Annotated in this window: 54 protein-coding genes, 1 tRNA gene and 1 riboswitch (2 of these 56 cut by a window edge); of the genes, 20 read left to right on the forward strand and 35 right to left on the reverse strand. The window is 63.7% G+C overall.

Annotated features, from left to right (window positions below; genetic code table 11):
- The 4 genes in view from FJV80_RS05140 to FJV80_RS05155 are tightly spaced (each overlapping or abutting the next) and all read left to right on the forward strand, a layout consistent with a single transcriptional unit that may run on beyond the window.
- Positions 1–2317 carry the 3' portion of an FAD-dependent oxidoreductase gene (locus tag FJV80_RS05140; protein ID WP_142875725.1) on the forward strand. 137 nt of this gene lie to the left of the window's left edge, so the window shows 2317 of its 2454 coding nt (coding positions 138–2454); its start codon lies off the left edge, out of view; the stop codon is at positions 2315–2317.
- Positions 2314–3213 carry a homocysteine S-methyltransferase family protein gene (locus FJV80_RS05145; RefSeq protein ID WP_142875726.1) on the forward strand — a complete coding sequence of 300 codons (900 nt, stop codon included), beginning with the start codon at positions 2314–2316 and terminating at the stop codon, positions 3211–3213. Before FJV80_RS05140 ends, FJV80_RS05145 begins: the two co-directional genes overlap by 4 nt.
- Positions 3213–4394, forward strand: a complete 1182-nt coding sequence (locus tag FJV80_RS05150) for a pyridoxal phosphate-dependent aminotransferase (protein WP_095772979.1) — start codon at positions 3213–3215, stop codon at positions 4392–4394. The genes FJV80_RS05145 and FJV80_RS05150 overlap by 1 nt, the downstream gene beginning before the upstream one ends.
- Positions 4391–6838 carry an FAD-dependent oxidoreductase gene (locus tag FJV80_RS05155; RefSeq protein WP_142875727.1) on the forward strand — a complete coding sequence of 816 codons (2448 nt, stop codon included), beginning with the start codon at positions 4391–4393 and terminating at the stop codon, positions 6836–6838. Before FJV80_RS05150 ends, FJV80_RS05155 begins: the two co-directional genes overlap by 4 nt.
- Positions 6839–7051: 213 nt before the next feature.
- Here FJV80_RS05155 and FJV80_RS05160 read toward each other — a convergent pair whose 3' ends face one another.
- From FJV80_RS05160 to FJV80_RS05190, 7 genes are read right to left on the reverse strand one after another with little or no spacing between them, the layout of a single operon-like run.
- On the reverse strand, positions 7052–7639 hold the full coding sequence (locus FJV80_RS05160) for an NAD(P)H-dependent oxidoreductase (protein WP_095787411.1): 588 nt from the start codon (positions 7637–7639) through the stop codon (positions 7052–7054).
- Positions 7639–8220 carry an NAD(P)H-dependent oxidoreductase gene (locus tag FJV80_RS05165; protein WP_095790903.1) on the reverse strand — a complete coding sequence of 194 codons (582 nt, stop codon included), beginning with the start codon at positions 8218–8220 and terminating at the stop codon, positions 7639–7641. The genes FJV80_RS05160 and FJV80_RS05165 overlap by 1 nt, the downstream gene beginning before the upstream one ends.
- A gap of 48 nt (positions 8221–8268) precedes the next feature.
- Positions 8269–9672 (reverse strand): FAD-binding oxidoreductase, encoded by a 1404-nt coding sequence (locus tag FJV80_RS05170; protein WP_142875918.1) that lies wholly within the window; start codon positions 9670–9672, stop codon positions 8269–8271.
- Complete coding sequence (locus FJV80_RS05175; RefSeq protein WP_142875728.1) at positions 9672–10973, reverse strand: cytosine deaminase; 1302 nt, start codon at positions 10971–10973, stop codon at positions 9672–9674. Before FJV80_RS05175 ends, FJV80_RS05170 begins: the two co-directional genes overlap by 1 nt.
- Before the next feature lie 4 nt (positions 10974–10977).
- Positions 10978–11826: an ABC transporter permease gene (locus FJV80_RS05180; RefSeq protein WP_142875729.1), complete on the reverse strand. Its 849-nt coding sequence runs from the start codon at positions 11824–11826 to the stop codon at positions 10978–10980.
- Entirely contained in the window at positions 11813–12637 is an 825-nt protein-coding gene (locus FJV80_RS05185; protein WP_095772986.1) for an ABC transporter ATP-binding protein, read from the reverse strand. The genes FJV80_RS05180 and FJV80_RS05185 overlap by 14 nt, the downstream gene beginning before the upstream one ends.
- Positions 12638–12649: 12 nt before the next feature.
- Positions 12650–13654: an ABC transporter substrate-binding protein gene (locus FJV80_RS05190; protein WP_095773117.1), complete on the reverse strand. Its 1005-nt coding sequence runs from the start codon at positions 13652–13654 to the stop codon at positions 12650–12652.
- A 265-nt stretch (positions 13655–13919) separates the two neighbouring features.
- On the opposite strand from FJV80_RS05190, the gene FJV80_RS05195 reads away from it, so the two are divergent.
- Both FJV80_RS05195 and FJV80_RS05200 read left to right on the forward strand, forming a co-directional pair.
- On the forward strand, positions 13920–14303 hold the full coding sequence (locus tag FJV80_RS05195; RefSeq protein ID WP_142875730.1) for a RidA family protein: 384 nt from the start codon (positions 13920–13922) through the stop codon (positions 14301–14303).
- Between the two features lie 54 nt (positions 14304–14357).
- Positions 14358–15161 (forward strand): creatininase family protein, encoded by an 804-nt coding sequence (locus FJV80_RS05200; protein WP_142875731.1) that lies wholly within the window; start codon positions 14358–14360, stop codon positions 15159–15161.
- A 6-nt stretch (positions 15162–15167) separates the two neighbouring features.
- Here FJV80_RS05200 and FJV80_RS05205 read toward each other — a convergent pair whose 3' ends face one another.
- Positions 15168–15677, reverse strand: coding sequence for a tyrosine phosphatase family protein (locus tag FJV80_RS05205; protein ID WP_142875732.1), 510 nt, complete (start codon positions 15675–15677; stop codon positions 15168–15170).
- Positions 15674–16720, reverse strand: coding sequence for a threonine-phosphate decarboxylase CobD (gene cobD / locus FJV80_RS05210; protein ID WP_142875733.1), 1047 nt, complete (start codon positions 16718–16720; stop codon positions 15674–15676). Before cobD ends, FJV80_RS05205 begins: the two co-directional genes overlap by 4 nt.
- Here cobD and cbiB point away from each other — a divergent pair.
- Positions 16719–17690, forward strand: coding sequence for an adenosylcobinamide-phosphate synthase CbiB (cbiB, locus tag FJV80_RS05215; protein WP_142875734.1), 972 nt, complete (start codon positions 16719–16721; stop codon positions 17688–17690). The genes cobD and cbiB overlap by 2 nt on opposite strands.
- A 17-nt stretch (positions 17691–17707) precedes the next feature.
- Here the strand turns inward: cbiB and FJV80_RS05220 are convergent, their stop codons facing one another.
- Genes FJV80_RS05220 through FJV80_RS05240 form a run of 5 tightly spaced genes read right to left on the reverse strand, consistent with a single transcriptional unit; the run spans position 17708 to position 20163 of the window.
- The gene (locus tag FJV80_RS05220) at positions 17708–18022 is read right to left on the reverse strand and encodes a hypothetical protein (RefSeq protein ID WP_095787402.1); all 315 of its coding nucleotides are present in this window, start codon (positions 18020–18022) and stop codon (positions 17708–17710) included.
- Between the two features lie 24 nt (positions 18023–18046).
- The gene (gene cobO, locus FJV80_RS05225) at positions 18047–18661 is read right to left on the reverse strand and encodes a cob(I)yrinic acid a,c-diamide adenosyltransferase (RefSeq protein ID WP_142875735.1); all 615 of its coding nucleotides are present in this window, start codon (positions 18659–18661) and stop codon (positions 18047–18049) included.
- 1 nt (position 18662) lies between these two features.
- Positions 18663–19178: a bifunctional adenosylcobinamide kinase/adenosylcobinamide-phosphate guanylyltransferase gene (cobU, locus tag FJV80_RS05230; protein WP_142875736.1), complete on the reverse strand. Its 516-nt coding sequence runs from the start codon at positions 19176–19178 to the stop codon at positions 18663–18665.
- The gene (locus FJV80_RS05235; protein WP_095772994.1) at positions 19171–19968 is read right to left on the reverse strand and encodes a CbtA family protein; all 798 of its coding nucleotides are present in this window, start codon (positions 19966–19968) and stop codon (positions 19171–19173) included. Before FJV80_RS05235 ends, cobU begins: the two co-directional genes overlap by 8 nt.
- Before the next feature lie 15 nt (positions 19969–19983).
- Positions 19984–20163 carry a CbtB domain-containing protein gene (locus FJV80_RS05240; RefSeq protein WP_095772995.1) on the reverse strand — a complete coding sequence of 60 codons (180 nt, stop codon included), beginning with the start codon at positions 20161–20163 and terminating at the stop codon, positions 19984–19986.
- Between the two features lie 32 nt (positions 20164–20195).
- A riboswitch (cobalamin riboswitch) is annotated at positions 20196–20394 on the reverse strand.
- A gap of 131 nt (positions 20395–20525) precedes the next feature.
- On the opposite strand from FJV80_RS05240, the gene FJV80_RS05245 reads away from it, so the two are divergent.
- The gene (locus FJV80_RS05245; RefSeq protein ID WP_142875737.1) at positions 20526–21701 is read left to right on the forward strand and encodes an aromatic ring-hydroxylating dioxygenase subunit alpha; all 1176 of its coding nucleotides are present in this window, start codon (positions 20526–20528) and stop codon (positions 21699–21701) included.
- A gap of 3 nt (positions 21702–21704) precedes the next feature.
- On the opposite strand, the gene FJV80_RS05250 is transcribed toward FJV80_RS05245, so the two are convergent.
- Complete coding sequence (locus FJV80_RS05250) at positions 21705–22904, reverse strand: MFS transporter (RefSeq protein WP_095787396.1); 1200 nt, start codon at positions 22902–22904, stop codon at positions 21705–21707.
- Positions 22905–23112: 208 nt separating this feature from the next.
- On the opposite strand from FJV80_RS05250, the gene FJV80_RS05255 reads away from it, so the two are divergent.
- Both FJV80_RS05255 and FJV80_RS05260 read left to right on the forward strand, forming a co-directional pair.
- Positions 23113–24111, forward strand: coding sequence for a DUF1624 domain-containing protein (locus tag FJV80_RS05255; protein ID WP_142875738.1), 999 nt, complete (start codon positions 23113–23115; stop codon positions 24109–24111).
- On the forward strand, positions 24108–24584 hold the full coding sequence (locus FJV80_RS05260) for an isoprenylcysteine carboxylmethyltransferase family protein (protein WP_142875739.1): 477 nt from the start codon (positions 24108–24110) through the stop codon (positions 24582–24584). The genes FJV80_RS05255 and FJV80_RS05260 overlap by 4 nt, the downstream gene beginning before the upstream one ends.
- Before the next feature lie 6 nt (positions 24585–24590).
- On the opposite strand, the gene FJV80_RS05265 is transcribed toward FJV80_RS05260, so the two are convergent.
- Positions 24591–24977 carry a MerR family DNA-binding transcriptional regulator gene (locus tag FJV80_RS05265; protein WP_006203215.1) on the reverse strand — a complete coding sequence of 129 codons (387 nt, stop codon included), beginning with the start codon at positions 24975–24977 and terminating at the stop codon, positions 24591–24593.
- A 134-nt stretch (positions 24978–25111) separates the two neighbouring features.
- Complete coding sequence (gene mgtE / locus FJV80_RS05270; protein WP_095787393.1) at positions 25112–26524, reverse strand: magnesium transporter; 1413 nt, start codon at positions 26522–26524, stop codon at positions 25112–25114.
- A 426-nt stretch (positions 26525–26950) separates the two neighbouring features.
- Here mgtE and FJV80_RS05275 point away from each other — a divergent pair, with 426 nt between their 5' ends.
- The 8 genes from FJV80_RS05275 to FJV80_RS05310 all read left to right on the forward strand — a co-directional run bounded on the left by FJV80_RS05275 (position 26951) and on the right by FJV80_RS05310 (position 35175).
- Positions 26951–27571: a response regulator transcription factor gene (locus FJV80_RS05275; protein WP_095773001.1), complete on the forward strand. Its 621-nt coding sequence runs from the start codon at positions 26951–26953 to the stop codon at positions 27569–27571.
- 123 nt (positions 27572–27694) lie between these two features.
- Positions 27695–28885, forward strand: coding sequence for an aminotransferase class V-fold PLP-dependent enzyme (locus FJV80_RS05280; RefSeq protein ID WP_142875740.1), 1191 nt, complete (start codon positions 27695–27697; stop codon positions 28883–28885).
- 11 nt (positions 28886–28896) lie between these two features.
- A complete protein-coding gene (locus FJV80_RS05285; RefSeq protein WP_095787392.1) occupies positions 28897–29874 on the forward strand; it encodes a CoA ester lyase in 978 nt (325 codons plus the stop codon).
- Between the two features lie 19 nt (positions 29875–29893).
- The gene (locus FJV80_RS05290; RefSeq protein WP_142875741.1) at positions 29894–31078 is read left to right on the forward strand and encodes a malate--CoA ligase subunit beta; all 1185 of its coding nucleotides are present in this window, start codon (positions 29894–29896) and stop codon (positions 31076–31078) included.
- Positions 31079–31092: 14 nt separating this feature from the next.
- Positions 31093–31992 (forward strand): succinate--CoA ligase subunit alpha, encoded by a 900-nt coding sequence (sucD, locus tag FJV80_RS05295; RefSeq protein ID WP_095773005.1) that lies wholly within the window; start codon positions 31093–31095, stop codon positions 31990–31992.
- 221 nt (positions 31993–32213) lie between these two features.
- Entirely contained in the window at positions 32214–33068 is an 855-nt protein-coding gene (locus FJV80_RS05300; protein ID WP_142875742.1) for a MipA/OmpV family protein, read from the forward strand.
- 17 nt (positions 33069–33085) lie between these two features.
- Entirely contained in the window at positions 33086–33853 is a 768-nt protein-coding gene (locus FJV80_RS05305; protein WP_185975144.1) for a response regulator transcription factor, read from the forward strand.
- On the forward strand, positions 33850–35175 hold the full coding sequence (locus FJV80_RS05310) for a HAMP domain-containing sensor histidine kinase (RefSeq protein ID WP_142875743.1): 1326 nt from the start codon (positions 33850–33852) through the stop codon (positions 35173–35175). Before FJV80_RS05305 ends, FJV80_RS05310 begins: the two co-directional genes overlap by 4 nt.
- Positions 35176–35262: 87 nt before the next feature.
- Here FJV80_RS05310 and FJV80_RS05315 read toward each other — a convergent pair.
- Positions 35263–35347, reverse strand: a tRNA-Leu gene (locus FJV80_RS05315).
- A 235-nt stretch (positions 35348–35582) separates the two neighbouring features.
- On the opposite strand from FJV80_RS05315, the gene lipB reads away from it, so the two are divergent.
- Positions 35583–36326: a lipoyl(octanoyl) transferase LipB gene (gene lipB / locus FJV80_RS05320; protein WP_142875744.1), complete on the forward strand. Its 744-nt coding sequence runs from the start codon at positions 35583–35585 to the stop codon at positions 36324–36326.
- A gap of 20 nt (positions 36327–36346) precedes the next feature.
- Here the strand turns inward: lipB and FJV80_RS05325 are convergent, their stop codons facing one another.
- From FJV80_RS05325 to mce, 6 genes are all read right to left on the reverse strand, one after another.
- Positions 36347–37597, reverse strand: coding sequence for a site-2 protease family protein (locus FJV80_RS05325; RefSeq protein WP_142875745.1), 1251 nt, complete (start codon positions 37595–37597; stop codon positions 36347–36349).
- Between the two features lie 477 nt (positions 37598–38074).
- Positions 38075–38755 (reverse strand): ABC transporter ATP-binding protein, encoded by a 681-nt coding sequence (locus FJV80_RS05330; protein WP_019858919.1) that lies wholly within the window; start codon positions 38753–38755, stop codon positions 38075–38077.
- A complete protein-coding gene (locus FJV80_RS05335; RefSeq protein WP_142875746.1) occupies positions 38755–40041 on the reverse strand; it encodes a lipoprotein-releasing ABC transporter permease subunit in 1287 nt (428 codons plus the stop codon). The genes FJV80_RS05330 and FJV80_RS05335 overlap by 1 nt, the downstream gene beginning before the upstream one ends.
- A complete protein-coding gene (gene proS / locus FJV80_RS05340) occupies positions 40038–41366 on the reverse strand; it encodes a proline--tRNA ligase (protein WP_142875747.1) in 1329 nt (442 codons plus the stop codon). The genes FJV80_RS05335 and proS overlap by 4 nt, the downstream gene beginning before the upstream one ends.
- A gap of 654 nt (positions 41367–42020) precedes the next feature.
- The gene (locus FJV80_RS05345; protein ID WP_010910093.1) at positions 42021–42305 is read right to left on the reverse strand and encodes a DUF1467 family protein; all 285 of its coding nucleotides are present in this window, start codon (positions 42303–42305) and stop codon (positions 42021–42023) included.
- A complete protein-coding gene (gene mce, locus FJV80_RS05350; RefSeq protein WP_095773013.1) occupies positions 42302–42706 on the reverse strand; it encodes a methylmalonyl-CoA epimerase in 405 nt (134 codons plus the stop codon). Before mce ends, FJV80_RS05345 begins: the two co-directional genes overlap by 4 nt.
- A gap of 227 nt (positions 42707–42933) precedes the next feature.
- Between mce and FJV80_RS05355 the strand changes: the two genes are divergently transcribed.
- Positions 42934–43728 carry an MBL fold metallo-hydrolase gene (locus FJV80_RS05355; RefSeq protein WP_245437988.1) on the forward strand — a complete coding sequence of 265 codons (795 nt, stop codon included), beginning with the start codon at positions 42934–42936 and terminating at the stop codon, positions 43726–43728.
- A gap of 21 nt (positions 43729–43749) precedes the next feature.
- Here FJV80_RS05355 and FJV80_RS05360 read toward each other — a convergent pair whose 3' ends face one another.
- The 11 genes from FJV80_RS05360 to FJV80_RS05410 form a co-directional block, all read right to left on the reverse strand.
- Positions 43750–45420 (reverse strand): ribonuclease J, encoded by a 1671-nt coding sequence (locus FJV80_RS05360; RefSeq protein WP_095787380.1) that lies wholly within the window; start codon positions 45418–45420, stop codon positions 43750–43752.
- Positions 45421–45513: 93 nt separating this feature from the next.
- A complete protein-coding gene (locus FJV80_RS05365; protein ID WP_095773016.1) occupies positions 45514–46335 on the reverse strand; it encodes a biotin--[acetyl-CoA-carboxylase] ligase in 822 nt (273 codons plus the stop codon).
- Positions 46336–46339: 4 nt separating this feature from the next.
- Positions 46340–47776 carry an NADH-quinone oxidoreductase subunit NuoN gene (gene nuoN, locus FJV80_RS05370; RefSeq protein ID WP_095787378.1) on the reverse strand — a complete coding sequence of 479 codons (1437 nt, stop codon included), beginning with the start codon at positions 47774–47776 and terminating at the stop codon, positions 46340–46342.
- Positions 47777–47795: 19 nt separating this feature from the next.
- Positions 47796–49301 (reverse strand): NADH-quinone oxidoreductase subunit M, encoded by a 1506-nt coding sequence (locus FJV80_RS05375; RefSeq protein WP_095773018.1) that lies wholly within the window; start codon positions 49299–49301, stop codon positions 47796–47798.
- A complete protein-coding gene (gene nuoL / locus FJV80_RS05380; protein WP_095790880.1) occupies positions 49301–51274 on the reverse strand; it encodes an NADH-quinone oxidoreductase subunit L in 1974 nt (657 codons plus the stop codon). Before nuoL ends, FJV80_RS05375 begins: the two co-directional genes overlap by 1 nt.
- A 10-nt stretch (positions 51275–51284) precedes the next feature.
- Positions 51285–51593, reverse strand: coding sequence for an NADH-quinone oxidoreductase subunit NuoK (nuoK, locus tag FJV80_RS05385; protein WP_010910101.1), 309 nt, complete (start codon positions 51591–51593; stop codon positions 51285–51287).
- A gap of 1 nt (position 51594) precedes the next feature.
- Positions 51595–52215 (reverse strand): NADH-quinone oxidoreductase subunit J, encoded by a 621-nt coding sequence (locus FJV80_RS05390; protein ID WP_019858932.1) that lies wholly within the window; start codon positions 52213–52215, stop codon positions 51595–51597.
- A gap of 126 nt (positions 52216–52341) precedes the next feature.
- Positions 52342–52833: an NADH-quinone oxidoreductase subunit NuoI gene (gene nuoI, locus FJV80_RS05395; protein ID WP_032930717.1), complete on the reverse strand. Its 492-nt coding sequence runs from the start codon at positions 52831–52833 to the stop codon at positions 52342–52344.
- The gene (gene nuoH, locus FJV80_RS05400) at positions 52833–53876 is read right to left on the reverse strand and encodes an NADH-quinone oxidoreductase subunit NuoH (protein ID WP_142875748.1); all 1044 of its coding nucleotides are present in this window, start codon (positions 53874–53876) and stop codon (positions 52833–52835) included. The genes nuoI and nuoH overlap by 1 nt, the downstream gene beginning before the upstream one ends.
- Positions 53877–53878: 2 nt before the next feature.
- Positions 53879–55960 carry an NADH-quinone oxidoreductase subunit NuoG gene (gene nuoG / locus FJV80_RS05405; protein WP_142875749.1) on the reverse strand — a complete coding sequence of 694 codons (2082 nt, stop codon included), beginning with the start codon at positions 55958–55960 and terminating at the stop codon, positions 53879–53881.
- Between the two features lie 73 nt (positions 55961–56033).
- Positions 56034–56226, reverse strand: the final stretch of a protein-coding gene (locus tag FJV80_RS05410) for an NADH-ubiquinone dehydrogenase (protein WP_142875750.1). 503 nt of this gene lie beyond the right edge of the window; the window shows 193 of its 696 coding nt (coding positions 504–696); the start codon falls outside the window, past its right edge; it ends in the stop codon at positions 56034–56036.

Genomic DNA, 56226 nt, shown 5'->3' on the forward strand with positions numbered 1-56226 from the left:
GACCTGGCATGCAGCCGGTAATGTGCCGACCTTCTCCTCGTCCTGGTCGCTGATGAACATGCAGCGCTATTCGACCGAGCTTTACCGCGGGCTGGCCGACGCGGTCGACTATCCCATGAATTACCACGTCACCGGCTCGCTGCGCCTTGCCCATACGAAAGAGCGCATGCAGGAATTCCAGCGCGCCAAGGGCATGGGCCGCTACCAAGGCATGGATATCGACGTGGTCGGCGTCGACGAGATCAAGGGCCGTTACCCCTTCATCGAGACGCACGACCTGAAGGGCGCGCTCTATGACCCGAGCGACGGCGACATCGACCCGGCGCAATTGACCCAGGCGCTGGCCAAGGGCGCGCGCGACCTGGATGCGAAAATCATCCGCTTCTGTCCCGTCACCGGCGTGCGCCGCGAGAAGGACGAATGGGTGGTGGCCACACCGCAGGGCGAGATCCGCTGCGAGATCGTTGTCAACGCCGCCGGTTACCGTGCCGCCGAAGTCGGCAGGATGGTCGGTCGCGAAGTGCCGATGATGGTGATGAGCCATCAGTACATATTGTTCGAGGAAATCCCCGAACTCGCCGCATGGTCGAAGGAACAGGGCAAGAAACTGCCGCTGCTGCGCGATGTCGATACGTCCTACTATCTGCGCCAGGAAAAGGCCGGCATGAATCTCGGCCCCTATGAGCGCAATTGCCGTGCGCACTGGGCTGATCACAACGATCCGATGCCGGAGGATTTTTCCTTCCAGCTCTTCCCCGACGATCTCGACCGGCTGGAACATTATCTGGCAGACGCCGTCGCCCGCGTGCCGATCCTGGGCACGGCCGGCTTGTCCAAGGTCATCAACGGACCGATCCCCTATGCGCCGGACGGAAATCCGTTGATCGGCCCCATGCCCGGTGTGCCCAACGCCTTCGAGGCCTGCGTCTTCACCTTCGGCATCGCCCAGGGCGGCGGCGCCGGCAAGGTGCTGGCCGAATGGGTCACCCAGGGCCAGACCGAATGGGATATGTGGTCCTGCGATCCGCGCCGCTTTACGTCCTTTGCCTCGGCGCCGGACTATTGCATCGCCAAGGGCATGGAAATCTACGGCAATGAATACGCCATCCAGTTCCCGCGCCATGCCTGGCCGGAAGGGCGAGACCGCAAGCTGTCGCCGATCCACGACCGCACGAAGGCACTTGGCGGTCGCTTCGACGCCTACAATGGCTGGGAACGCGCCACCTGGTACGCGCAACCCGGCGACGACATTTCCGAGGAGGCAACACTGACCTTCCGTCGCGACGGACCCTGGCAACAGCGCGTGCGCGAAGAATGCCTGGCAGTGCGCGACGCCGCCGGCATCCTCGATCTGCCCGGCTTCTCGCGCTTCAACCTCGAGGGCCCCGGCGCCGCCGAATGGCTGAGCCTGCAGGTCACCGGCCTGGTGCCGAAGCCCGGCCGCATCGGCCTTGTCTATTTCGCCGACGACAAGGGCCGCATCGTCACCGAAATGTCAGTCGTTCGCCACGGCGAGGACCAGATGACGCTGATCACCGCGGCGGTCGCGCAATGGCATGATTTCGAATGGCTGAAGTCGCGCATGCCAGGGGATGCGGCCTTCACCCTGACCGACCGGACCGAGGACTATTCCACCCAGATCCTGGCCGGCCCCAATTCGCGGAAAATCCTGGCCGATGTCTGCGACGCCGATCTCACTCTGCCGTGGCTGACACATCAGGAAACGGAGATAGCAGGCCGCTGGGCCAAGCTCGTTCGCGTCTCCTTCGCCGGCGAACTCGGCTGGGAAATCCACACCAAGACCGGCGACACCGCCACCATCTTCGACGCCATCTGGGCGGCCGGGCAGAAGCACGGGCTGAAACCCTTCGGCATGTACGCGCTGGATTCGCTCAGGCTTGAAAAAGGCTACCGCACCTGGAAGGGTGATCTGTCGACCGACTATTCCATCCTGCAGGGCGGGCTCGAGCGCTTCGTCAAATGGGAGAAGCCCGATTTCCGGGGCAAGGCCGCGCTGCAGAACGAGAAGCAGCAAGGCGTGAAGAAGCGCTTCGTCACGCTGGTCGTCGAAAACCCCGGCGATTGCGACGCGCCCTACATGTCGACGCTGTGGCATGGCGGCCAGATCGTCGGCGAGACCACGTCAGGCGGCTGGGGCCACCGCATCGACAAGTCGATCGCGCTCGGCATGCTGCGGATGGATTTGACCGAGCCCGGCACCTCCGTCGAGGTCGAAATCTTCGGCGACCGTTTCCAGGCGGTCGTGCAGAAGGACGAGCCGCTCTGGGATCCCAGGAACGAGAGGCTGCGCGCATGAAGAATGTAATCCTCACCGATGGCGGCATGGGCCAGGAGCTGGTCCGGCGCAGCAAATCCGAGCCGACGCCGCTGTGGTCGGCCAGGGTCCTGATCGACGAGCCCGATCTGGTGCGTGACCTGCATGCCGAATTCATCCGCGCCGGCGCGCGCGTCATCACCATCAACACCTATTCGGCGACACCTGAGCGCCTGGCGCGCGAGGGGGCCGAGGACCTGTTCAAGCCGTTGCAGAAGCGCGGCATCGAATTGGCCAGGCAGGCCTGTGACGAAGCCGGCGAGGCAGCGATCGCCGGCTGCCTGTCGCCGCTTTTCGGCAGCTACGCCCCGGCGCTGACCATTTCCTACCAGGAGACGCTCGACATCTACCGCCGCATCGTCGCCGAGCAGGCAGACGGCGTCGATCTGTTTCTCTGCGAAACCATGGCCTCTGCCGATGAAGCGCGCGCGGCCGTCACCGCGGCATCGGAAAGCGGCAAGCCGGTCTGGGTGTCGTGGACGCTCGCCGATCATGGCGCGCCGCGGCTGCGCAGCGGGGGAACAATAGCCGCCGCGGCAAGCGCGCTCGATGGCCTGCCGATAGCGGCGCGGCTGCTCAATTGCTGCCGGCCGGAAGCGATCGCCGCCGCCTTGCCTGAACTGATCGACCTCGGCGGCCCGGTCGGCGCCTATGCCAATGGCTTCACCTCCACCGAGGCGCTGAAGCATGGCGGTACCGTCGATGTGCTGCACGCCCGCCACGACCTCGGCCCAGACGCCTATGCCGAGCAAGCGATCGGCTGGGTGCAGGCAGGTGCCGACATCGTCGGCGGCTGCTGCGAAGTCGGCCCCGCCCATATCGCCGCACTGCGCGGCCGGCTCGAACAGGCCGGCTACCAGATCTCGGGAGTTCAGTGATGCCCAGACCATCGTCTCGCATTTCCGGCATCGTGCCTTCGGGCAAGGATGGCTGGGAGGTTCATTTCGCCGCCTGGACCCGCAAGGAAGCCGGCGAAGACATCATCATGCTGTCGGTCGGCGACCACGACTTCGACACGCCTTCGCAAACGATCGAGGCCTGCGTGACCGCGGTTCGCGGCAGCAACCACCACTACACCCCGCTTCCCGGCCTGCCGCGCCTGCGCCAGGCCATGGCGGCCGCCTCCAGCGCCTGCACCGGCGTCGAGACGACGCCTGATCAAGTCATCGCCACGCCGGGCGGCCAGGCCGCCCTCTATGCGGCCGTGCAGGCCGTTCTCGACCAGGGCGACCACGCCATCGTGGTGGCACCCTATTATGCCACCTATCCCAACACGTTCAGCGCCGCCGGCGCCAGTTTCACCGTCGTCGAGACGCCGGCCGAGGATGGGTTTCAACCCCGCGCCGACATGATCCGCGCGGCCCTCAAGCCCAACACGCGCGCCATCCTGATCAACACGCCGAACAATCCGACGGGTGCGGTCTATTCGCGCGAGCGACTGGAACAGCTGGCGCAAATCTGCAGGGAGCACGATCTCTGGCTTTTGTCTGACGAGGTCTACTGGACGCTGGGCGGCGGCGAGCATGTCTCGCCACGCTCACTGCCCGGTATGGCCGAGCGCACGCTGGTCATCAATTCCATGTCCAAGAGCCATGGCATGACCGGCTGGCGCATGGGCTGGCTGACCGGTCCGCAGGATATGATCACGCTGCTCATCAACCTCAATCTAGTGACGACCTACGGCCTGCCGGCCTTCATCTCGATCGCCTGCGCCGAGGCGCTTGAGAACCGTTACGGCGTCAAGGAGATCGCCGAGCGCTACGCGGCGCGCCGGACCGTCCTGCTGGATGCCGTGCGCGGCATGAACAATGTCAGCGTGCACGGTTCCGAAGGCGGCATGTATGTCATGCTCGACATATCCGATGTCGAACCCGACGACGAAAAATTCGCCTGGGCCCTTCTCGACCAGGAGAAGGTCGGCGTGATGCCCGGCTCCAGCTTCGGCAAAGCCGCCGCCGGCCACATCCGCATCAGCCTCTGCCAGCCCGAGCCCGTACTGCAGGAAGCGGCCGCTCGGCTGCGCCGTTTTGCTTCCACCTATCGCCGCGAGGCCGCATGACCAAGACCGTCCCTGCCAAGGCCCGCGCGGTGATCATCGGCGGCGGGGTTTCCGGCTGTTCTGTCGCCTATCACCTGGCCAAGCTCGGCTGGACCGACATCGTGCTCCTGGAACGCAAGCAACTGACCTCGGGCACGACCTGGCACGCCGCCGGTCTGATCGGCCAGTTGCGCGGTTCGCAGAACATGACGCGGCTGGCGAAATATTCGGCCGACCTCTACGTCAAGCTGGAAGCCGAGACAGAGGTCGGCACCGGCATGCGCCAGGTCGGCTCGATCACCGTTGCGCTGACCGAGGAGCGCAAGCACGAGATCTACCGGCAGGCATCGCTGGCGCGCGCCTTCGACGTTGACGTGCGCGAGATTTCGCCGAATGAAGTCAAGCAGATGTATCCACATCTCAATGTTTCGGACGTCGTCGGCGCCGTGCATCTGCCGCTCGATGGCCAGTGCGACCCCGCCAACATCGCCATGGCCCTGGCCAAGGGCGCACGCCAGCGCGGCGCCACCATCGTCGAGAATGTGAAGGTCACCAAAGTCCACACCAGGAATGGCCGCGTTACCGGCGTGTCGTGGGCGCAGGGTGACGAACAAGGCATGATCGAAGCCGACATCGTCGTCAATTGCGCCGGCATGTGGGCCCGCGAACTCGGTGCCCAGAACGGCGTCACCATTCCGCTGCACGCCTGCGAGCATTTCTATCTCGTCACCGAGCCGATCCCCGGCCTCTCCCGCCTGCCGGTGCTGCGCGTTCCGGATGAGTGCGCCTACTACAAGGAAGACGCCGGCAAGATGATGCTCGGCGCCTTCGAGCCGGTGGCAAAGCCCTGGGGCATGGACGGCATCCGCGAGGATTTCTGCTTCGACCAATTGCCCGATGATATGGACCATTTCGAGCCGATCCTCGAAATGGGTGTCAACCGCATGCCGATGCTGGCCACCGCCGGCATTCACACCTTCTTCAACGGCCCCGAAAGTTTCACGCCTGACGACCGCTATTATCTCGGCGAGGCGCCGGAATTGCGGGGCTACTGGATGGCGACCGGCTACAATTCGATCGGCATCGTCTCCTCCGGTGGCGCCGGCATGGCGCTGGCGCAGTGGATCAACGATGGCGAAGCGCCCTTCGACCTATGGGAGGTCGACATCCGCCGCGCCCAGCCGTTCCAGAAGAACCGCCGCTATCTCAAGCAGCGCGTCTCCGAAACGCTCGGCCTGCTTTACGCCGACCATTTCCCCTATCGGCAGATGGCGACATCGCGCGGTGTGCGCCGCTCGCCCCTGCATGAACACCTGAAGGCGCGCGGCGCCGTGTTTGGCGAGGTCGCCGGCTGGGAGCGAGCCAACTGGTTCGCCCGCGAGGGACAGGAGCGCGAATACCGCTATTCCTGGAAGCGGCAGAACTGGTTCGACAACCAGCGCGACGAGCATCTGGCGGTCCGCAACAAGGTCGGCCTGTTCGACATGACCTCGTTCGGCAAGATCCGTATCGAGGGCCGCGATGCCTGTGCCTTCCTGCAGAGGCTGTGCGCCAACGATATGGATGTGGCGCCGGGCAAGATCGTCTACACCCAGATGCTCAACCAGCGCGGCGGCATCGAGAGCGACCTCACCGTGTCCAGGCTCTCGGATACGGCCTACTTCCTCGTCGTTCCAGGCGCCACGCTACAGCGCGATCTGGCCTGGCTGCGCCGGCATGTCGGCGAGGAGTTCGTGGTCATCACCGATGTCACGGCGGCCGAAAGCGTGCTCTGCCTGATGGGTCCGGATGCGCGAAAGCTGATCCAGAAAGTCAGCCCCAACGATTTCTCCAACGAGAACAATCCGTTCGGCACGTTTCAGGAGATCGAGATCGGCATGGGACTGGCCCGCGCCCACCGCGTCACCTATGTCGGCGAACTCGGCTGGGAGCTCTATGTCTCGACCGACCAGGCCGCCCATGTCTTTGAGGCGATCGACGAGGCGGGTGCGGATGTCGGTCTGAAACTCTGCGGCCTGCACACGCTGGATTCCTGCCGCATCGAAAAGGCCTTTCGGCATTTCGGCCACGACATCACCGACGAGGACAATGTGCTGGAAGCCGGCCTCGGCTTCGCGGTGAAGACCGCAAAGGGCGATTTTCTCGGCCGCGATGCGGTGCTGAAGAGGAAGGAAGCCGGATTGAAGCGCCGGCTGGTGCAGTTCCGGCTGAAAGACCCGCAGCCGCTGCTCTTCCACAACGAAGCCATCCTGCGCGACGGCAAGATCGTCGGCCCGATCACCTCGGGCAACTACGGCCATTATCTCGGCAGTGCGATTGGGCTCGGCTATGTGCCGTGCCAGGGCGAGAGCGAGGCCGATATGCTGGCCTCGACCTTTGAGATTGAGATCGCCGGCGAGCGGTTCGCAGCGGAGGCCTCGCTGAAGCCGATGTATGACCCAAAGGCGGAAAGGACGAGGATGTAGCGCAGTCCTGTCCTTCTCCCCTTGTGGGAGAAGGTGGATCGGCGCGTAGCGCCGACACGGATGAGGGGTGCGTGACGAAGCGCAGCGTGAAAAGATCGAAGGATCACAAGCGCTTACTACCGCAGAGCAGAGTTCCTTCGCGCACCCCTCATCCGACCTCGCTTCGCGAGGCCACCTTCTCCCGCAAGGGGAGAAGGGAACGTCGCGCATCGCTCAAAACCGCTCCAGCTTCGTCCGCACCTTCGCCAAAAACGCCGCCCGCGTCTTTGGCGTCGAGGCGTCCATCAGATAATGCGCCAGGAAGAACGTCCTGCACCGTCTCGCGCACAGCGCCCGCATGCCGCGCAGCAACGTCTTGCGTCCAGGCTGGCCGACCACGACGCTCCACCAGGTCGGCGCGCCGCAGGTGGTAATGACACCGACCTTGCTGACATGCGTCATCAGCGATGTGATCCGCCCCTTGCCCGCCGGCAGTTTGAAGGCGACGTCCGTCGCCCAGACCCGGTCGAGCCAGCCCTTCAGCATCGCCGGCAGCCCGTACCACCAGGTCGGATAGACGAACAGGATCGCCTCGGCCCAGGCGAGCAGCTCGAAATGCAGCTTCAGCGCCGGGTCCTGCGGCGCCTGATTGTTGTAGCTGCGCCGCTCGTCGCAGCCCATCACCGGGTCGAATTTCTCGGCATAGAGGTCGAGCAGCCGCACCTCCCAGCCCCTTGCCTTGAGCACATCCAGGGCGGTGTCGCGGATTGCGGCGCAAAAGCTTTCCGGCACCGGATGGCAATAGACCACGAGGACCCGCATCAGAATGCATCCATGCTCGCCGCCACCTTCGTCATGAAGGATTTTCGTGTTTGGTCGGTCGACAGGTTCATCGCGTAATGCGCGAGGTAAGTCACCGGCGCGCCGGGCTTTACGGTGGCGCGCAGCATGCGCTTGATCAGCTTGCGGGGCGGATCGCCCATCACAATGGCGCGGAACCGGCTGCCGCCATAGGTGGTGACGGTCGCGACCTTCCTTATGTTGTGCAGCGACGGCTGCACCTTGCCGTCGACCAGCCTGAACGACACGCCGGGCAGAAAGACGCGGTCGAAAAAACCTTTCAGGATAGCGGGGAAACCGTAATTCCAGACCGGATAGGAAAGCACCAGCGCCTCGGCCCGCAGTAGGCGCTCGACATAGGGCGCCGCCGGGTCCTTGGAGCCGCGCTGGTTGTGATAATCCAGCCTCTCCTGGCGCACTAGCCGCGGGTCGAAATCCTCGGCATAGAGGTCGCAGTCGTCGACATTATGGCCCGCTGCCGTCAGCCGCTCGACGATCAACCGGTGCAGGCCGGCATTGAAGCTGGTCTCGACCGGGTGGGCGTAGAGTACGAGGATGTTCACGGGACAACATCCCGCAGGTCAGGGCGAGGCCAGGCGTTCGTCATTGCATCATCCCACCCTCTGCAGCCCCTTGAACAGGAAGGTCCTTCCGGAGCGATAATCATAGTCCGGATTTTCCCAGGCGATCATCTTGCCGGGGTTGAGCAGGCCTTGCGGATCGGTCTCGCGCTTGAAGGCGAGCTGCACGGCATCCGTCTGCTTCATGCCGCCCTCCTCCAGCGTGTAGCGGTGCGGGTTGAAGATCGGGCAGCCATTGTCCTCGTGCAGGCGCACGATCTCGTTCAGCCGCGCCTCGGTGGTGAATTTTACCAGCGGCAGGCCGAAACAGGTGATGTTGCCGTCCAGCCGCACGAATTCGAGATGCGAGTACACTTCGCCCGGAAACATCGCATCCATCTTCTCGACCAGCGCCAGCTGGTTGGGAAACGGATAAAGCGACTGCAGATAGGTGATGTCGGGGTCGACGCGCAGTGCCCTCAGCGTGGTGTGGTTCCAGGCCAGCTCATAGGCCGGCGGCAGGCCCTTTTTCTCCTCCGGCGTCGCGGTCGCGGCGTTGAAGACCACCTCGCCGCCGGCGCGCCGGGTGAAAGCGAGGAATGCATCCAGCCCATGCTGCGCCACCATGACGACGCAGATGCTTTGGCCTTCCCTGAAAAATTTCTGGTGGCGCTTGAAATAGAGCCGCGGCACCGGGGCGGCGATCGGCGTGATCAGCTTGGTCAGGATGCCGTCCTGGCAGGCCAGCGCATTGCCGTAGCGCGCCGCGTCCATGAAGGCATCGAAGCCGACAATGACGTCGACCCACTCATAGGCCGCCGTCAGCGGCATCTCGACTTCCGTGATGATGCCGTTGGTGCCGTAAGCGTGGGTGACCTTGTGCAGGTCCTCGCCGGTGAGTTCGAGCACTTTCGGCTCGGCCTCCATCGTCACCACGCGCAGGCGCAGCACATTGCCGAAATCGCGCAACCCGCCGAAATTGATCGAACCGACGCCGCCCGAGCCGCCGGCGATAAAGCCGCCGATCGAGGCAGTGTTGTAGGTCGAAGGCGAGAGCCGCAGCTCCTGCCCGGAATGCGCGCGCGTGGCCTTGTCGATATCGGCCAGCACCGCGCCCGGCCCGGTTACCACGCGCCCCGGCGCGATCGACTTGATCTCGTTCATCTCGGCAAGATTGAGCACCACGCCGCCAGACAATGGCATCGCCTGGCCGTAATTGCCCGTGCCGCTGCCGCGCGGCGTCACCGGCACGCCATGCCGGTGGCAGGCGGCCAGCACACGGATCAGCTCGGCCTCGGTCTTCGGCGTCACGATCAGGTCACCGGTGACATGGTCGAGCTGCTGTTTCAGCACCGGGCTGTACCAGTAGAAGTCGCGGCTCTTCTGCTGGACGATGGCCGCATTGTCGTCGAGTTTTATCCCGTCGAGATCGCGTTTGAGCGCCGAAACGTCCATCATTCCACCATCAGTTCGTCGAGTTCGGCATAGTCGGGCAATTGCCGCTCGATCGCGCGGCCGCCGCGCACGACGATGCGATCCGATTCGGGCCGTGACAGCAATTCCGTCCAGCTTCGACCTTTGAACAGGATGAAATCGGCATCGCCGCCGGCGGCAAGCGTGCCAAGTCCATCGAGCCGCATCACCTTGGCCGGCGTCGCGGCGACCGCTTGCGGCCAGTCCGCGACCGGATGATCGAAATGCAGGATGCGCGTCGCCATGCGGTAGACCTCCAGCATGTCGAGATCGCCATAGGCATAGAAGGGATCGCGCGTGTTATCGGAAGCGACGGCGACAGGAATGCCCCTTGCCTTCATCTCATGCAGCAGCGTCACGCCTCGCCAGCGCGGCGTGGTCTGGTCCCCGCGCCGATCCTGCAGATAGAGATTGCACATCGGCAGCGACACCACCGCCAGTCCGGCCTTCGCCACCTTGTCCAGCGTGTCCAGCACCTCGAGGTCGGGTTGCCGCGCCAGCGAGCAGCAATGGCCGACAAGGATCTTGCCCTCGAAACCGTTCCAAAGTGCGGCCTCGGCGATCTTCTTCAGCGAGATCGCCGCGATGTCGTCGGTCTCATCGGCATGGAAATCAAGATCGAGCCCATGCTTGATCGCTTGCGCGAAGACATGGTCGAGCAGTTCCTCCAGATCCGGCACCATATAGGTGACGACACCCAGTACCCCCTTGGCCGCGGCGACCCGCTTCGCCAGCCTGTCGAACCATTTCTTGTCGCGCACGCCCTCTATGCCGAGCAGGCAGGCGCCCTGCAATTCGATGCGGCCGCGCCATGTCTCGCGCATCGTCTCGAACACCGGCCAGGAGATTTCCTCCTGAGGCGTGACGCTGTCGAGGTGGGTGCGCAGCGCTTTGGTGCCATGTGCGTAGGCCGAGCGCAGCGAGAAATCCATGCGCTTCGCAAGGTCCTCGGCACTCCAGCGCGCGACGCGGTCGGCGCCGGCGGCGTTGAGCGCGCCCATGAAGGTGCCGTCGGGATTGGGCTTTCGCGGCCAGATATGGCCCTTGTCGATATGCGTATGGCAGTCGACGAAGCACGGCAAGACGATGCGACCGGCAAGGTCGATAGCCTCCGTCGGCGCCTTCGCTTTGCCATGCACCGCAATGCTGGAGATCTTGCCGTCTGCAATAGCAACGTCGGCCAGCGTGAAACCGTCATTGTCGTAAGTTGCGGCAAGGCCCGACGTCAGCGATCGATGAAGGCGGGCGTTGGCGAGCTGGTATGAAGCTGAGTTCGGAATCAAGGTCCTACCGCTCCTGCTTCAGCGCGCTTTCATGCCAGCGCCGCAAAATGAGATGCGAAATCAGCGACAGCACGAGGAAGATCAGGATGCCGGTCAGCGAGATCAGGAACAGCGCCGCGAACAGCCTTGGCGCGTTGAGCCGGTAGCCGGCCTCGATGATGCGCGAGGCGAGCCCCGACGACTGGCCGGTGGCGCCGGCAACGAACTCGGCCACCACGGCGCCGATCAGCGACAGGCCGCCGGCGATCTTCAGCCCACCGAGAAAATACGGCATCGCCGCCGGCAGCCTGAGATAGCGCAACTGCTGCCAGCGCGTCGCGCCATTGAGCTTGAACAGGTCGCGCAGATTGCGGTCGACCGAATTCAGGCCGAGCGTGGTGTTGGACAGGATCGGGAAGAAGGCGACGATCCAGGCGCACAGCAGAAGCTTGGTCGTCTGGTTGTTCACATAGATGTTGATCAGCGGAAAGATCGCCACGATCGGCGTCACCTGCAGCACGATGGCGAACGGGAAGAACGACATCTCCACCCATTTCGATTGCGCGAACAGCACCGACAGGCCGACGCCGCCGATGACGGCCAAGGCCAGGCTGAGGAAGGTGATGCGCAAGGTGACGAGCAGCGAGGAGAACAGTAGGCCGGCATCGTTGTGGAGCGTCTGCAGCACCACGCCGGGGCGCGGCAGGATATATTGCGGGATCTCGTTCCACACGCAGATGCGGTCCCACAGCCAGATCGCCAGGATCATGATCGCCAGCGGCAGCAGCCAACGGCCGACCCGCTCGAGCCGCTCCTGGCGCACGCGGCGCGCTTCCTCGGGGTCGAGTTTCAACGTGCCGTCAATGACCGTCATGATGCGGGCCCGCTGTTGAATTGATGGCATTGACCAGCACGTCGGAAGCCTGACGGCAAAGGGCTGCATAGTCCGGCGAGGTGCGAAATGCCTCGTCGCGTGGATAGGCCGCCTCGATGGCAAGTTCGTCGAACACCCTGCCCGGCCGCGCCGCCATGACGACGACCCGGTTGGATAAAAACACACTTTCGAAGACGCTGTGGGTGACGAAGACGACGGTGAAGCGTTCGTCCTGCCAAAGCTCCAGCAGATCGTTGTTGAGCTTGAAACGGGTGATCTCATCCAGTGCTGCGAAAGGTTCGTCCATCAGCAGCACACGCGGCTTGGTCACCATGGCGCGCGCGATCGAGACACGCATCTTCATGCCGCCGGACAGTTCGCGCGGCACGGCGTCCTCGAAACCGGTCAGGTGCACCCGCGCCAGCATTTGCGTGATCGCCGGGGCGGCCTTGGCGCGGGAAATGCCTTTCAGCCTGAGCGGCAGCCAGACATTGTCGAAGACGCTGGCCCAGGGCAGCAGCGTCGGCTCCTGGAAGACGAAGCCGATATTGGCGCGGTCGAGCGAACCGCCGCCGCGCCAGTCAAGCACGCCGGAGGTCGGCGTCGACAGGCCGGCGATCAGCCGCAGCGCCGTCGACTTGCCGCAACCGGACGGCCCGAGCAGGCTGAGGAAATCGCCTTCCCGGATCGTCAGGTCGACGTCGCTCAGCGCCGTCACGCCGTTGGAAAACACCTTGCCGACGCCGCGCAGCGCCAGCAAGGTCGGAGCGACGTCCGATGCCGGCGCTCGCGCCACCTTTTCCCCTATCATGCTCAGGCTGGCCTATTTCTTCAGGTCGAGCCCGACGCCCTTGTTGACGAAGGCCAGCGTATAGGCCTTCGAAATGTCGATGCCTTCAGGCGTAACCTTGGCCTTGACCATCTTGTCATAGAAACTCTTGATGCGCGCGTCGGTCATGGCGCCGATGCCGAGCTTCTCGGTATCGCCGGAATCGGCAAGGCCGAACTTCTTCATCTGTTCGATCGAGAAAGCGATCTGCTCGTCGCTCATGTCGGGATTGTCTTTCTTGATCATGTCGTTGGCGGCCTTGTTGTCGCCGTAGAGGTACTTGTACCAGCCCTTGGCCGAGCCATCGACGAAGCACTGGACCACCTCCGGCTTCTTGTCGATCGTGTCCTGCATCACCTCGATCGTCGTCGAGTAGGTGTCCCAGCCATAGTCGGCGAGCAGGAACTGGTTCGGCACGAAGCCGCCTTCCTTCTTCACCGCGAACGGCTCCGAGGTGACGTAGCCCTGCTGGATCGACTTCTTGTTGGCGAGGAAGGGAGCGGTGTTGTAGGTGTAGGGCGCGCGCTTGGCGGCGTCGAAGCCGAGTGCGGTGACCATCCACTGGAAGAAGGTCTGCACGCCTTCGTCACCCAGTATGTACTGGTCGGCGTTCTTCAGATCTTCCCACTTGTCCAGCCCCTCGCCGGGGTGGGACATGATCACCTGTGGATCCTTCTGGAAGTCCGCCGCCACCACGCGCATCGGAATACCTTGCTGGACGGCATCGAAGGCCGACAGCAGATTGCCGCCCATGTAGAAATCGATCTTGCCAGCCAAAAGCATCGGCCGGCCGCTGACCTGCGGACCGCCCTGCATGATGGTGACGTCGAGGCCGCAGGCGGCATAGGTGCCGTCGGCCACGGCCTGATAGTAACCACCATGTTCCGGCTCGGCCAGCCAGTTGGTGCCGAAGGTGACTTTTTCATTCGCCGCGGCACCCAGCGTGCTGGCGGCAAGCAAGGCCACCACCGCCACCGAGATCTTCTGTTTTGCGTACATCGACAACCACCCTTTGTTTGCTCCGGCGCCACGCGCCAGGCTCGACACCAAAGATTCAAGAAGCAAGACACATGCCACCGGCGTCACGCGCCGGAACCCGCCCGCCTGCACCGCAGCCATCTGCGAAAGCCGGAAACGTCGTGCTGCACCGAAGGCATCGTGCCTATTTTTTGAACGCCTGTCCACAATCGCACCGGCAAGATGCACCGCCATCTTGAAGCTGGGATGCGTCCCGCCTTAGGCTGACGGCATCCAGGAGATTGCCATGTTCAGATTCCTCACCCCGAAGTCGATCAAGCCGCCCTTTGCCCGCTATAGCCACGGCGTCGAAGTGCCGGCGGGCAAGCGGCTGGTGCTGTGCTCGGGTCAGGTGGCGATCACGGCGGACGACCAGATTCCCGAGGACGCCGGCGCCCAGGCCGAACTCTGCTTCCGCAACATCGAGGCAATCCTCGGCGAGGCTGGGCTGGGGCTCGGGGACATCGTGCGCATCAACGCCTATGTCACCGACCGCGCCTATTTACGCCCCTATATGGATGTCCGCGACAGGCTGTTTTCGAGCCCCGCGCCCGCCTCGACGCTGATGATCGTTTTCGGCTTTGCCCGCCCCGAATTCAAGGTCGAGGTCGAGGTCATCGCGGCTGGGTGATCGACAGCAGGCCTGTGCCGCGCTAGGTCTCACCGTTCATCGAAGAGGCATGACATGACCGCTGCAAAAAGACGCGTCTGGTGGGGCGACTACCGGACAACCGAATACGCCTCGATCGATCCGGAGGCGACGATCGCCGTTCTGCCGGTGGCGGCGATTGAGCAGCATGGACCGCATCTGCCTGTCTCGACCGACACTTCGATCATGAACGGCATGCTCGACACGGTGATCGCCCGCCTGCCCGACGATCTCGACATCCGCATCCTGCCGGTCCAGGCGGTGGGCAAGTCGAACGAGCACCTGCATGCGCCGGGCACGCTCACCTTGCCGGCAACGACGCTGGTCGAGGCCTGGACCAAGCTTGGCGTGTCGATCGCGCGCGCCGGGGTGCGCAAACTCATCGTCGTCAATTCGCATGGCGGCAATGAAGAGATCATGGGCATCATCACGCGTGAATTGCGGGTGCGCGAAAAGATGCTGGCGGTGAAGACGAGCTGGCAGCGTTTTGGCCGCCCGGCCGGCATGTACACCGAACTCGAGGACCGCCACGGCATCCATGGCGGCGATGTCGAGACCTCTTTGATGCTGCATTTCCGGCCCGACCTCGTCGACATGGGCAAGGCCGATAATTTCGTTTCCAACGTCGCCGGGGCGGAGAAGGAATTTTCGCTGCTGCGCCACACCGGCACACACGCCTTCGCCTGGATCGCTGGCGATCTCAACCCGAATGGCGTGGTTGGCGACGCCAGCATCGCGACATCGGAAAAAGGCAGGCTGACGGCAGAGCATCAGGCCGACGGCTTCATCAGCCTGCTCAGGGATGTGCGCAAGGCGAAGCTCGCCGACTGGCTGAGATAGCCGCTTTTAGCCGTCGATCTTCAGCGCGAACGGCATGCCTTCGAAGGCGTCGGCGCCGCGCCCGATCGACTGGATCGCCTCGATCATCCGGCCGTTGCGATCCAGCAGCGCGTCGGCCACGGCAATAAGCCGTGGATTGGGTGTCGCCGAGGGCGACAGCGCCCGCAGCGTCCATGCCAGTTCGGCCTCGTCGCGTGTCGGCGCCAGAGCGGCGGCGATGATGTAGGCCGAAGCGGTCGAGCGGCTGATGCCGGCATAGCAATGCACGACCATGGGCTTCGCCCGATCCCAGCGGCGCGCGAAATCGAGCACGTCGCGAACATGCTCCTCGCCAGGCATGGTCATGCCGTCCTGCGCCACCGCTATGTCGTGCATGACCACATGCAGATGGTTTTCCCGGGCGATCGAGGCCGGTCGCACCACCTCGGTTCCGGCGGCGAGCAGCGACAGCATGCGGTCGGCGCCGGTCCTTGCCACTGTTTCCTCGACCTTTGCCAGCGAGCAGACATGGATCATTGCTTCGAGCCCTTCGATTGATCCTCGCGCCGCGCCGCCCATTCGGCAAGGGCGGATTCGAGCCGCTCCCATTCCACCTCGCTCCCCGGCAGGCCGGCCCGCAACACAAACGGCCGGTCGTTGAAGTGGCGAAGCAGAATGCCCCTCTCGCCAAGCGCCGAAAACAGGCCGGCGCCATCCGGAAGACTGATATAGCGAAACAGCGTGGTGCCGCCCACGACCGGCACGCCGAAACGGCCGAACAATGCGTCCAGCCGCGCGGCTGCCTCGGCGAGCGATGCCCGCATCGCGTCCTGCCAGCCAATATCGGCAAGCGCGCGAATGCCATAGTCCAGCGCTGGACCGGCCACTGCCCACGGCCCGAATTGCCTTTGCAGCAATTCCACCGTTGGGCGATCGGAAAGCGCGAAGCCAAGCCGCAGCCCGGCCAGGCCAAAGAACTTGCCGAAGGAACGCAGCACGACGATGCCGCCCTGATCGACGTCGCCGGCGAGGCTGTGCTGGCGCGGGCCGACATCCATGAACGCCTCGTCGACGACCAGCAGCCCGCCTCTGGCGCGCAGCCCGGCGGCCAATGCCAGCAGCCGGTCGCGCTCGATGACGCGACCATCGGGATTGTTCGGATTGACGATGATGGCAAGGTCGGCGTCCGCCAGTGCGGCAAAATCGCTGACTTCGCTCACCTGATGCCCGGCGATCGCCGCGGCACGCGCATGTTCGGCATAGGTCGGCCCCAGCACCAATGCCTTGCCGGGCCTGACCAGCGAGGCCACGCGCGGCAGCAGGATCTGCGTGCCGGGCGCCGCGACCACATTGGCCGGCGACGGCGCGCTATAGGTACTGGCCGCGATCTCCGTCAACTCCCGCGCCCGCCCCGCTTCCGGCAATCGCGACAGCGAGGTGGCGGGCAGGTTGAAAAGCGGGTAGGAGTGCGGATTGATACCGGTCGAAAGGTCGACGAACGGCAGAGGAGCGCTGGGGAAAAGCGCCCTCGCCCGGCCAAGACTCCCACCATGGTCCACCGCTCCATCAAGAAGCTTCATGTCAGTCCTGATCGCTTTCCTGTCACTGGCCGTCGAATTTGTCCTGGGTTACCCGGACTGGCTCTTCCGCGCCATCGGCCATCCGGTGACGTGGTTCGGCAGGCTGATATCCTTTCTCGACTTGAGGCTCAACCGCGCCACTGATCCCGACGCGTTGCGTCGCCAACGTGGCGTCCAGGCGCTGCTGGTCATCGTGCTGGTGCCGGCGGTGATCGGCCTTTGCGTGCAGCTTGTCCTGCTCTGGTTCGTTCCGCTGGGGTTTTTCATTGCCGCCCTTCTGGCGACATCGCTGCTGTCACAGAAGAGCCTCTACGAACACGTCGAGGCCGTGGCTGACTCGCTCGAATCGGGCGGCCTCGCCATGGGCCGGGTCGCCGTCTCGCGCATAGTCGGCCGCGATCCCGAAGCGCTCGACCGCGCCGCCGTCTGCCGCGCGGCGATCGAGAGCCTGGCCGAGAATTTTTCCGACGGCATCGTCGCCCCTGCCTTCTGGACCGGTGTCGGCGGGCTCGCCGGCGGCGCCGCCTACAAGGCCGCCAACACCGCCGATTCGATGATCGGTCATCGCACCCCGCGCCACGAGGCTTTCGGCTGGGCGGCGGCGCGTTTCGACGACTGGATCAACCTGCCGGCGTCACGGCTGACTGCGCTGCTGATCGTGCTGGCGGCTTCCCTGGTCAAGGGCGCCGATCCCGGCAGTGCCTGGCAGGCGGTGCGGCGCGATGCAAAAAAACACCGCTCGCCCAATGCCGGCTGGCCGGAAGCGGCCATGGCAGGCGCGCTCGGCCTGGCGCTTGCCGGGCCACGCAGCTATGGCGGCATCATGGTCGACGACGTCTTCATGGGCGAAGGCGGCCGCCGCGACGTCGACAGCGACGACATCAGGCAGGCACTGAAACTCTACCGCGTCGCCGATTATCTGCTGATCGCGCTGTTTGGGGTGGTTTCGGTCGTCGTCATTCTGGCCTGAGTAGATCGAAACCCAACCTACCAAGTGACGCGGACTTCCTTTGCGCTTGGATCAGCTGCCTCGCCGAACCTCTTGATCGCATACCCGCCGGCAGCCACGGGAGACGATTTCAATATAGGTTCGATCACGACAAAAAGTCGTTCAGCATCTGGCCCGTACATGTAGAGGACGCACTCACCCTCACCAAACAAATCGCCGTCAAACTCTCCGACCGAACCACCCCCAATGGCTTGCTCTAGCCGTTCCTCCAACGCGCGAACGGATTCGTGCTCTCGCGGCGTTCCAAACTGACCGTCATTGAGACGAAGATAGACGATTACAGCTTGTTCCAAACAACGCTCCTGCTTGCCAAGCGACTAGAACTCGATCCCCTGCTGCGCTTTCACGCCTGCCGAAAAATGGTGCTTGGTCACGCCCATCTCGGTGACCAGATCGGCCGCCTCGACCAGCGCCGGCTTGGCGTTGCGGCCGGTGACGACGACATGCAGTCCCTCGCGGCGCGCCTTCAGCGCCGCAACTACCTTGTCGAGATCGAGATAATCATAGCGCAGCGCGATGTTGAGTTCGTCAAGCACGACAAGGCTGATCGAGGGATCGGCGATCAACTCCAGCGCCTTGGTCCAGGCAGCCTCGGCGGCAGCGATATCGCGCTTCAGATCCTGCGTCTCCCAGGTAAAGCCCTCGCCCATTGCGTGCCAGACGACGCGGTCGCCGAAAGCGGCAAACGCATCCTTCTCGCCGGTATGCCATTTGCCCTTGATGAACTGCACGACGCCGACGCGCTTGCCGTAGCCGAGCATTCTGAGCGCCAGGCCGAAGGCAGCCGTAGTCTTGCCCTTGCCCGGACCGGTGTTGACGATCAGCAGCCCCTTTTCGATCGTCTTGGCCGCCACCTCGGCGTCCTGCACCGCCTTGCGCTTGGCCATCTTGGCGCGATGGCGTTCCTCGTCCTTATTGTCGATGTCGGTCATGTCATTTCACCTTGAGCGGCAGCCCCGCCACCATCAGCAGCACGGTGTCGGCGATCGCCGCGACTTGCTGGTTGAGCCGTCCGGCGTCGTCGCGAAAACGGCGCGCCAGTGCATTGTCGGGCACGATGCCTTGGCCGACTTCATTGGACACCACGAACCACGGCCCGCGCGGCCGCGACAGCACGTCCCTCAGCCGCCGGCATTCCAGCTCGAGATCGTGATCGGCCAGCATGTGATTGGTCAGCCACAGCGTCAGGCAGTCGACCAGCACCGGCCGGTTGTCGGGCAAGGCCTCAAGCGCGCCGGCAAGGTCAAGCGGTGCGTCGACTGTTATCCAGCCCGCGCCGCGCCGCGAGCGGTGCAGCGCGATGCGCTCGCGCATCTCGTCGTCATAGGCCTGCGCCGTGGCGATGTAGATCCATGGCGAAGGCAAGGCCGTCGCCAGGATTTCGGCGTGCGCGCTCTTGCCGGAGCGGGCACCGCCGATGATGAAGGTCAGCGAGCTTCGATCAGGCAAAGCTGTCGCGCAGGCTGGTCGCGGTGCCGGTGAAGCGTCCGCGCACAACGCCGACGACAGCGCCGAGCACCAGCCAGAACACTAGACGGGTGAGCGTTGAGGCCACGATGAACTGGTGATGCAAGCCTTCGGGGATTGGCGTCACGAAGCTATCGGGTTGCGGCGCGCCAACGATATGCGGCGCCACGATAAGAGCAATGCCAAGAAGGGCAAGAGGCAGTGACTTGCGGAACGCGATCAGCCCAAGGCCGGCGGCAGTCGCCACCACTGTCAAAGTCCACCAGATTTGGCGCTGCAAGAGATCGGCGTCAGGCATTGCCGGCAGTTTCGGCGGTAGGCCGAGCCCAGGTGCCAAAGTGAATATAGCGAAGCCAGCTAGGCCCCAGAAGACACCCTGCCGCCAGTTGCCGATACCGCCCATGAATTCGGAGACAGCGACCAGGATCAGCGCAAAACCGATACCGCTGACGATGTTGGCAAGGACATTGAAGGCGAAGCGCTCGAAACCGTCGGCCGGAGCCCAGCCTTCGTCCTCGACCGGGGCGGCCGCCTCCGCAGGAGCCGGGGCCGCGCCGCTCATGGCATTGTCAGCCGGAACGGCCGAGCTCATGGCGTTGTCGTTTGTGGTAACAGCGGCGTGGTCGTGGTGATGGCCGCCGCCGGCCTTTTCATAGACTTCGGCCTTCAGGATCAGTGGGTCGGTCGCGTAGGCTTGCATGCAGGCGAGCGCAATGCCCCCCACGAGCCCTGCGATCGCCGCGATGAACACGACGTTGCGAAACAAATTCATGATGTCAGGCCTTCGTCAGTGGCAGGGAAAACCCATCGAATGGCGATAGTCGTGAGCCGCATTGTGGACCGCATCGATATGCGAGAAGCCGACAAAGCCGATGATGAACGTGCCGAGCAGCGCGGCAAGCGCCAGCTGCATGAAGCGCGACTGCGAGGAGACGGAGGCGCCGAGGGAGACGGAAGCGGTATTCATATCTTGTCCTTTCACCCTCCACCCGAGGGCCTGTCAGTTTTGCCGTCGTCGGCAGGTCTCCTGGCTCACGGATCAGCGCCCTTCCCCACCTTCCCGAAGACGAATCTTCAGTGGCATATGGAGAGGACTACCGCACACAGTTGCGGGGGCAGCCACGGCATTGGGCAAGAATTTCGCCCGCACCGCATTCCCTCTTGGCTCCAAAACGGAACCGACGACTGCATGACTATAGGGAAAATCGCGACACGCGGCAAACCAAATTCCGCCGGCAAACAGCGCGATTGCGCCATGCCGTTTCCAGGCGCGACAATTGACAATTCTCCTGGCTGGGTGTCGGCTGACCGCTTCACAGGAAGCCAGCCATGCAGCCCACTGCCAGCGAGCGCGCCCCTTACAATGGCCTGACCCAGGCCGAACCGACCCTGCCCTCATCGGCCTATTGGGACGGTGAGAGCTACCAGCTCGACCTCGACGCCATCTGGTACAGAAACTGGCTGCTCGTCTGCCGCGAGGCCGATCTGGCAAAGCCGCTGGCCTTCCGCCGGTTCCGCATCGGCACGCAGGACATCATCGTGCTGCGCGACGACACCGGCGCTTTGCGTGCCTTCCACAACACCTGCCGCCATCGTGGCTCGCAGCTTTGCCAGGAGAGCGAGGGCCGGCTGAAGGCGCGGCTGATCACCTGCCCCTACCATGCCTGGTCCTATTCGCTGCGCGGCGACCTCGTGCGCGTGCCATCTAAATCGCTGCCTGATGGATTCGACAAGGCCGACCATCCGCTCTACCGCGTCGCGCTCTCGGTGTGGCGCGGCTTCGTCTTCATCAATCTGCAGGAGGATGCGGCGGGCTCCGCGCAGGCCTCCTTCGACCCGGCCTCCGGCGATCTCGGCAACTGGCCGCTGGAAACGCTGGTATCGGGCCATGTGCTGCGCAAGGTGATGCACTGCAACTGGAAGATCTTTTGGGAAAACTTCAACGAGTGCCTGCACTGCCCGGGCATCCACAAGGACCTGTCGCGGCTGGTGCCGATCTATGGCCGCGGCCTGATGAGCCGGCACGATGATCCCGAATGGACGCGCCACGCCGACAATGACGCGCCGGAATTTTCCGGCGGCCTGCGCGCCGGCGCCGAGACCTGGTCGCGCGACGGCCAGACGCACGGGCCGGTCTTCTCCGGGTTGACGCCGGCCGAACGCGCCGCCGGCCAGACCTACGCCACCAGCCTGCCCTCGATGTTCATCGTCGGTCATGTCGACTATATCAGGACGGTACGCCTGGTGCCGCTCGGTCCCGAGCAGACGCAGCTTGTCGCCGAATGGCTGTTCGCGCCCGAGGCGCTGGCCGCGACCGACATCGACAACATCGTCGCCTTCGGCACACAGGTGCTGGAAGAGGACGCCGCCATCTGCGAGGTCAACCAGAAGGGCCTGCGCTCGATGCGCCACCGGGCCGGCGTGCTCATGCCCGAGGAGTATGACCTGCACCGTTTCCACAACTGGGTGCGCGAGCGCCACGCGGCGCTTGCACCAAAGCCGTGATCCTCACAGTGACTTCGGCAGGTATCGCCACGTGACAAAACCGCAAACCGCCGCGAGCAGACCAAGCGTGACGAACACCGAGCCCAGCCCGAAGAAGGCGAGCACCACCGAATAGACCAGCGGCGGCGTCAGTTCGGAAAAATCGAGATAGGTGCGGTAGACCGCCGCCATCTGCGCCCGTTCATAGGAGCGCACCGAACGCATGAAGGCGGTCGAGCCCAGCGCGTCGAGCGCTATGGTGAAGAAGGCGCCGCACAGCAGGAACGCGCCGGTGAGCAGCGGGACGCTCTCTCCGACCGTGCCTGCCGCCAAAAGCATCGCCGACATGGCGAAATAAGCGAATGTCATGGTGCGCCGGCCGCCAAAGCGTTTTCCGGCCTTGCCCCAGAAGATCGCCATGAAGAGCAATGCGTTGCCCGCCGAAACCAGCAGGCCGCCGGCCAGCTTGCCCTCGCCGGTGATCACCATGAACAGCGGCCCATAGACGAAGAACGTCGTCCAGAAGCAGGAGCGGCCGAAGGCGATCAGCCAGGCAAGCCTCAATCTGGGCTGCGCGACGAAGCGGCCGATATTGGCGAGCGGATTGGCCGGCCGTGTCTTGCCGGGCCGGATCGACGGATTGTCGCCCAGCCGATAGGTCCAGAACAGCGCCAAGAGCGCTAGCGCGAACACCGCCACCGCACCATGCGCGGCATAGATACCGAAGCGCGTGTAGAGGAAGATGCCGAGTGTCGGCCCACCGGTCCAGGCAAACATCGACCACGCCATGCGCAGCGATTCGGCCTGCATGAAGTCGGTCTTGCGGATGTGGTCCATGATGTAGAGGTTGAGCGTGATCGAAAGCGCGCTGGCCCCCATGACACGGCACAGCATCCCGGCCAATTGCCCGGCCAGCGTGTGGGTGACGAAGAACAGCGAGCCGATGGCGAGCAGGCAGGCGCCTGCGGTGTAGACCCAGCGCCGGGCAAAGCGGCGGATCAGCATCGGCATGAACAAGGTTACCGACAGGCCGAGCAGCGCCACGATGGTGTAGAGGATCGAGACGATCTGCTCATTGTGCAGGATTTCGTAGGCCTGGATCGGGATGACGCTCGACACCGTGGCGCGGGCAAAGGATTCGACCGCATAAAGCGAGGCGAAGGTGCGCGCATCCGCGGCCCTGAGGGCCGGGAGCCAGATTGGATGGCGCACATGGGTGGACATTGCTTCCCCAAAGCAGAATCACCGGCCAAATCTGCCTTGGCCGTTCCCGGACGATTAAGAGGAAACCGACGCATAGGCCGTGAAAAGCGAAGTCGGTCAACGACTTCCCGGCACTGGCCTAAAGCGTCGCTTGATCCAACGCCCCGGCTTCTTCTGTCCGGTCCAACCGTGATAGTTCTCACGCGGGGCTGAATCAGATCGCGAGACCATGACCATCCATACGCCGACCGCACCCGTTCCGGAGCCATCCAGGCGCATCGTCGCCATCGACATCGTGCGCGGCATCGCGCTGCTGGCCATGGCGAGCTACCATTTCACCTGGGACCTGGAATTCTTCGGCTATACCGATCCAGGCCTCACCGCCTTCGGCTGGTGGAAGATCTACGCGCGCTGCATTGCCTCGACCTTCCTGTTCCTGGTCGGCGTCAGCCTCTACCTCGCGCACGGCCAGCAAATCCGCTGGAACGGTTTCTGGAAACGTTTTGCCATGGTCGCCGGAGCGGCGATCGCCATTTCGGTGGTAACCCGTATCGCGACGCCGGACGGATTCATCTTCTTCGGCATCCTGCACGAGATCGCGCTCGCCAGCCTGCTCGGCCTCGCCTTCCTGCGGCTGCCCGCCCTGCTGACCCTTGTCGTTGCCGCGCTGGTCATCGCCGCGCCCGTCTATCTGCGCTTCGAAGCGCTGGACCATCCCTGGCTGTGGTGGATCGGCCTGTCGGCGATCAACCCACGCTCCAACGACTATGTGCCGCTGTTTCCGTGGTTCGGCGCGGTGCTTGTCGGCATCGGGGTGACGAAACTCGTCTCAGCCTCCGGCCTGCGAGTCCGCCTGGCGAACCTCATGCCAGGCCGCTGGGCCAATCCGCTGGTGTTCATCGGCCGCCACAGCCTCGCTTTCTACCTGATCCACCAGCCGCTGCTGATCGGCTGCGTCTGGCTGTTCTCGCAAGTCATGCCGGCTCAGGTCGAAACCGTGCAGGTCAATTTCCTGAAAACCTGCCAGCGTTCATGTGAGCAGACGCGCAACGCGACCTTCTGTTCGAGCTATTGCAGTTGCATGCTGACGACGCTCGAGGGCGAGGCCGCGCTTGATCGGCTCGAGAACAACGACCAGACTGCGGAATTCCGAGCGCATCTGGGCGATCTGGCCGCCAGCTGCACGGGCCAGACCGAGGACAAGATGAACGAGGGAGGAACGCAATGACCGGAACCCAGCCGAAGCCCGGCGTGATACCGTGGCCGCCGGTGATCTACGTCGCAGCAATCGCCATCAGCGTCATTCTCGGCCTGCTCTATCCGCTGCCCTGGATCGGCGATCTGCTGGGCGACCTGCTGTTCGCGGCCGGCTGGGTGGCGCTGCTCGCCGTCGCGGCGCTCTGGTTCACCGCCATCCGCACCATGGTCCGGGCCAGAACGACGCTCAACCCCAATGCAGTGCCGGACCACCTCGTCACCACAGGGCCATTCGGCGTCACCCGCAACCCGATGTATCTCGCCAACACGCTGCTACTAATCGGCGTCGCCTTTGTCACGGGGATCGTATGGTTCCTGCCGCTGGCGTTCATCGCGGCCTTCGCCACGCAGAAGGTCGCCATCGAGCGTGAGGAAAAGATGCTGGCGGCGAAGTTTGGGAAGAGATATCGCGATTACGCCAAAATGGTGCGGCGCTGGATCTGAGCCGCGTTACGTATTGACGCCGAGCTCAACCAGCCGCTCGACGCAGGACTCCTCCGCCTGGTCGAGTTCGGCCAGCGTTTCCTCGAGGTCGCGGCGTTTTTGCCTGAGATCCTCGCGCTTTTCCTCGATGCGCTTGATCATCAGCTTCAGCTGCCCGACCTCGCCCGGCGGCTCCTTGTACATCTGGATGATTTCGCGGATCTCGTTGATCGAGAAACCGAGCCGCTTTCCGCGCATGATCTGCCGGATGAGATGGCGGTCGGACGGGCGAAACAGCCGCGTACGGCCACGCCGCACCGGCTGCACCAGCCCCTCGTCCTCATAGAAACGCAGCGTCCGCGTCGACACGTCGAATTCGCGGGTCAGTTCGGTGATCGAGTAATATTCCCGCATTGTCGCTCCATGCCCGAACCCCGGGGCAACGCCAGGCGGCGCTGCCTCCCGTCCCGAACCAAACCCTTGCCCGCCGGAATCGACATGGCCCCCGCACGAGCCTCGCACGGCATTTACGTAAAAGTCAATTGAGGCTACCTGACGCCGAACCACCAGCTTGCGAGGCCGAGGAAGGCGAAAAAGCCGACGCAGTCGGTGACGGTGGTGACGAAAACCGCCGACGCCACGGCGGGATCGATCTTGAATCGGTCGAGCATGAGCGGGATCAGGATACCGGCAAGGGCGGCCGCGAACATGTTGATGATCATCGCCGCGCCGATGATCCCGCCCAGATTGGGATCACGAAACCACAGGGCGGCGACGATGCCGATCAAAACGGCAAAGACAACGCCGTTGATGAAGCCCACACCCATTTCGCGGCGGATGATTCGGGCGGCGTTGTAGATGTCGAGATCCTTCGTCGCCAGCGCCCGTACGGTGACGGTCATGGTCTGCGAACCAGCATTGCCTCCCATGCCGGCGACGATCGGCATCAGCACGGCGAGCGCCACGATCCGCTCGATCGTGTGGTCGAACAGCCCGATCACCGATGCCGCCAGGAATGCCGTGACAAGGTTGACGAGCAGCCAGGGAACGCGCGAACGCGAGGTTGCAAACACCGTGTCGGAGAGTTCCTCGTCGCCGACGCCGCCCATGCGCAGCAGGTCTTCCTCGGCCTCCTGCTGAATGACGTCGACGACATCGTCGATGGTCAGCACGCCGACCAGCCGCTCGTTCTCGTCGACGACGGCGGCCGACAAGAGGTCGTACTGCTCGAATTCGCGCGCCGCCTCTTCCTGATCCATGGTCGCCGGAATGGCGTGGCGCGTCTCATGCATGACATCCTCGACCTTGACCGCGCGCTTGGTGCGCAGGATCTGGTCGAGATCGATGGCGCCGACGAGCTTGAAGGTCGGATCGATGACGAAGATCTGACTGAAACGGTCGGGAAGGTTCTTGTCCTCACGCATGTAGTCGATGGTCTGGCCGATCGTCCAGAACGGCGGCACCGCGACGAACTCCGTCTGCATGCGCCGCCCGGCGGTCTCTTCGGGATAGTCCAGCGAACGGCGCAGCCTGATCCGTTCGGTGAACGGCAGTTGCGACAGGATCTCGTCCTGGTCTTCCTTTTCAAGGTCTTCGAGAATGTAGACGGCGTCGTCGGAATCGAGTTCCTGCACCGCCTGCGCGATCTGCGCATTGGGCAGGTGATCGACGATCTCCATGCGGATCGCCTCGTCGACCTCGGTCAGCGCGGAGAAGTCGAAATCGGCGCCCAGCAGTTCGACCAGGGCTCGCCGCTGTTCGGGATGCAGCGCCTCGATCAGGTCGCCGAGTTCCGACTGGTGGAGATGGTCGACTTCATGCTTGAGGGTCGGCGTATCGCGGTCGGCGATCGCGGCGCCGATCTGGGCAAGGAAGGACGAAAGGACCGCACCGTCCTCGCCATAGATGTCAGCGTGGATGTCGTCGGCCGCCTTGGCGGAGATCGTCTGCTTGTCCTCCAACAGCGCCTCCCGCCATTCCCGGAAAAATCGTGTCTCAGGTCTAGAGCATCGGACCTTAAAGCGGAAACCGGTTTCGCGAAAATTCGATGCACCTCGCCTGCAGACGCGATTCGATTTGAGAACTTATCGCTCTAAGGCACGGAATATCAAACGAAACGCTGGTTCCATGCCACGTGGTGAGCGTATCGCCGGATGTCTGCCCTGGCGGCGCCTGTCCCATCAGCAACCAGCGAATCGCGGCTTCAGGCGGCGCGACAGCCGATGTCGCTGGGGAAAGAGCACCCCCGCGCGATTGGGGCAGAATTGTCATGGTACGGGTCCAGGCCTGAAGCCTGACCTCGGAGTTGCGGCACAACCACCCCAGGACAAAAACGGCCCTTGAACAGCAAGCCCGGGAAAACGAGCAAGGCAATTGGCGACCGGCGCATGCGCATTGTCGTCGCCGAACGCAATCCATTCGTCATATCGGCGCTGCGCGAGATGCTCGAATGCGATGGCCGGTTCGACTTGTTGGGCAGCGTGCAGAGCGGCAAGCAATTCCTGGATCTGGCGGCGAAGGGCGGATTCGACGTCGCAATCATCGGCTGGAAGCTCGCCGACATGGACGGCGCGGATGTGCTGGCCGAGGTCCAGAGCCGCAAGCTCGACGTGCGCATCACCGTCTTTTCCAACGACCATGACATCGGCATCCTGAAGCAATGCGTACGGCTGGGAGCGCAGGGCTATTGTTTTCAGTTCGACGATCCGGCCATCATCTTCGACACGATCCTGGCAGTGGCGCATGGCCGCATCTGCATCCCCTATATCGACATCAACAAGGTCAACGACACGCCGCTCGCGCAGCTCACGGTGCGTGAGCGCGAGCTGCTGGCGGTGCTTTCCGACGGCTGGACCAATCTGCAGATCGCCACGCGGACCGGCATTTCCGAGAACACGGTGAAGTACCACCTGAAGAATCTCTACGACAAGCTCGACGTCCGCAACCGGGCGATGGCCGTCGCGCTCTATGCGCGCGAGAGGCGCACCCAGAAGCAGCCTTTCGGGTAGGCCAACCGGGTAGGCCCGCCCCACCCGCGCGCGGCGAGATCTTACCCGCCAAGGTGTTGTTGGCTTTAGCCGTCGAAACGAAACTCCCCCCACCGCTTTGCTGGATCAGGAGGAGTTCGCACCATGGCCGGTTTCACCCATCTCTTCATTCCCGGACCGACCAACATCCCCGAACAGGTCCGGCAGGCGATGAACCTCCCAATGGAGGACATGCGCGCCGCATCTTTCCCGGATCTGACTTTGCCGCTGTTCGAGGACATCAAGACAGTCTTCAGGAACGAGACCGGCCGCGTCTTCATCTACCCGTCCTCGGGCACCGGCGCCTGGGAAGCGGCGATGACCAACGTGCTCAGCCCCGGCGACCGCGTGCTGATGTCGCGCTTCGGCCAGTTCTCGCATCTGTGGGTCGACATGGCCGAGCGCCTCGGCTTCGAGGTCGATGTCATCGACTGCGAATGGGGCACCGGCGTGCCGCTCGAGCTCTATGCCGAGCGGCTGAAGGCGGACAAGGCGCACCGCATCAAGGCCGTCTTCTGCACGCAGAACGAGACGGCGACCGGCGTGACCAGCGATGTCGCCGGCTGCCGCACCACGCTCGACGATGCCAACCACCCTGCCCTGCTCTTCGTCGACGGCGTGTCGTCGATCGGCTCGATCGATTTCCGCCAGGAGGAATGGGGCGTCGACTGCGCCGTCAGCGGCTCGCAGAAAGGTTTCATGCTGCCCGCCGGCCTCGGTTTCCTTTCCGTCAGCAAGAAGGCGCTTGTCGCTTCGCGAACCGCCACCCACCGGCGCTGCTTCTTCTCCTTCGAGGACATGATCCGCGCCAACGATGCCGGTTATTTCCCTTACACGCCGGCGACGCAGCTGCTGCGCGGCCTGCGCGCCTCGCTCGACCTGATCGCCGAGGAAGGGCTGGGCAACATCTTCGCCCGCCATCATCGCCTCGCCGAAGGCGTGCGCAAGGCGGTCGACGCCTGGGGCCTGAAACTCTGCGCCAAGGCGCCGAAATGGCACTCCGATACGGTCAGCGCCATTCTGGTGCCGGAAGGCATCGACAGCGCCGACATCGTCAAGCGCGCCTACCGTACCTACCAAACCTCGCTCGGCGGTGGCCTCAACAAGGTGATGGGCAAGGTCTTCCGCATCGGCCATCTCGGCTGGCTGAACGAGGTGATGGTGCTCGCCTCGCTGTCGGCGGCCGAAATGGCGCTGCTCGATTGCGGCGTCAGGCTGGCGCCGGGCTCCGGCGTCGGCGCCGCCATCCAGCATTTCCGCGCCTCGGCCGCCGTGCCGGTCGCCGAAGCCGCCTGAGGGAGCCGACGATGAGCCACACCATCAACCATTTGAAGAAATTGCGGCTGCAGCGCAGCGAGCTGGCGGTTCCCGGCTCCAGCCCGGAAATGATCGACAAGGCAGCCAACAGCGCCGCCGACTTCGTCTTCCTCGACATCGAGGACGCGGTCGCCCCGCCCGACAAGGAACGCGCCCGCAAGAACATCATCCAGGCGCTCAACGACATCGACTGGCGCGCCAAGGGCAAGACCGTCTCGGTGCGCATCAACGGGCTGGATACGCACTACATGTACCGCGACGTGGTCGACGTCATGGAACAGGCCGGCGACCGGCTGGACACCATCCTGGTGCCGAAGGTCGGCGTGCCGGCCGACCTCTACATGGTCGAGGCCATGGTCAACCAGATCGAGATGGCCAAGGGTTTCAAGACCCGCGTCGGCCTCGAAGCGCTGATCGAGACGGCGCTCGGTATGGCCAATGTCGAGGCGATCGCCGCGACGCCCGGCCGGCTGGAAGCCATGCATTTCGGTGTCGCCGACTATGCCGCAAGCTGCAAGGCGCGCACCGTCAACATTGGCGGCCTCAACCCCGACTATCCCGGCGACCAGTGGCATTTCGCCCTGTCGCGCATGACGGTTGCCTGCAGGGCCTATGGCCTGCGCGCCATTGACGGGCCGTTCGGCGATTTCTCCGATCCCGAGGGCTACATCGCCGGGGCCAAACGCGCCGCGGCGCTGGGCATCGAAGGCAAATGGGCGATCCACCCCTCGCAGATCGCGCTCGCCAACGACGTCTTCTCGCCGCCGGAAAAGGAGGTCGCGCGGGCCAGGCGCATCCTTGAGGTGCTCAAGGAAGCCGAGGCTCTGGGCAAAGGCGCCGCCGCACTCGACGGCAAGATGATCGACGCCGCGTCGGAGCGCATGGCGAGGAACGTTCTGGTGGTCAACGAAGCCATCGAACGCGCCGGCCAACTTAACCAACGGGAGCCGCGCGTCGCCACGCATTGAAAGTTACGGGAGGACAACAATGGACATCCACGAATATCAGGCCAAGGAACTGCTCGCTCGCCACGGCGTGCATGTGCCGCGCGGCGGGCTGGCCTACAGCCCCGAACAGGCGACCTACCGGGCGCGCGAGATCGGCGGCGGCAAATGGGTCTTGAAGGCGCAGGTTCATTCCGGCGCGCGCGGCAAGGCCGGCGGCATCAAGCTGTGCGCCAATGACGAGGAAATCTCCAGCGCCGCCGAAGCCATGCTCGGGCGCAAGCTGGTGACGCAGCAGACCGGACCGCGCGGCAAGCTGATCTCCAGGCTCTACCTCGAGGAAGCCGTCGACATCGCCCAGGAGCTCTATGTCGGCTTCGTGCTCGATCGCAAGGAAGAGCGCGTCATGATCGTGGCGTCGGCCGCCGGCGGCATGGAGATCGAGGACATCGTCGAGAAGGCCCCCGATTCCATCCTGCGCACCACGGTCGATCCCGGCGTCGGCATGCAGCGTTTCCAGGCCCGCGAGATCGCCTTCGGGCTCGGCCTCGACCACGACCTGATCGGCAAGGCCACCGAGACCATCTTCAGCTGCTACCAGGTGTTCCGCGACTACGACGCCTCGATGCTCGAGATCAATCCGCTGGTGGTGACCCGCGACGGCAATCTCGTGGCGCTCGACGCCAAGATGTCGTTCGACGAGAACGCCCTGTTCCGGCGGCCGGAAATCTCCGAACTGCGCGACAAGAGCCAGGAAGACCCGCGCGAAACCTTCGCCAGCGACCGTGGCCTCTCCTATGTCGGCCTGGACGGCAATATAGGCTGCATCATCAACGGCGCCGGTCTCGCCATGGCGACGATGGACATAATCAAGATCGCCGGCGGCGAGCCGGCCAACTTCCTCGACATTGGCGGCGGCGCCTCGCCCGAGCGGGTGGCGAAATCCTTCCGGGCAGTGCTGGGCGACAAGAATGTCGAGACCATCCTGGTCAACATCTTCGCCGGCATCAACCGCTGCGACTGGGTCGCCGAGGGCGTCGTCAAGGCGATCCGCGAGGTCGGCGTCACCGTGCCGCTGGTGGTGCGGCTCTCCGGCACCAAGGCCGAGGAAGGGCGCCGCATCCTGGCCGATTCCGGCGAGGCGGTGATCGTCGCCGACACGCTGGCCGAAGCCGCCGAAAAAGCCGTCGCCGCCTGGCGCGCGGCCGCCAAGAAAAAAGCAGCCTGAGGGAGGTCGAGAAAATGGCAATCCTGCTCAACCGCAGCACCCGCGTCATCGTCCAGGGTTTCACCGGCAAGATCGGCAGCTTCCATGCCGAGGACATGAAACGCTACGGCACCAAGCTGGTCGGTGGCGTCACCCCCGGCAAGGGCGGCCAGACGCATCTCGGCCTGCCCGTCTTCAACACGGTCAAGGGCGCGGTGCGCGAGACCCGCGCGGAGGCGAGCATCGTCTTCGTGCCGCCGCCCTTCGCCGCCGATTCGATCATGGAAGCCGCGGATGCCGGCATAAAACTCTGCGTCTGCATCACCGACGGCATCCCCTCGCAGGACATGATGCAGGTCAAGCGCTACATGCGCCGCTACCGCTACGAGGACCGCATGCGGCTGATCGGCCCGAACTGCGCCGGCATGATTACCCCTGGACAGGCGCTGATGGGCATTATGCCCGGCAACATCTACCTGCCCGGCCGCGTCGGCATTGTCGGCCGCTCCGGCACGCTTGGCTACGAAGCCGCCTCGCAGATGAAGGCGCTCGGCATCGGCGTGTCGACCAGCGTCGGCATCGGCGGCGACCCGATCAACGGCTCCTCCTTCAAGGACATGCTGAAACTGTTCGAGCAGGACGACGAGACCGACGCCGTGGTGATGATCGGCGAGATCGGCGGACCGCAAGAGGCTGAAGCCGCGATTTGGGCACGCGACAACATGCGCAAGCCCCTCATCGCGTACATCGCCGGCCTCTCCGCCCCGAAAGGCCGCCGCATGGGCCACGCCGGCGCCATCATCTCCGCCTTCGGCGAGTCGGCGCAAGAGAAGGTCGAAATCCTGAAGGAGGCCGGGGTGATCATCGTACCGACGCCGTCGTCGTTTGGCGAGGTGGTTGCCGATACGCTGGCGCGGATGAAGAAGGCGGCATAACCTCCACCAACACTCGGCCCTGCGGGCCGTTGCCGAGCACGGGGCGGGACCGGAATACGCCGCCCAATGGTCTCTTCCAAACATTCGAGCGGCCTACAGGAGCCAAGATCAGGCCAAGATTGCGCAACAAGACTTAACATCACTTCACGCATGCAGCCATTTTCACCTGAAATAGTCCGGATCATCGGGGGCTCTTACTGCCTCTCTGCTCTGGAGCATGCATGTTCAAAATGGTTTCTGGACTCTTCGCCGGCCGGGCCTCTCTCGCGGCGATGGCAATCCTGTTTTCAACGCAGTCGCAGATCGCGCAGGCGGCGGACGCCATCGCCGTCGACACCGAGGATCTGACCCCGCCGCCCGATCCTTCGCGTTTCGGGCGCTTCGAACAGAAACTGGCCGACTGGCATGTCGTGCTGGGCGGCGGCGCCATCATCGTCCCCAAATATGAGGGCAGCAACGAGTTCAAGGTCATGCCGGTGCCTTTCATATCGGCGACATTCCTCGACACGGTGAGGGTAGATCCGACGGGCGCCAACGTCGCCCTCTATCAACACGGGCCGTTCGAACTCGGCGCGCGGCTTGGGTACGACATGGGCCGCAAGGAGGACGTTGCCGATCATCTGCGCGGCCTGGGGGATGTCGACATGGGCGCGGTCGTCGGCGCCAAGGCGGCGGTGAAATTCGGTCCAGCGGAAATCTTCGCGCAACTGGACAAGACCATCGGCGGCAGCGACGGCGTGCAGGGCACGCTTGGCATCGAGGTGACGCGGCCTCTCTCCCAATCGTTGATTGTCGGCGCCGGCGCATCGGTCATCTTCGCCGACGAGAAATACATGCAGGCCTATTTCGGCGTCACGCCGGAGCAGTCGGCTCGCTCAGGGCTGGCGCGTTATGATGCCGGCGCCGGGTTGAAGCGCGCCGATTTTTCGATTTCCGCCACATATATGCTCAATCGGAACTGGATGGTGCGTGGCCAGGCGGGGGTCGGCATTCTTATGGGGGACGCTGCCGACAGCCCTGTTGTCGTCGACAAGGTCCAGCCCTCGGGGATGCTTCTCGTCGGATATCGGTTTTGATGCCCACACATAATACAATGCAGGCCGCGGTAGGCTCCAGCCGGATCGATCTGAACGCCGAGTTCAAATCGCCGAGGCAAGGCCCGCATATCCTCATTGTCGAAGACGATATCGAGATCGCCCGCATGCTCGGCGAGACGCTGACGGAAAACGGCATGATCGTGGAAATCGCCGCCAACGGCGCCCGTATGAACGCCGCGCTTCGCAACCAGAAATTCGATCTCATCGTGCTCGATATCATGCTGCCTGGTGAGAACGGCCTCAGCATCTGCCGCCGGCTTCGTGCGCAAACGAACGTTCCGATCCTGATGCTGACGGCGCTTGGCGAGGAAATCGACCGCATCTTCGGACTGGAAATCGGCGCCGACGATTATGTGACCAAACCGTTCAGCGCGCGCGAACTGACGGCAAGGATAAGGGCGTTGCTGCGCCGCACGGCTTACGCTCCCGACGAACGCGACCGCACAAAGGTGCTTCGCTTCAACGGCTGGCGCCTCGATCCCGTTCGCCGGCAACTGCATGATCCCAGCAATGCGCGGGTTGCGACCACGACGCATGAATTCGACCTGCTGCTGGCGTTCTGCCGCAATGCGGGCCGGGTTCTGTCGCGCGAGGAGCTTCTCAGCGTCACCCATGCCGGGCTTGCCGGCCCGATCGAGCGAAGCGTCGACGTCCATGTCAGCCGGATCCGCCAGAAGATCGAAAAGGACGCGCGCGATCCGGTTCTTCTCAAGACTGTACGGCTGGGTGGCTACATCTTCACCGCCACGGTGGAGGAAGCGTGAGGCGCTTGGTCCGCCGTTTCCTGCCGCAGTCGGTGCGTGGGCAGTTCGCGGCGATCATTTTCATCGCGGTGATCGCGATCATGTCCGTCGGATCGGTCGTCGAGGGTTTGATAGCGAATATCGACCTTCCTGTCGTTGAAGATAGCGCCAGGCGGGCGGCGGTTGTCGCTGCCTTGTTGCGCGAAACACCAACCGAAGCCCGCGGCGCCGTTCTGGCTGCGGCGACGCGCGCCGGCTTTGATTTCAAGATCCTGCCCAGGGAACAGATCAGCGATATTCCAGATTCCTATCTGCAATGGCGAAGCATCGGATGGCTTCTCCAGATCGAGAGCGGCTCGATCCCTGGGCGCTGGAAAAGGATCGGCGGCCAATACGCGTTTGTCATCGATCTGGACCGGCAAAGCGTCCTGGCGCATTTCGGCATGCCCGATTCCTGGCTGACATCAGGCTTCGTCCGTGTCTCGTTCTACAGGTTCATGGCTTTCATCGCCTTGCCCGTGCTGATCTGGCTGTTTGCGGTCTGGGCCGTGACGGAGCCGTTGAAGCGCATCTCGAACGCAGTGGGGGAAGCCGAGATCGAGAATGGCAACGAGCTTTTCGCCGAGCGCGGCTCCATCGAAATGGTCGGCCTGGCGCACGCGCTGAACAGGATGCGAACGCGCATCCGCACCATGATCGAAAACCGCACCCGCATGCTGCGCAGCGTCAGTCATGATCTGCGCACGCCGTTGACCCGGCTGCGGCTTCGCGCCGAGCGCATGGATGACGGCCCCGTTCGAACCGGCATATTGTCCGACGTCCAGCACATCGAAGATCTGATCGACGAAACCCTGACCTATCTGCGCAACGACGTCTCGATGGAAAAGCTGCAGCGGGCCGACATTGCCAGCGTGCTGCAAACCGTCTGCGCCGAATTCTCTGATGTCGGGTTTTCGGTTTCCTATTCCGGGCCGGACAGGCTTCTGGGCTGGTGCAAACCAAATGCGCTGGCGCGCGCCATCACCAATTTGTGCGACAACGGGGTCAAATTCGCCGGCAACGTCACCGTCGCATTGACCCAGACCGACACGGCAGCGCGCATCGCGGTGGGCGACGATGGGCCCGGCATTTCGATGACGGCGCGCTCCCGCGTTTTCGAACCCTTCTTCAAGGAGGACATGTCGCGCGGCGTCGCGTCGAAACACGGTTTTGGTCTGGGTCTCTCGATCGTGGCTGACATCATCCAGGGCCATGGCGGCAAGATCGAGTTGCGCGACAATCAGCCAAGCGGCCTCGTCGTGACCGTCGATCTGCCGAATGGGCCCGAGGTCCGGCCCTTATAGGAAGGGCGGCGCGCCCTATTCAGGGTCTGATGATCCCAGATTGCCGGAGGTTATCTCAAGGCGTCCGAAGGCTTGCTTCAGGAAATTTGGTGCGGTCGAGAAGACTCGAACTTCCACGGGTTGCCCCACAGCGACCTCAACGCTGCGCGTCTACCAATTCCGCCACGACCGCACGTGGTAGGAGCCGGAACCGACCGGCTCGCGGCGTGTAGCAAATCGTTTCCGGCGAAACAAGTGCGCGATGCGCAATAATCTCAACCGATTGGCATATCGGCCCACAGGATCGGAATGAGCATGCGGAACTGGACGTTTGCACCCGATATCGCCATATGGAAGGCGGATGCATGTTGCCCAAAAGTGCGAGGCGGTTTTGGGATCGCGGCACGCACGAACAATAACGAAGACCCATGACAGAACGCAGCCAGATCGCCACGTCGTTCCTGCCTCTCCCCGGATCGGCGCCGGTCGAGTGGCGCATCGAGCCCGGCCTGACAGCCTACCCCGATGCGCTGGCCTTCATGGAAGCGCGGGCCGAGGCGATCCGCAGCGGGGCCGCCGGCGAAATGGTCTGGCTGGTCGAGCATCCCCCGCTCTACACCGCAGGCACCAGCGCCCGCATCGAGGACCTGATCGAGCCCGATCGCTTTCCGGTCTTTGCCGCCGGGCGTGGCGGCGAATACACCTATCATGGGCCGGGCCAGCGGGTCGCCTATGTCATGCTCGACCTGAAGCGGCGGCGCGAGGACGTGCGCGCTTTCGTTGCCGCGCTCGAACAGTGGATCATCGGCACGCTCGCCGCCTTCAACGTGCGCGGCGAACGCCGCGAGGACCGGGTTGGCGTCTGGGTGGTGCGACCCGATCGCCCCGCCCTGCCGGACGGCTCGCCCGCGGAGGACAAGATCGCGGCAATCGGCATAAGGCTGCGGCGCTGGGTGAGCTTCCACGGCATCGCCATCAATGTCGAACCGGAGCTCGAGCATTTCGGCGGCATCGTGCCGTGCGGGGTTCAGGAGCACGGGGTCACCAGCCTCGTCGACCTCGGCTTGCCCGTCGGCATGGCCGATCTGGACCTGGCGCTGAAATCAGCCTTCGAGGATGTTTTTGGTCCCGTGACGGCTTTGCCGGCCGAGGCTGCCCGCAAGACGGGTTGATCCTTTCGGGCGCAACCAGCTCACAGCAACTGCGCCGACGCCCACAGAACGCCGCAGCCATGGATGACGAACACCGCCAGCAGCGCGCCGGCGATGGCGAAGCGGTCGACGGTACCGATAGGCTTCAGCTCGTAACGCGGCTTTACCCCGCTGCCCATCGTCAGCAGGCTGAGGATTGAAAAGACCGCTCCGGTCGCCAGCAGGAAGCCGGAGGAAAAGCCGGCCTGCCAGCCCACCGCCAGGAACGCCGAGAGCAGGAAGAACGAGGCCAGCGCCAGCGCGACCGGCCCCGGGCAGATCTGGCGCAGCACCTGGCCGCCGTCGAACTTCCACACCGGCACCAGATTGGCGATGTTGAACAGGGCCGCACAGCCTGCCAGCGCCGCCAGCAGCGCTGCAGCGCCCTTATGCCCCTCGCTGCCGGCCAGCGCGCTGGCGGCGATGACGATCGGCACCAGGAAGGCGGAAAAACCCGCCCCCATCATCGCCACGAAGGCCACTTCGAAACGGCTGTTGTAGGGCCGGCCGCCAATGGCGATGCCGCCGAGCAACGGGATGAAGATCATCCGCGCCTTGCGGTGGCCCATCAGCCGGAATGCCGCCATGTGGCCGAGTTCGTGCAGGGCCACGACGGACGTCAGGATGGCGGCCAGCGCCAGCCCGCCGAGATGGAGGCCGAAGAACGGCCACAGGATCAGTGCCGACAGCACGGCAAAGCCGACCTGGCTCAGCGGATGCTCGAACCAGCCGCCCTTGCGGTACTGCCCGGTCATCGCCCAACGTTGCAGCTTGGACAGTTCGCGGCGCATGGCGAAGTAGCGGAACACCAGAAAGGCAACGCCGCGGTAACGATCAGTCCGGCCAAGCGTCACCCGCGTGCCGCTGCCTTCGGAAACCAGCTCTGCGGTTTCGCGATAGTCTTTCCAGAACGAGGCATCGAGCGCGGTATCCTCGAGCACGCGCATCGAGAAGCGGCTGCCCTCGACGACATCGTCAAACCGCGCCCTGCGCTCGATCGGCTCCCCGTCGCGGCCTTCCCACGACAGCATGATGCGGTACACACCCTCCCCGTCCAGCGGCTCGGCCGCCAGGATCTCGCCGGACCAGCCGGCATCGCTGCCAAGCGGCCACAGCGCATGCCAGAGGCGCTGGCGCTCCATCGCAATCACGCGGCTGACCCTGACCGTGCGCGAACCAAGCGGCACGGTCATCAAGAGAAAGATCAGCCCGAGATTGCTGGCCACCAGAATGGCCGTGACGATGGGCGACACCTGAATGTTGCTCCCTGCCTGAGTGGCGCACCTTAGCGCCGCGGCGGCAAGAAAGGCTTAACGGGGAAGCGGGTTTCACCCGCCAGGAACGAGGGCGGCGAGAGTCGCCAGATCACATGGCACCGATCCAGATCGCCATGGAAATGAGGAAAGTGCTCATGCAAACCAGTGAGATGACATCCTGAACCAGATCGGTCATAACTCTCTCCTGTTGTTGATATGTTCGCAATTTGTTCTAATTTTGTTTCAATGTCAACGCGCAGAATCCGGGCTCGCCCAGAATCTCCGGGCGATCAGATTGGCAGGGTTAAGGAAAGGTTGACGGCATGGCGCTTATCAACAGGCCACGGCAATGCGTGACGACAGGCCCTCGCCGGGGTTCGAAAAACCTGATGAAATCCGGTCGATCCCATCTTCGTTGAATCGCCGCTGGATCTGTCGATGTTCCGGTCCGTTCGCCCGAATGTCGGCACAGCCTTAAAGCGGCACGACCTTGCCGTCGGCGAGGGTGACGCGCCGGTCCATGCGCGATGCCAGCTCGTGATTGTGGGTGGCGATCAGCGCCGCGAGGCCCGATTGCTTGACCAGCGCGCCCAGCGCCTCGAAGACATAGGAAGCGGTGACCGGGTCGAGATTGCCGGTCGGCTCGTCAGCCAGCAGCACCAGCGGGGCGTTGGCGACGGCACGGGCAATGGCGACGCGCTGCTGTTCGCCGCCCGAGAGTTCGGACGGCCGGTGCGAGGCGCGCTTGCCGATCTGCATATAGTCGAGCAGTTGCGCGGCGCGCTCGGCCGCTTCCTTGCGCGGCAGGCCCTTGATCAGCTGCGGCATCATGATGTTTTCCAGCGCGGAAAACTCCGGCAGCAGATGATGGAACTGGTAGACGAAGCCGACATCGTTGCGGCGGATCGACGTGCGTTCGTCGTCGGAGAGCCGCCCGCAGGCGCGGCCGGCCAGGATCACATCGCCAGCGTCGGGGCGTTCCAGCAGGCCGGCCGTGTGCAGCAGCGTCGACTTGCCGGTGCCGGACGGCGCCACCAGCGCCACCATCTCGCCGCGCTTCAGCGAGAAATCGGCGCCGTTCAGGATGGTGAGCTTGCGCGGCCCCTGGACATAGTGCCGCTCGACGCTCTTCAGCTCGATAATGACCTCGGCCACTACTCGTACCTCAAGGCTTCAACCGGATCGAGGCGAGCCGCCCGCCATGCCGGAAACACCGTTGCCAGGAAGGACAACCCAAGCGCCATGATGATGACATAGGTCGTCTCGCGCGGATCCATCTTCGCCGGCAGCTGGCTGAGGAAATAGAGTTCCGGGTTGAACAGCACCTTGCCTGTCATCCAGGAGAAGAACTGGCGGATCGATTCGATGTTGGTGCAGATGACGACGCCGAGCAGCACGCCGGCAAGCGTGCCGGTGACGCCGATCGCAGCCCCCGTCATCAGGAAGATGCGCAGGATGGCGCCGCGCGAGGCGCCCATGGTGCGCAGGATGGCGATGTCGTGCCCCTTGTCCTTCACCAGCATGATCAGTCCCGAAATGATGTTGAGCGCCGCCACCAGCACGATCAGCGTCAGGATCATGAACATGACGTTGCGCTCGACCTGCAGGGCGGAAAAGAAGGTCTCGTTGCGCTGGCGCCAGTCGACCATCTCGACGGGCCGTTGCGCCGCCTCTTCCACCTTCGGTTTCAGCGCGTCGACATTGTCGGGATTGTCGACATAGATCTCGATCGTCTGTGCGCGGCCATCCATGTTGAAATAGAGCTGCGCTTCGGAGAACGGCATGTAGACGATGGACGTGTCATATTCCGACATGCCGACTTCGAAGATCGCCGCGATCTTGTAGCCTTTCATGCGCGGCGTCGTGCCGATCGGCGTCACGTCGCCATCGGGCGAGATGAGCGTAATGGTGTCGCCCAGCGTCAGGCCGAGATTCTCGGCCATGCGCTTGCCGATGGCGACGCCCTCGCCCGAATCGAAACCGGCGAGCGAGCCCTGCTTGATGTTGTTGGCGACGATGGCGATCTTGCCGAGATCTTCGGCGCGTATGCCGCGCACCAGCGCGCCGGTGCCGCCGCCGACATTGCCTTGCGCCAGCACCTGGCCGTCGATCAGGGGAATGGCGTATTTGACGCCGGGCACGCCATTGATGCGGCCGGCGACCTGGGCGTAGTCCTCAAGCGGCGAATCGAGCGGCTGCACGATCAGATGGCCGTTGACGCCAAGGATGCGCGTCAACAGTTCGGCGCGGAACCCGTTCATCACGGCCATGACGACGATCAACGTCGCCACCCCCAGCATGATGCCGAGGAAGGAGATCGAGGCGATGACCGAGATCACCGTCTCCTTGCGCCGCGAGCGCAAATAGCGCCAGGCAACCGTGCGCTCGAAGAAGGAGAACGGGCCGGCGCCCGCCGATCTTGCCGCCGCCGCCTCGCTCATGCGGCGACACCGAAGCGTTTTTTCGCATCGGCGATCGGCAGCGTCTCGCGCTCGCCTGTCCTGCGATTCTTGATCTCGACCTCGCCGGCGGCCACGCCGCGCGGTCCGACGATCACCTGCCAGGGCAGACCGATCAGGTCGGCGGTGGCGAACTTGCCGCCCGGCCGCTGGTCGGTGTCGTCGTAGAGCACATCCTTGCCGGCGGCGGTGAAGGTGGCATTCAGCTCTTCGCTGACACGGTCGCAGTCGGCGTCGCCCACCTTCATGTTGATCAGGCCGATGTCGAACGGCGCTACGGCGTCGGGCCAGATGATGCCGTTCTCGTCATGGCTGGCTTCGATGATCGCCGCGACCAGGCGCGACGGGCCGATACCGTAGGAGCCGCCGGAAGCGAAATGGTCCTTGCCGTCCGGGCCGGTCACCTTGGCGCCCATCGGCTTGGAATACTTTTCGCCGAAATGGAAGATGTGGCCGACCTCGATGCCGCGGGCCGAAACCTTGTCGCTCTCGGGGACCTTTTCCCAGGCGGCTTCGTCATGCATCTCGTCGGTGGCGGCGTAGGGCGTCGTCCACGTCTTGACGATGTCTGATATCTCGCCGTCATTGGCGAAGTCGGTGTCGGCGCCCGGCACGGCAAGCGAAAGATAGTCGCGATGGCAGAAAACCTGGCTTTCGCCGGTATCCGCCAGGATGATGAATTCATGGCTGAGGTCGCCGCCGATCGGCCCGGTGTCGGCGCGCATCGGAATCGCCTGCAGGCCCATGCGCGTAAACGTCCTGAGGTAGGAGACGAACATCCTGTTGTAGGCAGCCCTCGCGCCCTCGAAGTCGAGGTCGAAGGAATAGGCGTCCTTCATCAGGAACTCGCGCGAACGCATGACGCCGAAGCGCGGCCGCACCTCGTCGCGGAATTTCCACTGGATGTGGTAGAGGTTGAGCGGCAGATCCTTGTAGGACTTCACATAGGCGCGGAAAATCTCGGTGACCATTTCCTCGTTGGTCGGACCGTAGAGCATGTCGCGGTCCTGGCGGTCCTTGATGCGCAGCATCTCCTTGCCATAGTCATTGTAGCGGCCGCTTTCGCGCCACAGATCGGCCGACTGGATGGTCGGCATCAGGATCTCCAGCGCGCCGGCGCGGTTCTGCTCCTCGCGGATGATCTGGCAGACCTTGTCCAACACCCGCTTGCCGAGCGGCAGCCAGGAAAAACTGCCCTGCCCCTGCTGGCGGATCATGCCGGCACGCAGCATCAGCCGGTGCGAGACGATCTCGGCTTCGCGCGGATTTTCTTTGAGGATAGGCAGGAAATAGCGCGACAAACGCATGGACTGGTCCGTGAATGAGAACGGCCACGCCAGAATCGGCGCGACGCAGGCTTGCTTGCCCCGGCTTCATAGCCATTTCATGACGGAATGGAAACCCGGGCATGGCGGCACATCAGCGCGCCACGGCCCGGAATCCTCCGGTTTCCGGACCAGGCCGTGCCGGCATTCGGCGTGCCGAACCTCTTCAGTTTGGGCCGCCAATTCTTTGCGCGCGTCAATCCGGAACATGCCGCAAAGGCTCCGTCGAGCCTTGCTGGTCGTTTCCCAAGCAATGCATGCCATACTATTGTGCAGTGCAGCACGAGAATGCCTGTTTCGAGGCAAAATTCTTCGTGACATTTTCATTCGGCTTGGGCTAGTGTGCCGCGATAACCGAGAGGGCGGAGAAAAATCTGCTCTCCTACGCGGTCAAAGTCTTGGGAGGATGCGATCTAGGCGCGGTTACTCGCTGCCGCCGGAAACCGGAAACAGATCGGACGCGTTTAATTGCAAGGCCTCGTGCCTTGCATTTTTTTTGTGCAATCATCTGGTTAGCGCGGCGTGCTGCAAGGTCACATGACCCAGCGTCAGCAAGCGGTCAGCCGTGAAATATGGCGGCATCTCGATCCGCGTCAGTGGCGCATCGACGTCGTCGCGGCACTCTTGCCGGGCGATCTATTTCGCCGGGGTCTGGCCGAAATCCGGCACGATATGCGGGATGTCGTTGAGGCTGTAGCCGAGCCCGTGCGTCAGCCCATAGAAAATGCCCATGAGGATCGCCGTGGCGATGGTGGTGCGGATCACCGCGCGCAGCATGTGCGGCCCGCGCGGCGCGCTTGGAACCGTGCCCAGTGTCACGTCATGATCGTCGTCCTGCGTCCTGACGCTGAACGGCAGTACGGCGAACAGCACCACCCACCAGGTCGCGAAAAACAGGGCGGTGAACGAAACCCAGCTCATGATTGCTCCAGTTCGATCAGCGTGCCGAAGAAATCCTTCGGATGCAGGAACAGCACCGGCTTGCCATGCGCGCCGGTTTTCGGATTTCCGTCGCCCAGCACGCGCGCGCCGGCGGCCTTGAGCTGGTCGCGCGCGGCCAGGATGTCGTCGACCTCGTAGCAGAGATGATGCATGCCGCCTGACGGGTTCTTCGCCAGGAACGCGGCGATCGGCGAGCCCTCGCCCAACGGTTCCAGCAATTCGATCTTGGTGTTGCCGACATTGACGAACACCACCGTGACGCCATGCTCCGGCAAAGCCTGCGGCTCCGTCACTTCGGCGCCAAGCGTGTTGCGGTAGGCGGCAACGGCAGTAGTCAGATCCGGCACCGCAAGCGCGACATGGTTCAGCCGTCCGAGCATGAGCGAGCTATCTCTCTTCTGTCACTGGCTGGCGTCATACGTCAAATCAGCTGAGATCAACAGCCATTCACGAGGCGCGCACTGTCGCACGTTGGTGAACATTCTGACGAATCACGATCGAGGCTATTCCGGCCCGCAACCGCAAAGTACAAACGGCAATGTCTTACATCCGCCCTGCCCGCGCCCGCGTTTTCACCTTCGATCTCGGCTCATTCAAGATTGCCGCCTTGCTCGACGCTGTCGATGTTCGCGACAACCTCGCGGCAGCGTTCGCGGCCAGACAGCCGCCAACCGCGGTGCATCAACTCGCGGTCTCGAACTTCATCGACCGGGATCGATTCGAACATTGTTTCATCCCGACGCTGATCGACACCGGATCCGAAAGGATCCTGTTCGACACCGGATGCGGCGATGAGGGCAGTTCACTCCTGGACTGCTTGAAGGACCTTGGACTCGGGCCTGATGATATCGACGTGGTGGTCATCACCCACGGGCATCCGGACCACATCGGTGGGCTTGTCAGCAACGGCAAACCCGTTTTCGGCCGGGCACGCTATGTGTTCGGCAAAGCTGAATTCGCTTTCTGGACCGAGGCAACAGCGGTGCGCCCGGCCAGGTTGGCCAACCGTGATCTGTTCCGGCAGATTTGCACCGGACTGGCCGACCGGGCAACGTTCATAGCGCCTGGAGATGAGGTGTTGCCGGGCATTACCGCCGTCGACGCGTCAGGCCATTCCCCCGGCCTGCTGGCATTTCTCGTCGAAAGCGGCGGCCAGCGATTGCTGATCTGGTCGGATGCGTTCCTGCACTATGTCGTGTCCATCCAGCATCCGGAGTGGCATGCGGATTTCGATGATGACAAGGAACGGGCGATCGACACCCGCAAACGTTTGCTGAAGATGGCGGCGGAACAGCGCCTGCTGGTCGCCGGCCATCACATGCCGTTTCCTGGCTTGGGCTACATCGAAGCGGTGAACGGCTCTTGTCGCTGGCTTCCGGTCAGCTACCAACTGAACGTCTAGACCAGCGAACCGACGCTACCGTCATCTGGTGACAAACACCGTCACCAGCGGTTTCTTGCCCCAGGCTTCGTTGGCGGCGCCACGCACCGCGCGCCGCACCGCTTCCTGAACCAGGTCGAGGTCCTTTCGCCGCTGGCGGGGAATCGAGTCCACCGCGCCGACAGCCGCATCGATCATCAAATCCTCCAGCGTCTCGCCGCTGGCGTCGGCCTCGGCGACCCCGATGGCGACCAGATCGGGATCGCCGGCCAGTTCATATTTGTCGTCGAGCACCACATTGACCGCGACATGGCCGGCAAAGGACAGTTTGCGCCGGTCGCGAATGCCCATCGCCTGGTCGGTGCCGATCAGATTGCCGTCCTTGTAGATGCGGCCGAACGGCACCTGGTCGATAATGGTGGCGGGGCCAGGAGCGAGCCGCAGCATGTCGCCGTCGCGCACCTGCGCCACCTGGCCGATGCCGGAGGTCGACATCAGCGAGCCCTGCGCCACCAGATGCGCCGCCTCGCCATGCACGGGAACGCCGATCCGCGGGCGCACCCATTCATACATCTTGCGCAATTCGCTGCGCCGGGGATGGCCGGAGACATGCACCAGCGCGTCGCCGTCCTCGATGATCTTGATGCCGAGATCGATCAGGCGGTTCTTGATCTCGAGGATCGCCTTCTCATTGCCGGGGATGGTGCGCGAGGAAAACACCACCGTATCGCCCGCCGTCAGCGAAACCGATTTCATCTCGTCGCGCGACAGTTTCGCCAGCGCCGCCAGCGGCTCGCCCTGGCTGCCGGTGCAGATGATGACCAGGTTTTCGCGCGGGATGAAGCCGAAATCCTCCTCGGCAATGAATTCCGGCAGGCCGTCCATATAGCCAAGCTCGTCCGCCACGTCGATGACGCGCTTCAGCGAGCGGCCGAGCACCAGGCACTGGCGGCCGGCATCGCGCGCCGCCTTGGCGATGGAGACGATACGCCCGACATTGGAGGAGAAGGTCGTCACGGCGACCCGACCGACGGCACTCTGGATGACGCCCTTGAGCCCCTCGCCAACCGCCACTTCCGACGGCGATTCCCCTTCCCGCAGCGCATTGGTCGAATCGCAGATCAGCGCCAGCACGCCCTTGTCGCCATAGGCACGGAAACGTGCCTCGTCGGTCTTCGGCCCGATCGTCGGTTCCGGATCGATCTTCCAGTCGCCGGTGTGGATGACGGTGCCGGCCGGCGTGGTGATGGCAAGCGACATCGGCTCCGGGATCGAGTGCGCCACCGGAATGGCTTCTATCTCGAAGGGGCCGACGGTGAATTTCTCCCCGGCCCGGTAGATCGTCAGCGGAATCTTCGGCGCCCCCTGCTCGCCCTGCCGCTTGGCTTCCAGCAGCCCGGCACTGAACGGCGTCATCCACACTGGCGCTTTCAGCCTCGGCCAGATATCGAGCAGCGCGCCATAATGGTCCTCATGCGCGTGAGTGATGACGATGCCGCGCAGATTGGCGAGGTTTTCCTCGATGAAGCGCGTGTCGGGCAGGATCAGGTCGACGCCCGGATGCGCCGCGTCGGGAAAGGTGACGCCGACATCGATGACGATCCATTCACGCGCGCTCGGCGGGCCGTAGCCGTAGAGGGCGAAGTTCATGCCGATCTCGCCGACGCCGCCGAGCGGCACGAAGACGAGTTCGGCGTTTTCCGCTTTCGCCATGATTTTTCCCTTCCTGGCCCTCAGGCCAAGCCGTTAAAGCAATTCCAGGAAACGTGTCTAACGGTTTTCCGTCCGGAATTGCGCAGAAACAAACTATACTTGAGCGGACGCGACCGCGCCGAAATGCACGTCGCCAGCCGCGATTGTCAGCACCGACCCCTCATCGTCGCGGATCACGAAACGGCAGTCCTCGTCAATGGTCTCGAACACCCCACGCACCACATTACCGTCAATTCTGACGGCTACCTCGCCGCCAAGCCCCGCCGCGCGCGCCAGCCAGCGCCGCCTGACAGTGGCGAGGCCGCGGCCTTCATCCCACAGCCGGGCATTCTCGCTCCAGGCATCGGATAGCGCCAGGAACAGCGTTTCGGCATCGCATGTCGCGCCCAGAGCTTGCAGCGATGTCGCGGGATAAGGCAAATCCGCGGGGTGCGCCACGACATTGACGCCGATGCCGACCGCCACCGCGAAGCGGCCGCCCTCCAGTATAGCCGACTCCAGCAGGATGCCGGCAAGCTTCGCGCCCGAAGCAAGCACATCGTTCGGCCATTTCAACTCGAAACGGTTTTGGCCCTGGCCCGCGCCATCGAGTCCCACGGCAATGCGACCCTTCGGCACCACGGCGTCGAGTGCGTCAGCAAGCGACAGGCCGGCGACGAAACCCAGAGTCGCGGCAAGGCGTAGTTCACCACCGGTGATGACGAGCAAGGTCGCCGCCAGGTTGCCATCGGGTGACACCCAGGCGCGGCCGCGCCGGCCACGCCCGCTTTCCTGCTTCTTGGAAACGACCCACAGCCTGCCCGGGTCACCGGCCCGGGCGTGATCCAGCGCCACCGTGTTGGTGGAGCCGACGCTGTCATGGGCCTCGAGCCGGAACCCTTCCGACGCCGAGGTTGGGGCCAGCCGAAATGCCATCCCGTCAGAAAAATGTCTTGGCGGCGGCTTCGGCATAGGTGCCGATCGGTCCGCCGATCAGCACATAGAACAGCACGAAGGCGCCGCAGACGCCGAGCACGACACGCAATTCGCTGGCCATCGGCACGAAGCCGCCGACCGGTTCGTCGAACCACATGATCTTGATGATGCGCAGATAGTAATAGGCGCCCACCACCGACGCCAGCACGCCGATGATCGCCAGCGCGTAGAGGTTGGCGTTGATGGCGGCGAGGAAGACGTACCACTTCCCCCAGAAGCCGGCGAGCGGCGGAATGCCGGCCAGCGAGAACATCAGGATGGTGAGGATGGTCGCCATGATCGGGTTGGTCGAGGAGAGCCCGGCCAGGTCGCTGATCTGCTCGACATTGCCCTCCTTGCGCCGCATGGCGAGGATGAAGGCGAAGGTGCCGAGCGTCATCACCAGATAGATCAGCATATAGATGGCGACACCGCGCACGCCGGCCTGGCTGTTGGCGGCAAGGCCGACCAGCGCGTAGCCCATATGGCCGATCGAGGAATAGGCCATCAGGCGCTTGATGTTGGTCTGGCCGATGGCGGCAAAGGCGCCGAGCGCCATCGAGGCGATCGAGATGAAGACGATGATCTGCTGCCAGTCGGCGGCGATCGGCTTGAACGCGCCCATGGTGACGCGCACGATCAATGCCATCGCCGCCATCTTGGGAGCCGCCGCCAGGAAGGCCGTCACCGGCGTCGGTGCGCCTTCATAGACGTCGGGCGTCCACATATGGAACGGCACCGCCGAGATCTTGAAGGCGAGGCCGGCCAGCACGAAGACCAGGCCGAAAACAAGGCCGAGCTGCCGCCCGCCGCTGCCGAGCGCCGAGGCGATTTCCTGGAAGCCGGTGTTGCCGGTGTAGCCGTAGACCAGGCTGATGCCGTAGAGCAGCATGCCCGACGACAGCGCGCCGAGGACGAAGTACTTCAGCCCCGCCTCGGTCGAACGCAGATTGTCGCGGTTGATCGCCGCCAGCACGTAGATCGCCAGCGACTGAAGTTCGAGGCCGAGATAGAGCCCGATCATGCCGTTGGCCGAAATCATCAGCATCATGCCGAGCGTACACAGCAGGATCAGCACCGGATATTCGAACTTGTCGAAACGCTCCGCCTTGGCAAAGCGCATCGACATGACGAGCGTCACAGCCGAGCCGACCAGCGCCAGCACCTTCATGAAACGGGAGAAGGGATCCTGGATGAAGGCGTTGCCATAGGCGTTGCCCTGCCCGGTGGAAAGGATCAGCCAGGCGCCGGCGATTACCAGCACCGCGACGGCAAGCCCGGTCACGGTATTGGCGGTGTTGGCGCGCGAATAGGCTCCGACCATCAGCAGCGCGAGCGCGCCGAAGGCAAGGATCAGCTCGGGCGTCGAGAGCGACAGGCTGGAGAGAAGGTCCGGCGTCATGGTTCGCAAAACCCCTGGGTCAGTTCGCCGCCGCGGTCTGCGCGGCGCCGATGGATGCGGTGACATTGGTGACGAGCGATTTGACCGACTGGGCCGTCGCGTCGAAGACGGGAGCGGGATAAACGCCGAAGAAGATGACCAGCGCGACCAGCGGGTAGATGATCACCTTCTCGCGCAGCGACAGGTCGAGCAGCCCTTTCAGGCTGTCTTTGGTCAGCGCGCCGAAGATCACCCTGCGGTAGAGCCAGAGCGCGTAGGCGGCCGACAGGATGACGCCGGTGGCGGCGAAGAACGCCACCCAGGTGTTGACCCGGAACACGCCCAGCATGGTCAGGAACTCGCCGACGAAGCCACTGGTGCCGGGCAGGCCGACATTGGCCATGGTGAAGACCATGAACACGGTGGCATATTTCGGCATGTTGTTGACCAGGCCGCCATAGGCAGCGATCTCACGCGTGTGCATGCGGTCGTAGATGACGCCGACGCACAGGAACAGCGCGCCCGACACGAGGCCGTGGCTGAGCATCTGGAAGATCGCGCCCTGCACGCCTTCCTGGTTCATGGCGAAGATGCCCATGGTGACGAAGCCCATATGGGCGACCGAGGAATAGGCGATCAGCTTCTTCATGTCCTCCTGCATCAGCGCCACCAGTGAGGTGTAGATGATGGCGACGACCGACAGCGTGAAGACCAGCGGCGCGAACATCTCCGACGCCAGCGGGAACATCGGCAGCGAGAAGCGAAGGAAGCCGTATCCGCCCATCTTGAGCAGGATTGCGGCCAGGATCACCGAACCCGCCGTCGGCGCCTCGACGTGCGCGTCGGGCAGCCAGGTGTGCACCGGCCACATCGGCATCTTCACCGCGAAGGAGGCGAAGAAGGCGAGCCACAGCCAGGTCTGCATGTTGGCCGGGAAGCTGTGCGTCAGAAGCGTCGGTATGTCGGTCGTGCCGGACTGGAAGAACATCGCCATGATGGCGAGCAGCATCAGCACCGAACCGGCGAGCGTATAGAGGAAAAACTTGAACGAGGCATACACGCGCCGCTTGCCGCCCCACACGCCGATGATGATGAACATCGGGATCAGGCCGGCTTCGAAGAAGACGTAGAACAGCACGATATCCAACGCGCAGAACACGCCGATCATCAGCGTCTCGAGCAGCAGGAAGGCGATCATGTAGGCCTTGACGCGCTTGTCGATCGCTTCCCACGACGCCAGGATGCAGAGCGGCATCAGGAACGTCGTCAGGATGACGAACAGCATGGAAATGCCGTCGACGCCCATATGGTAGGAAATGCCGGAGTCGAGCCAGGCGAATTTTTCGACGAACTGGAAGCCGGCCTGCGAATTGTCGAAGCCGGTCCAGATGAACAGCGAGACGATGAAGGTGAACGTCGTCGTCAGCAGCGCGATGGCGCGGATGTTGCGGCGCGCGTTTTCGCTGTCATCCCTGATGAACAGGATCAGCAGCGCACCAACCAGCGGCAGGAAGGTGACCAGCGAGAGGATTGGCCAGGCGGTCATCAGAGCATCATCCAGGTGACGAGTGCGGCAACGCCGATCAGCATGGCGAAGGCATAATGGTAGAGGTAGCCGGTCTGCAGCTTGACGACGCGGTTGGTGACATCGACGACGCGCGCCGAAATGCCATCCGGCCCGAGACCGTCGATGACGGTGCCGTCACCGGTCTTCCACAGGAAATGGCCGAGACGCTTGGCGGGCCGCACGAACAGGAAGTCGTAGAGCTCGTCGAAATACCACTTGTTGAGCAGGAAAGCATAGAGCAAGCGATGGTTCGCGGCGACGCTCGGGGGCAATTCCGGTGAGCGGATGTAGAACTTCCAGGCCACCGCGAAGCCGATCAGCATCGCGATGAAGGGCGACAGTTCGACCCACAGCGGCAGTTCGTGGATTTCGTGCAGGATGTGATTGTCCGGCAGCGTGAAAAGCGACGCCTTCCAGAACTCGGCATAGCCTTCGCCGATGAAGGAATTGTGGAAGATGATGCCGGCGAACAGCGCTCCGGCGGCCAGCACGAACAGCGGCACCAGCATCACCGGCGGCGATTCATGCACATGGTGCATCACCTCATGGCTCGCCCGCGGCTTGCCGTGGAAGGTCATGAAGATCAGCCGCCAGGAGTAGAAGGAGGTGAAGCAGGCGGCGATGACCAGCAGCACGAAGGCGAGGCCGGCAACCGAATTGTGGCTGGCAAAGGCGCTTTCGATGATGGCGTCCTTGGAGAAGAAGCCTGCGGTGCCGATGACAGTCACGGGAATGCCAACGCCGGTCAGCGCCAGCGTGCCGATCACCATCATCCAGTAGGTGCTCGGGATCAGCTTTCTGAGGCCGCCCATCTTGCGCATGTCCTGCTCGTCGGAGACGGCATGGATGACCGAGCCCGAGCCGAGGAACAGCAGCGCCTTGAAGAAGGCATGCGTGAACAGATGGAAGATCGCCGCGCCATAGGCGCCGACGCCGAGCGCCACGAACATGTAGCCGAGCTGCGAGCAGGTCGAATAGGCGATGACGCGCTTGATGTCATTCTGGACGAGGCCGACGGTGGCCGCGAAGAAGGCGGTGAAGGCGCCGATGAAGGTCACCACGGTCAGCGCCGAATGCGACAATTCGAACAGCGGCGACAGCCGCGCCAGCATGAACACGCCCGCCGTCACCATGGTGGCGGCATGGATGAGCGCGGAGACCGGCGTCGGGCCTTCCATGGCGTCCGGCAGCCAGGTGTGCAGCGGCACCTGCGCCGACTTGCCCATGGCACCCATGAACAGCAGCAGGCAGACGACGGTCATGGCCGCCTGCTTGTCCAGCGCATGGCCGAGGAAGGTCAGCACGGCAGCACCTTGCGGCGCGCCCTCGGCCGGAACGAACGTCGCCGCATTGGCGAAGATGGTGCCGAGATTGACCGAGCCGAACAGCACGAACACGCCGAAAATGCCGAGCGCGAAGCCGAAATCGCCGACGCGGTTCACGACGAAGGCCTTGATGGCCGCGGCATTGGCCGACGGCTTCTTGTACCAGAAGCCGATCAGCAGGTAGGAGGCGAGACCGACGCCTTCCCAGCCGAAGAACATCTGCACGAGGTTGTCGGCCGTCACCAGCATCAGCATGGCGAAAGTGAACAGCGACAGATAGGCGAAGAAGCGCGGCCGGTTCGGATCGTGGTGCATGTAGCCGATCGAATAGATATGGACCAGCGCCGACACGGTGTTGACCACCACCAGCATCACCACCGTCAGCGTGTCGATGCGCAGCGCCCAGGACGCTTCGAGCCCGCCCGACTGGATCCAGCGCAGCACCGGCACGGTGAACACCTCGCCGTGGCCGAAGCCGACGGTGAAGAAGGCGACCCACGACAGTATCGCGGCGATCACCAGGAAGCCTGAGGTGATGTATTCGGACGCCTTGGCGCCGAGCGACGTGCCGAACAGGCCGACGATCAGGAAGCCGAGCAGGGGAAGGAAGACGATGGCCTGATACATGGTGGTTCCGTCAACCCTTCATCATGTTCACGTCTTCGACCGCGATCGAGCCGCGGTTGCGGAAGAAGACGACGAGAATGGCAAGTCCGATTGCCGCTTCAGCCGCCGCGACCGTCAGCACGAACAGCGCGAACACCTGGCCGACCAGATCGCCGAGCGCCGCCGAAAAAGCGACGAAGTTGATGTTGACCGCAAGCAGGATCAGCTCGACCGACATCAGGATGACGATGACGTTCTTGCGGTTCAGGAAGATGCCGAACACGCCGAGCGTGAACAGAACAGCCGATACGGTCAGATAATGTGCGATACCGACGACCATCTCAGACTCCTTCGCCCGACTTGACCTTGCGGATTTCCATGCCGGTGGCCGGCGTGCGACCGACCTGGGCTGCGATCGACTGCCGCTTGATCCCTTCCTTGTGGCGCAGCGTCAGCACGATGGCGCCGATCATGGCAACCAGCAGGATGAGGCCCGAAATCTGGAAGTAGTAGAGGTAGTCGGTATAGAGGATGTCGCCGAGCGCGGCCGTGTTCGAGCGCGTGGCGAGATCGGGAATGGGCTTCGACACCGTCGCGGCCAGCTTCGGCGCGAATGTGTAGCCGCCGAGCACGACAATCAGCTCCGCCGCCAAGATCAGCCCGACCAGCGCGCCGATCGGCGCGTATTGCAGCGCGCCCTCTTTCATTTCAGCGAAGTCGACGTCGAGCATCATGACGACGAACAGGAACAGCACCATGACCGCGCCGACATAGACGACGAGCAGGATCATCGCCAGGAACTCGGCGCCGGTCAGCATGAACAGGCCGGCGGCGTTGAAGAAGGTCAGGATCAGGAACAGCACCGAATGCACGGGGTTGCGCGATGAAATGACCATGAACGCCGACGCCACGGCGACAAAGGCGAAGAGGTAGAAAAAGGCCGCCTCTAGTCCACTCAGCATTGGGGTTCCCCCGGGTTCCTATCCCAAACAGGACGTTCGTCCTGTTTGATTTTTGCGACCGCCTCCGGCCGGCAAGTTTCGTTGTGTCCTTAGACGAGGGCCCTCGCCTCGTCCATGCGTCAAATATCAGCGGTACGGCGCATCCAATGAGATATTGCGCGCGAGTTCGCGCTCCCACCGGTCGCCATTCGCCAGGAGCTTGTCCTTGTCGTAGTAGAGCTCCTCGCGCGTTTCCGTCGCGAATTCGAAATTCGGCCCCTCGACGATGGCGTCGACCGGGCAGGCTTCCTGGCAGAAGCCGCAATAGATGCACTTTACCATGTCGATGTCGTAGCGCACCGTGCGGCGCGTGCCGTCATTGCGGCGCGGGCCGGCCTCGATGGTAATTGCCTGCGCCGGGCAGATGGCCTCGCACAATTTGCAGGCGATGCAGCGTTCCTCGCCATTGGGATAGCGGCGCAGCGCATGCTCGCCCCGGAAGCGCGGGCTGACCGGCCCCTTCTCGTGCGGGTAGTTGATCGTCTCCTTCGGCGCGAAGAACTGGCGCATGGACAGGAAGAACGCGCTGACGAAATCTTGCAGCAGCAGCGATTTTGCGGCCTGGGACAAAGCGGACATCACGCAAACCCCGTGATCTTGAGGAAGGCTGCGGTGGCGACCACCATGAACAGCGAGATCGGCAGGAACACTTTCCAGCCCAGCCGCATCAGCTGGTCGTAGCGATAGCGCGGCACGAAGGCCTTCACCATCGAGATGCCGAAGAACACGAAGCAGACCTTCAGCACGAACCAGATGACGCCGGGCACCCAGGTGAAGGGCGCGAAGTCGAAGGGTGGCAGCCAGCCGCCGAGGAACAGGACGGTGGCCAGCGCGCACATCAGGACGATGGCGACATATTCGCCGAGGAAGAACAGCAGGAACGGCGTCGACGAATATTCGACCATGTGGCCGGCGACCAGCTCCGATTCGGCTTCGACCAGGTCGAAAGGCGGCCGGTTCGTCTCGGCCAGCGCCGAGATGAAGAAGATGATGAACATTGGGAACAGCGCCAGCCAGTTCCAGTCGAGGAAGGTGTTGGGCAGGCCAAGCCTGGTGCCAAGCCCACCCTGCTGCGACAGCACGATATCGCTGAGGTTGAGCGAGCCGGCGGTGAGCAGCACGGTGACGATGACGAAGCCGATCGAGACTTCGTAGGACACCATCTGTGCCGCCGAACGCAGCGCGCCGAGGAACGGATATTTCGAGTTGGACGCCCAGCCGCCCATGATCACGCCGTAGACCTCGAGCGAGGAGATGGCGAAGACATAGAGGACGCCGACATTGACGTTGGCGATCGCCCAGCCCTGGTTGACCGGAATAACCGCCCAGGCCGAGATCGCCAGCACCGCCGACACCAGCGGCGCCAGAAGGAACACGCCCTTGTTGGCACCGGACGGGATGACCGGCTCCTTGAAGACGAATTTCAACAGATCGGCAAAGGCCTGCAGCGTGCCCCAGGGGCCGACGACGTTCGGACCGCGGCGTAGTTGCACGGCCGCCCAGATCTTGCGGTCGGCGTAGAGGATGTAGGCCACGAAGATCAGCAGAACCACGATCAGTACGACCGACTTCAGAAGGATCAGGAGCGCCGGCAGCACGTAGAAGGAGAAGAAGGTGTCCATGCTTATTCCGCCGCCTGCTTGAAGCCGCTCTTGGCCAATGCCGAACATTCCGCCATCACGGCCGATGCCCGCGCGATCGGGTTGGTCAGGTAGAAATCCTTGACCGGCGAGGTGAAGGTGCCCTTGTTCAGCCGCCCGCCGAGCTTCGCCACGCCGCCGATGTCCTCGGCATTGCCGGCCGCGACCTGATCGATGCGGGCCAGATGCGGGTACTCGCCATAGAGTTTGGCGCGCAGCTGCGGCAGCGAATCGAACGGCAGTTTCTTGCTCAGCACATCGGACAGGGCCCTGAGGATCGCCCAGTCCTCGCGCGCATCGCCAGGCGCGAAGCCGGCGCGGTTGGTCTGCTGCACACGCCCTTCGGTGTTGACGTAGGTGCCCGACTTTTCCGTGTAGGCAGCCGCCGGCAGGATGACATTGGCGCGGTGCGCGCCGTGGTCGCCATGGGTGCCGATATAGACGACGAAGGCGCCGCCGGTCTTGCCCATGTCGATCTCGTCGGCGCCGAGCAGGAACAGCACGTCCGTTTCGCCCAGCATGCCGGCGACGTCCTTGCCGCCCTCACCCGGCACGAAACCGAGATCGAGGCCGCCGACGCGCGCCGCCGCATTGTGCAGCACGGCAAAGCCGTTCCAGTCGGCGCGAGCGGCATTGACGGCAGCGGCGAGCTTCGCCGCCTGGCCGAGCACGGCCGCGCCGTCGGCCCGCGCCAGCGCGCCCTGGCCGATAATGATCAGCGGATGCGTCGCCTTCTTCAGCGTCTGGAAGAACTTGCCATTGCCGTCGGCCAGATCCTTCAGCGAATCCGGCCCGGCGCCGAGCAATTCGTACTCGTAGCGCGTGTCGCCGATATCGCCGATAACGCCGACCGGCAGATTGCCGACCCGCCAGCGCTTGCGGATGCGGGCATTGAGCACCGAGGCCTCGAAGCGCGGATTGGCGCCGATGATCAGCACCGCGTCGGCCTGCTCGATGCCTTCGATGGTCGGGTTGAAAATGTAGCTGGCACGTCCGAGCGCCGGATCAAGCGCGGCGCCATCCTGGCGGCAGTCGACATTCTTGGAACCCAGCGAAGCCATCAGCAGCTTCAGCGCGTAGATTTCTTCGACGGCAGCGAGATCGCCCGCAATGGCGCCGATCTTCTCGGGCGTCGTCTTCGACACCGCGTCCTTGATCGTCGCGAAGGCTTCGGCCCAGCTTGCCGCAACCAGTCTGCCATCCTTGCGCACATAGGGGCGGTCGAGGCGCTGCGTGCGCAATCCGTCCCAGATGAAGCGGGTCTTGTCGGAAATCCACTCCTCGTTCACCTGCTCGTTGACGCGCGGCAGGATGCGCATCACTTCGCGGCCACGGCTGTCGATACGGATCGCCGAGCCGACCGCATCCATCACGTCGATGGATTCGGTCTTGGTCAGTTCCCAGGGCCGCGCCTGGAAGGCGAAGGGCTTGGAGGTCAGCGCACCGACCGGGCACAGATCGATGACATTGCCCTGCAGTTCCGAGGTCATCGCCTGTTCGAGATAGGTGGTGATCTCGGCGTCCTCGCCGCGGCCTATCAGGCCGAGTTCGGAAATGCCGGCGACTTCCGTGGTGAAGCGGACGCAGCGCGTGCAATGGATGCAGCGGTTCATCACCGTCTTGACCAGCGGCCCGATATACTTGTCTTCGACCGCCCGCTTGTTCTCATGATAGCGCGAGGAATCGACGCCGAAGGCCATGGCCTGGTCCTGCAGGTCGCACTCGCCGCCCTGGTCGCAGATCGGGCAATCCAGCGGATGGTTGATCAGCAGGAACTCCATCACGCCTTCCCGGGCCTTCTTGACCATCGGCGTGTTGGTGAAGATTTCCGGCGGCTCGCCATTGGGGCCGGGGCGCAAATCGCGCACGCCCATGGCGCAGGACGCCTGCGGTTTGGGCGGCCCGCCCTTCACCTCGATCAGGCACATGCGGCAATTGCCGGCGATCGACAGCCGCTCATGGAAGCAGAAGCGCGGCACTTCCGCGCCCGCGTCTTCCGCCGCCTGCAGCAGCGTGTAGTGGTCGGGTACAGTGATCTCTTTCCCGTCGACCTTGAGCTTTGCCATTCGCTTCAAACCCCTGCGGATTTCCCGCAATCTCATTTCCCGGGCGCGACAGACGCGGCGCCCGGCATTGCATTCACTTCTTCGCGGCCAGCACAGCCGCCTGCGCAGTCCAGTCGTCACGGCCGATTCGGCCGTTGAACGACAGATAGTCGTCGACCCAGGCGATCTCCTGCGGCGACCAGGCGGCGATCTGGGCATAGGTCCAGATGCCGAGCCCATTCAGCACCTTTTCCAGCTTCGGGCCGATGCCCGATATCGCCTTGAGG

The sequence above is a fragment of the Mesorhizobium sp. WSM4310 genome (assembly GCF_007003935.1).
Lineage (GTDB): Bacteria > Pseudomonadota > Alphaproteobacteria > Rhizobiales > Rhizobiaceae > Mesorhizobium.

What these genes read in the sequence shown, in the direction of transcription:
- FJV80_RS05145 (WP_142875726.1), top strand. Translation starts at nt 2,314, where the DNA reads ATGAAGAATGTAATCCTCACCGATGGCGGCATGGGCCAGGAGCTGGTC.
- FJV80_RS05150 (WP_095772979.1), top strand. Translation starts at nt 3,213, where the DNA reads ATGCCCAGACCATCGTCTCGCATTTCCGGCATCGTGCCTTCGGGCAAG.
- FJV80_RS05155 (WP_142875727.1), top strand. Translation starts at nt 4,391, where the DNA reads ATGACCAAGACCGTCCCTGCCAAGGCCCGCGCGGTGATCATCGGCGGC.
- FJV80_RS05160 (WP_095787411.1), bottom strand. Translation starts at nt 7,639, where the DNA reads ATGCGGGTCCTCGTGGTCTATTGCCATCCGGTGCCGGAAAGCTTTTGC.
- FJV80_RS05170 (WP_142875918.1), bottom strand. Translation starts at nt 9,672, where the DNA reads ATGGACGTTTCGGCGCTCAAACGCGATCTCGACGGGATAAAACTCGAC.
- FJV80_RS05180 (WP_142875729.1), bottom strand. Translation starts at nt 11,826, where the DNA reads ATGACGGTCATTGACGGCACGTTGAAACTCGACCCCGAGGAAGCGCGC.
- FJV80_RS05185 (WP_095772986.1), bottom strand. Translation starts at nt 12,637, where the DNA reads ATGATAGGGGAAAAGGTGGCGCGAGCGCCGGCATCGGACGTCGCTCCG.
- FJV80_RS05190 (WP_095773117.1), bottom strand. Translation starts at nt 13,654, where the DNA reads ATGTACGCAAAACAGAAGATCTCGGTGGCGGTGGTGGCCTTGCTTGCC.
- FJV80_RS05195 (WP_142875730.1), top strand. Translation starts at nt 13,920, where the DNA reads ATGTTCAGATTCCTCACCCCGAAGTCGATCAAGCCGCCCTTTGCCCGC.
- FJV80_RS05200 (WP_142875731.1), top strand. Translation starts at nt 14,358, where the DNA reads ATGACCGCTGCAAAAAGACGCGTCTGGTGGGGCGACTACCGGACAACC.
- FJV80_RS05205 (WP_142875732.1), bottom strand. Translation starts at nt 15,677, where the DNA reads ATGATCCATGTCTGCTCGCTGGCAAAGGTCGAGGAAACAGTGGCAAGG.
- cbiB (WP_142875734.1), top strand. Translation starts at nt 16,719, where the DNA reads ATGTCAGTCCTGATCGCTTTCCTGTCACTGGCCGTCGAATTTGTCCTG.
- cobD (WP_142875733.1), bottom strand. Translation starts at nt 16,720, where the DNA reads ATGAAGCTTCTTGATGGAGCGGTGGACCATGGTGGGAGTCTTGGCCGG.
- cobO (WP_142875735.1), bottom strand. Translation starts at nt 18,661, where the DNA reads ATGACCGACATCGACAATAAGGACGAGGAACGCCATCGCGCCAAGATG.
- FJV80_RS05235 (WP_095772994.1), bottom strand. Translation starts at nt 19,968, where the DNA reads ATGAATTTGTTTCGCAACGTCGTGTTCATCGCGGCGATCGCAGGGCTC.
- FJV80_RS05240 (WP_095772995.1), bottom strand. Translation starts at nt 20,163, where the DNA reads ATGAATACCGCTTCCGTCTCCCTCGGCGCCTCCGTCTCCTCGCAGTCG.
- FJV80_RS05245 (WP_142875737.1), top strand. Translation starts at nt 20,526, where the DNA reads ATGCAGCCCACTGCCAGCGAGCGCGCCCCTTACAATGGCCTGACCCAG.
- FJV80_RS05250 (WP_095787396.1), bottom strand. Translation starts at nt 22,904, where the DNA reads ATGTCCACCCATGTGCGCCATCCAATCTGGCTCCCGGCCCTCAGGGCC.
- FJV80_RS05255 (WP_142875738.1), top strand. Translation starts at nt 23,113, where the DNA reads ATGACCATCCATACGCCGACCGCACCCGTTCCGGAGCCATCCAGGCGC.
- FJV80_RS05260 (WP_142875739.1), top strand. Translation starts at nt 24,108, where the DNA reads ATGACCGGAACCCAGCCGAAGCCCGGCGTGATACCGTGGCCGCCGGTG.
- FJV80_RS05265 (WP_006203215.1), bottom strand. Translation starts at nt 24,977, where the DNA reads ATGCGGGAATATTACTCGATCACCGAACTGACCCGCGAATTCGACGTG.
- FJV80_RS05275 (WP_095773001.1), top strand. Translation starts at nt 26,951, where the DNA reads ATGCGCATTGTCGTCGCCGAACGCAATCCATTCGTCATATCGGCGCTG.
- FJV80_RS05280 (WP_142875740.1), top strand. Translation starts at nt 27,695, where the DNA reads ATGGCCGGTTTCACCCATCTCTTCATTCCCGGACCGACCAACATCCCC.
- FJV80_RS05285 (WP_095787392.1), top strand. Translation starts at nt 28,897, where the DNA reads ATGAGCCACACCATCAACCATTTGAAGAAATTGCGGCTGCAGCGCAGC.
- FJV80_RS05290 (WP_142875741.1), top strand. Translation starts at nt 29,894, where the DNA reads ATGGACATCCACGAATATCAGGCCAAGGAACTGCTCGCTCGCCACGGC.
- sucD (WP_095773005.1), top strand. Translation starts at nt 31,093, where the DNA reads ATGGCAATCCTGCTCAACCGCAGCACCCGCGTCATCGTCCAGGGTTTC.
- FJV80_RS05300 (WP_142875742.1), top strand. Translation starts at nt 32,214, where the DNA reads ATGTTCAAAATGGTTTCTGGACTCTTCGCCGGCCGGGCCTCTCTCGCG.
- FJV80_RS05305 (WP_185975144.1), top strand. Translation starts at nt 33,086, where the DNA reads ATGCAGGCCGCGGTAGGCTCCAGCCGGATCGATCTGAACGCCGAGTTC.
- lipB (WP_142875744.1), top strand. Translation starts at nt 35,583, where the DNA reads ATGACAGAACGCAGCCAGATCGCCACGTCGTTCCTGCCTCTCCCCGGA.
- FJV80_RS05335 (WP_142875746.1), bottom strand. Translation starts at nt 40,041, where the DNA reads ATGAGCGAGGCGGCGGCGGCAAGATCGGCGGGCGCCGGCCCGTTCTCC.
- proS (WP_142875747.1), bottom strand. Translation starts at nt 41,366, where the DNA reads ATGCGTTTGTCGCGCTATTTCCTGCCTATCCTCAAAGAAAATCCGCGC.
- FJV80_RS05345 (WP_010910093.1), bottom strand. Translation starts at nt 42,305, where the DNA reads ATGAGCTGGGTTTCGTTCACCGCCCTGTTTTTCGCGACCTGGTGGGTG.
- mce (WP_095773013.1), bottom strand. Translation starts at nt 42,706, where the DNA reads ATGCTCGGACGGCTGAACCATGTCGCGCTTGCGGTGCCGGATCTGACT.
- FJV80_RS05360 (WP_095787380.1), bottom strand. Translation starts at nt 45,420, where the DNA reads ATGGCGAAAGCGGAAAACGCCGAACTCGTCTTCGTGCCGCTCGGCGGC.
- FJV80_RS05365 (WP_095773016.1), bottom strand. Translation starts at nt 46,335, where the DNA reads ATGGCATTTCGGCTGGCCCCAACCTCGGCGTCGGAAGGGTTCCGGCTC.
- nuoN (WP_095787378.1), bottom strand. Translation starts at nt 47,776, where the DNA reads ATGACGCCGGACCTTCTCTCCAGCCTGTCGCTCTCGACGCCCGAGCTG.
- FJV80_RS05375 (WP_095773018.1), bottom strand. Translation starts at nt 49,301, where the DNA reads ATGACCGCCTGGCCAATCCTCTCGCTGGTCACCTTCCTGCCGCTGGTT.
- nuoL (WP_095790880.1), bottom strand. Translation starts at nt 51,274, where the DNA reads ATGTATCAGGCCATCGTCTTCCTTCCCCTGCTCGGCTTCCTGATCGTC.
- nuoK (WP_010910101.1), bottom strand. Translation starts at nt 51,593, where the DNA reads ATGGTCGTCGGTATCGCACATTATCTGACCGTATCGGCTGTTCTGTTC.
- FJV80_RS05390 (WP_019858932.1), bottom strand. Translation starts at nt 52,215, where the DNA reads ATGCTGAGTGGACTAGAGGCGGCCTTTTTCTACCTCTTCGCCTTTGTC.
- nuoI (WP_032930717.1), bottom strand. Translation starts at nt 52,833, where the DNA reads ATGTCCGCTTTGTCCCAGGCCGCAAAATCGCTGCTGCTGCAAGATTTC.
- nuoH (WP_142875748.1), bottom strand. Translation starts at nt 53,876, where the DNA reads ATGGACACCTTCTTCTCCTTCTACGTGCTGCCGGCGCTCCTGATCCTT.
- nuoG (WP_142875749.1), bottom strand. Translation starts at nt 55,960, where the DNA reads ATGGCAAAGCTCAAGGTCGACGGGAAAGAGATCACTGTACCCGACCAC.